The 57,671-nt window shown below is 34.7% G+C and carries 50 protein-coding genes, 1 pseudogene and 1 other annotated feature (2 of these 52 cut by a window edge); of the genes and pseudogenes, 26 read left to right on the plus strand and 25 right to left on the minus strand.

All coding sequences use genetic code 11. From position 1 onward, the window contains the following. On the minus strand, positions 1-112 hold the 5' end (the start) of the coding sequence (hutH, locus tag BJS11_RS07450; RefSeq protein ID WP_069995345.1) for a histidine ammonia-lyase. Its footprint begins 1,397 nt before the window's first position; only the first 112 of its 1,509 coding nucleotides appear in the window; the start codon lies at positions 110-112; the stop codon falls past the left edge of the window. 393 nt (positions 113-505) lie between these two features. Between hutH and BJS11_RS07455 the strand changes: the two genes are divergently transcribed. Further along, complete coding sequence (locus BJS11_RS07455) at positions 506-1,318, plus strand: NAD(P)H-hydrate dehydratase (protein ID WP_069995346.1); 813 nt, start codon at positions 506-508, stop codon at positions 1,316-1,318. Between the two features lie 61 nt (positions 1,319-1,379). Here the strand turns inward: BJS11_RS07455 and gyrA are convergent, their stop codons facing one another. The 6 genes from gyrA to dnaA all read right to left on the minus strand — a co-directional run bounded on the left by gyrA (position 1,380) and on the right by dnaA (position 10,603). Continuing rightward, positions 1,380-4,070 (minus strand): DNA gyrase subunit A, encoded by a 2,691-nt coding sequence (gene gyrA, locus BJS11_RS07460; protein WP_069995347.1) that lies wholly within the window; start codon positions 4,068-4,070, stop codon positions 1,380-1,382. A 33-nt stretch (positions 4,071-4,103) separates the two neighbouring features. Next, positions 4,104-6,038, minus strand: coding sequence for a DNA topoisomerase (ATP-hydrolyzing) subunit B (gene gyrB / locus BJS11_RS07465; protein WP_374699929.1), 1,935 nt, complete (start codon positions 6,036-6,038; stop codon positions 4,104-4,106). Between the two features lie 12 nt (positions 6,039-6,050). After that, the gene (recF, locus tag BJS11_RS07470; RefSeq protein WP_069995349.1) at positions 6,051-7,166 is read right to left on the minus strand and encodes a DNA replication/repair protein RecF; all 1,116 of its coding nucleotides are present in this window, start codon (positions 7,164-7,166) and stop codon (positions 6,051-6,053) included. Further along, complete coding sequence (gene yaaA / locus BJS11_RS07475) at positions 7,163-7,396, minus strand: S4 domain-containing protein YaaA (RefSeq protein ID WP_178794599.1); 234 nt, start codon at positions 7,394-7,396, stop codon at positions 7,163-7,165. Before yaaA ends, recF begins: the two co-directional genes overlap by 4 nt. A 461-nt stretch (positions 7,397-7,857) precedes the next feature. Beyond that, positions 7,858-8,991 (minus strand): DNA polymerase III subunit beta, encoded by a 1,134-nt coding sequence (dnaN, locus tag BJS11_RS07480; RefSeq protein ID WP_081333080.1) that lies wholly within the window; start codon positions 8,989-8,991, stop codon positions 7,858-7,860. A gap of 244 nt (positions 8,992-9,235) precedes the next feature. After that, positions 9,236-10,603 (minus strand): chromosomal replication initiator protein DnaA, encoded by a 1,368-nt coding sequence (dnaA, locus tag BJS11_RS07485; protein ID WP_069995352.1) that lies wholly within the window; start codon positions 10,601-10,603, stop codon positions 9,236-9,238. A 727-nt stretch (positions 10,604-11,330) separates the two neighbouring features. Between dnaA and rpmH the strand changes: the two genes are divergently transcribed. The 8 genes from rpmH (at position 11,331) to BJS11_RS07525 (ending at position 19,488) form a co-directional block, all read left to right on the plus strand. Further along, positions 11,331-11,468, plus strand: coding sequence for a 50S ribosomal protein L34 (rpmH, locus tag BJS11_RS07490; protein WP_000240855.1), 138 nt, complete (start codon positions 11,331-11,333; stop codon positions 11,466-11,468). Between the two features lie 213 nt (positions 11,469-11,681). After that, the gene (rnpA, locus tag BJS11_RS07495) at positions 11,682-12,026 is read left to right on the plus strand and encodes a ribonuclease P protein component (protein WP_069995353.1); all 345 of its coding nucleotides are present in this window, start codon (positions 11,682-11,684) and stop codon (positions 12,024-12,026) included. Positions 12,027-12,189: 163 nt separating this feature from the next. After that, positions 12,190-13,569: a tRNA uridine-5-carboxymethylaminomethyl(34) synthesis GTPase MnmE gene (gene mnmE / locus BJS11_RS07500; RefSeq protein WP_142351575.1), complete on the plus strand. Its 1,380-nt coding sequence runs from the start codon at positions 12,190-12,192 to the stop codon at positions 13,567-13,569. A 15-nt stretch (positions 13,570-13,584) separates the two neighbouring features. After that, positions 13,585-15,462 carry a tRNA uridine-5-carboxymethylaminomethyl(34) synthesis enzyme MnmG gene (mnmG, locus tag BJS11_RS07505; RefSeq protein WP_069995355.1) on the plus strand — a complete coding sequence of 626 codons (1,878 nt, stop codon included), beginning with the start codon at positions 13,585-13,587 and terminating at the stop codon, positions 15,460-15,462. Between the two features lies 1 nt (position 15,463). Continuing rightward, complete coding sequence (gene rsmG, locus BJS11_RS07510; protein ID WP_069995356.1) at positions 15,464-16,183, plus strand: 16S rRNA (guanine(527)-N(7))-methyltransferase RsmG; 720 nt, start codon at positions 15,464-15,466, stop codon at positions 16,181-16,183. A gap of 45 nt (positions 16,184-16,228) precedes the next feature. Next, positions 16,229-17,068, plus strand: coding sequence for a ParB/RepB/Spo0J family partition protein (locus BJS11_RS07515; RefSeq protein ID WP_069995357.1), 840 nt, complete (start codon positions 16,229-16,231; stop codon positions 17,066-17,068). Positions 17,069-17,273: 205 nt separating this feature from the next. Continuing rightward, positions 17,274-18,725 carry a carbon starvation CstA family protein gene (locus BJS11_RS07520; protein WP_069995358.1) on the plus strand — a complete coding sequence of 484 codons (1,452 nt, stop codon included), beginning with the start codon at positions 17,274-17,276 and terminating at the stop codon, positions 18,723-18,725. A 202-nt stretch (positions 18,726-18,927) separates the two neighbouring features. Continuing rightward, positions 18,928-19,488 (plus strand): helix-turn-helix transcriptional regulator, encoded by a 561-nt coding sequence (locus tag BJS11_RS07525; RefSeq protein ID WP_069995359.1) that lies wholly within the window; start codon positions 18,928-18,930, stop codon positions 19,486-19,488. A gap of 51 nt (positions 19,489-19,539) precedes the next feature. On the opposite strand, the gene BJS11_RS07530 is transcribed toward BJS11_RS07525, so the two are convergent. Further along, a complete protein-coding gene (locus BJS11_RS07530) occupies positions 19,540-20,667 on the minus strand; it encodes a low temperature requirement protein A (RefSeq protein WP_069995360.1) in 1,128 nt (375 codons plus the stop codon). Positions 20,668-20,855: 188 nt separating this feature from the next. Here BJS11_RS07530 and BJS11_RS07535 point away from each other — a divergent pair, with 188 nt between their 5' ends. Beyond that, positions 20,856-21,617, plus strand: coding sequence for a MerR family transcriptional regulator (locus tag BJS11_RS07535; RefSeq protein ID WP_069995361.1), 762 nt, complete (start codon positions 20,856-20,858; stop codon positions 21,615-21,617). 286 nt (positions 21,618-21,903) lie between these two features. Here the strand turns inward: BJS11_RS07535 and BJS11_RS13315 are convergent, their stop codons facing one another. The 3 genes from BJS11_RS13315 to BJS11_RS07545 are packed head-to-tail and all read right to left on the minus strand — an operon-like array spanning position 21,904 to position 24,283. Next, positions 21,904-22,047, minus strand: a complete 144-nt coding sequence (locus tag BJS11_RS13315; protein ID WP_081333082.1) for a FeoB-associated Cys-rich membrane protein — start codon at positions 22,045-22,047, stop codon at positions 21,904-21,906. A 12-nt stretch (positions 22,048-22,059) separates the two neighbouring features. Further along, a complete protein-coding gene (feoB, locus tag BJS11_RS07540) occupies positions 22,060-24,054 on the minus strand; it encodes a ferrous iron transport protein B (RefSeq protein WP_069995362.1) in 1,995 nt (664 codons plus the stop codon). Beyond that, on the minus strand, positions 24,047-24,283 hold the full coding sequence (locus BJS11_RS07545) for a FeoA family protein (RefSeq protein ID WP_069995363.1): 237 nt from the start codon (positions 24,281-24,283) through the stop codon (positions 24,047-24,049). The genes feoB and BJS11_RS07545 overlap by 8 nt, the downstream gene beginning before the upstream one ends. 329 nt (positions 24,284-24,612) lie before the next feature. Between BJS11_RS07545 and BJS11_RS07550 the strand changes: the two genes are divergently transcribed. Beyond that, positions 24,613-24,909 (plus strand): hypothetical protein, encoded by a 297-nt coding sequence (locus BJS11_RS07550; RefSeq protein ID WP_069995364.1) that lies wholly within the window; start codon positions 24,613-24,615, stop codon positions 24,907-24,909. A gap of 90 nt (positions 24,910-24,999) precedes the next feature. Here BJS11_RS07550 and BJS11_RS07555 read toward each other — a convergent pair whose 3' ends face one another. Beyond that, on the minus strand, positions 25,000-25,833 hold the full coding sequence (locus BJS11_RS07555) for an aldo/keto reductase (protein WP_069995365.1): 834 nt from the start codon (positions 25,831-25,833) through the stop codon (positions 25,000-25,002). 247 nt (positions 25,834-26,080) lie between these two features. On the opposite strand from BJS11_RS07555, the gene BJS11_RS07560 reads away from it, so the two are divergent. The 7 genes from BJS11_RS07560 to BJS11_RS07590 all read left to right on the plus strand — a co-directional run bounded on the left by BJS11_RS07560 (position 26,081) and on the right by BJS11_RS07590 (position 36,830). After that, positions 26,081-27,496, plus strand: a complete 1,416-nt coding sequence (locus BJS11_RS07560) for an APC family permease (RefSeq protein WP_069995366.1) — start codon at positions 26,081-26,083, stop codon at positions 27,494-27,496. A 155-nt stretch (positions 27,497-27,651) separates the two neighbouring features. Then, positions 27,652-28,452: a Cof-type HAD-IIB family hydrolase gene (locus BJS11_RS07565; protein ID WP_069995367.1), complete on the plus strand. Its 801-nt coding sequence runs from the start codon at positions 27,652-27,654 to the stop codon at positions 28,450-28,452. A 434-nt stretch (positions 28,453-28,886) separates the two neighbouring features. Continuing rightward, positions 28,887-30,452, plus strand: coding sequence for a fatty acid degradation protein FadX (fadX, locus tag BJS11_RS07570; RefSeq protein ID WP_069995368.1), 1,566 nt, complete (start codon positions 28,887-28,889; stop codon positions 30,450-30,452). Between the two features lie 26 nt (positions 30,453-30,478). Beyond that, positions 30,479-31,987 carry a long-chain-fatty-acid--CoA ligase FadD gene (fadD, locus tag BJS11_RS07575; RefSeq protein WP_069995369.1) on the plus strand — a complete coding sequence of 503 codons (1,509 nt, stop codon included), beginning with the start codon at positions 30,479-30,481 and terminating at the stop codon, positions 31,985-31,987. Positions 31,988-32,100: 113 nt separating this feature from the next. After that, a complete protein-coding gene (gene fadE / locus BJS11_RS07580) occupies positions 32,101-33,309 on the plus strand; it encodes an acyl-CoA dehydrogenase FadE (RefSeq protein WP_069995370.1) in 1,209 nt (402 codons plus the stop codon). A 42-nt stretch (positions 33,310-33,351) separates the two neighbouring features. Next, on the plus strand, positions 33,352-35,610 hold the full coding sequence (gene fadB / locus BJS11_RS07585; protein ID WP_069995371.1) for a 3-hydroxyacyl-CoA dehydrogenase/crotonase FadB: 2,259 nt from the start codon (positions 33,352-33,354) through the stop codon (positions 35,608-35,610). A 32-nt stretch (positions 35,611-35,642) separates the two neighbouring features. Next, positions 35,643-36,830 carry a thiolase family protein gene (locus tag BJS11_RS07590; RefSeq protein WP_069995372.1) on the plus strand — a complete coding sequence of 396 codons (1,188 nt, stop codon included), beginning with the start codon at positions 35,643-35,645 and terminating at the stop codon, positions 36,828-36,830. A gap of 110 nt (positions 36,831-36,940) precedes the next feature. On the opposite strand, the gene BJS11_RS07595 is transcribed toward BJS11_RS07590, so the two are convergent. The 9 genes from BJS11_RS07595 to BJS11_RS07635 all read right to left on the minus strand — a co-directional run bounded on the left by BJS11_RS07595 (position 36,941) and on the right by BJS11_RS07635 (position 47,752). Then, entirely contained in the window at positions 36,941-37,405 is a 465-nt protein-coding gene (locus BJS11_RS07595; protein ID WP_069995373.1) for a DUF4188 domain-containing protein, read from the minus strand. 5 nt (positions 37,406-37,410) lie between these two features. Beyond that, a complete protein-coding gene (locus BJS11_RS07600) occupies positions 37,411-37,869 on the minus strand; it encodes a DUF3021 domain-containing protein (RefSeq protein WP_069995374.1) in 459 nt (152 codons plus the stop codon). Next, positions 37,866-38,306, minus strand: a complete 441-nt coding sequence (locus BJS11_RS07605; protein ID WP_069995375.1) for a LytTR family DNA-binding domain-containing protein — start codon at positions 38,304-38,306, stop codon at positions 37,866-37,868. The genes BJS11_RS07600 and BJS11_RS07605 overlap by 4 nt, the downstream gene beginning before the upstream one ends. A 185-nt stretch (positions 38,307-38,491) precedes the next feature. Beyond that, entirely contained in the window at positions 38,492-40,366 is a 1,875-nt protein-coding gene (locus BJS11_RS07610) for a diflavin oxidoreductase (protein ID WP_069995376.1), read from the minus strand. Between the two features lie 310 nt (positions 40,367-40,676). Beyond that, positions 40,677-41,417: a cyclase family protein gene (locus BJS11_RS07615; RefSeq protein WP_069995377.1), complete on the minus strand. Its 741-nt coding sequence runs from the start codon at positions 41,415-41,417 to the stop codon at positions 40,677-40,679. A gap of 24 nt (positions 41,418-41,441) precedes the next feature. Continuing rightward, a complete protein-coding gene (gene metE, locus BJS11_RS07620; RefSeq protein WP_142351573.1) occupies positions 41,442-43,688 on the minus strand; it encodes a 5-methyltetrahydropteroyltriglutamate--homocysteine S-methyltransferase in 2,247 nt (748 codons plus the stop codon). Continuing rightward, positions 43,682-45,523, minus strand: coding sequence for a bifunctional homocysteine S-methyltransferase/methylenetetrahydrofolate reductase (locus BJS11_RS07625; protein WP_069995379.1), 1,842 nt, complete (start codon positions 45,521-45,523; stop codon positions 43,682-43,684). The genes metE and BJS11_RS07625 overlap by 7 nt, the downstream gene beginning before the upstream one ends. Next, complete coding sequence (gene metC / locus BJS11_RS07630; protein ID WP_069995380.1) at positions 45,477-46,652, minus strand: cystathionine beta-lyase MetC; 1,176 nt, start codon at positions 46,650-46,652, stop codon at positions 45,477-45,479. The genes BJS11_RS07625 and metC overlap by 47 nt, the downstream gene beginning before the upstream one ends. After that, the gene (locus BJS11_RS07635; protein WP_069995381.1) at positions 46,649-47,752 is read right to left on the minus strand and encodes a PLP-dependent transferase; all 1,104 of its coding nucleotides are present in this window, start codon (positions 47,750-47,752) and stop codon (positions 46,649-46,651) included. The genes metC and BJS11_RS07635 overlap by 4 nt, the downstream gene beginning before the upstream one ends. A 62-nt stretch (positions 47,753-47,814) precedes the next feature. Next, positions 47,815-48,159 (minus strand) — a binding site (T-box leader). A gap of 184 nt (positions 48,160-48,343) precedes the next feature. Here BJS11_RS07635 and BJS11_RS07640 point away from each other — a divergent pair. The 4 genes from BJS11_RS07640 to BJS11_RS13590 all read left to right on the plus strand — a co-directional run bounded on the left by BJS11_RS07640 (position 48,344) and on the right by BJS11_RS13590 (position 51,528). Further along, positions 48,344-49,186 carry a ParB/RepB/Spo0J family partition protein gene (locus BJS11_RS07640; RefSeq protein ID WP_069995382.1) on the plus strand — a complete coding sequence of 281 codons (843 nt, stop codon included), beginning with the start codon at positions 48,344-48,346 and terminating at the stop codon, positions 49,184-49,186. 25 nt (positions 49,187-49,211) lie between these two features. Beyond that, positions 49,212-49,958 (plus strand): HAD hydrolase family protein, encoded by a 747-nt coding sequence (locus tag BJS11_RS07645; protein ID WP_069995383.1) that lies wholly within the window; start codon positions 49,212-49,214, stop codon positions 49,956-49,958. Between the two features lie 631 nt (positions 49,959-50,589). Next, a complete protein-coding gene (locus BJS11_RS07650; RefSeq protein ID WP_081333084.1) occupies positions 50,590-51,228 on the plus strand; it encodes an adenosine deaminase family protein in 639 nt (212 codons plus the stop codon). Between the two features lie 204 nt (positions 51,229-51,432). Further along, positions 51,433-51,528 carry a type I toxin-antitoxin system Fst family toxin gene (locus BJS11_RS13590; RefSeq protein WP_115337982.1) on the plus strand — a complete coding sequence of 32 codons (96 nt, stop codon included), beginning with the start codon at positions 51,433-51,435 and terminating at the stop codon, positions 51,526-51,528. Between the two features lie 132 nt (positions 51,529-51,660). On the opposite strand, the gene BJS11_RS07655 is transcribed toward BJS11_RS13590, so the two are convergent. From BJS11_RS07655 to BJS11_RS07665, 3 genes are all read right to left on the minus strand, one after another. Then, complete coding sequence (locus tag BJS11_RS07655; RefSeq protein WP_069995384.1) at positions 51,661-52,167, minus strand: hypothetical protein; 507 nt, start codon at positions 52,165-52,167, stop codon at positions 51,661-51,663. Positions 52,168-52,185: 18 nt separating this feature from the next. Continuing rightward, positions 52,186-52,734: a recombinase family protein gene (locus tag BJS11_RS07660; RefSeq protein ID WP_069995385.1), complete on the minus strand. Its 549-nt coding sequence runs from the start codon at positions 52,732-52,734 to the stop codon at positions 52,186-52,188. A 490-nt stretch (positions 52,735-53,224) separates the two neighbouring features. Next, the gene (locus tag BJS11_RS07665; protein WP_081333085.1) at positions 53,225-54,070 is read right to left on the minus strand and encodes a M23 family metallopeptidase; all 846 of its coding nucleotides are present in this window, start codon (positions 54,068-54,070) and stop codon (positions 53,225-53,227) included. A gap of 247 nt (positions 54,071-54,317) precedes the next feature. On the opposite strand from BJS11_RS07665, the gene BJS11_RS07670 reads away from it, so the two are divergent. Further along, positions 54,318-54,506 (plus strand): hypothetical protein, encoded by a 189-nt coding sequence (locus BJS11_RS07670; RefSeq protein WP_069995386.1) that lies wholly within the window; start codon positions 54,318-54,320, stop codon positions 54,504-54,506. A 99-nt stretch (positions 54,507-54,605) separates the two neighbouring features. Next, positions 54,606-55,703 (plus strand): annotated as a pseudogene (locus tag BJS11_RS07675) (transposase). A gap of 106 nt (positions 55,704-55,809) precedes the next feature. On the opposite strand, the gene BJS11_RS07680 reads toward BJS11_RS07675, so the two are convergent. Continuing rightward, positions 55,810-56,430 carry a class I SAM-dependent methyltransferase gene (locus tag BJS11_RS07680; protein WP_069995387.1) on the minus strand — a complete coding sequence of 207 codons (621 nt, stop codon included), beginning with the start codon at positions 56,428-56,430 and terminating at the stop codon, positions 55,810-55,812. A 195-nt stretch (positions 56,431-56,625) separates the two neighbouring features. Here BJS11_RS07680 and BJS11_RS07685 point away from each other — a divergent pair, with 195 nt between their 5' ends. Both BJS11_RS07685 and BJS11_RS07690 read left to right on the plus strand, forming a co-directional pair. After that, the gene (locus BJS11_RS07685) at positions 56,626-57,186 is read left to right on the plus strand and encodes a phosphatase PAP2 family protein (protein ID WP_069995388.1); all 561 of its coding nucleotides are present in this window, start codon (positions 56,626-56,628) and stop codon (positions 57,184-57,186) included. 144 nt (positions 57,187-57,330) lie between these two features. Continuing rightward, positions 57,331-57,671, plus strand: the 5' portion of a protein-coding gene (locus tag BJS11_RS07690; protein ID WP_069995389.1) for a Na-translocating system protein MpsC family protein. Its footprint extends 19 nt past the window's final position; the window shows 341 of its 360 coding nt (coding positions 1-341); the start codon lies at positions 57,331-57,333; the stop codon falls past the right edge of the window.

Here is a 57,671-nt window from a genome sequence, read left to right on the forward strand (position 1 = left end):
TCTTTTTGACACGTTCAAGTGCATCCACTGTAACTTCGACTTTATCCTCTTGATTAAGAAATTGCTTAATTTGATTAATTGTGAGCTTTTCGCCGTTAAGTTGTAATGTCATCTTCCCATCTCCCTGCTTGTTAATTGACTTCAATTAATTCGAGTATACGCTTACATTTTTAATTGAACAATAGCTTCTAAGATATCCGTAATATGGTATTAAATTACTGATTTAATGGGATAAAGCTGTATGCAAAATTAGTTTTCAAAAATTAACATTTTATTAACACGTTTACCTATTGACTAATCCTCCAACCAGGTATAATATTTCATATTGTATTTATCATTAAAAAACGAAAACAAGATAACGGGAACTTAAAATAAAATGGTTTAACATTCTATTATATAGAACATTAAGGTGACCAACTTTAACATTTATCATTTTAAGCAACAGCTCATCTTTTTCAAAACAAAGTACTAAAACAACGCTAAATGTTTAAAAGGAGGTTTTAAGATGGAAACTTTATCATCAGTAAGCATTCCAAAACGTAAAGATGAAACACATAAAGGAGATTATGGGAGAATTCTTTTAATTGGAGGCAATGCCAACTTAGGTGGTGCAATCATGCTTGCAGCACGCGCATGTGTATATAGTGGCAGTGGCTTAATAACGGTAGCAACACACCCAACAAATCATGCTGCTTTACACTCACGTTGTCCTGAGGCAATGGTGATTGATATAAACGATACAAAAATGTTAACAAAAATGATTGAACATACAGATTGTATTTTAATCGGACCTGGATTAGGTTGTGACTTTAAAGGTAATAATGCAATTACTTTTTTATTACAAAATATTCAACCACACCAAACACTTATTGTAGACGGCGATGCCATTACAATTTTCAGCAAATTGAAACCAGATATTCCTACATGTAAAGTCATTTTCACACCACATCAAAAGGAATGGGAACGATTAAGTGGTATTCCAATTGAGGAACAAACATATGAACGTAATCGTGAAGCTGTTGATCGCCTAGGCGCTACAATTATTTTAAAAATGCACGGCACTGAACTTTATTTCAGAGATAAGGACTATAAGTTACCTATTGGCACGCCAGCAATGGCAACGGGTGGCATGGGGGATACTTTATCCGGTATGATTACAAGCTTTGTGGGTCAGTTTAATGACATAGAAGAAGCTGTAACAAGTGCAACATATACACATAGTTTCATTGGTGAGCAATTAGCAGAAAAAATGTACGTCGTGCCACCATCAAGACTGATCAGCGAAATTCCACACGCCATGAAAACTTTAGAAAATTAAATACCGATACAAATAAGACCTACCTCAAATGAGGTAGGTCTTTATTTATAGCTTATTAAGCTTATTCGTCTTCATTATTGTCTTCAGAATCTGCATTTTCGATATCTTCGTTAACACGGTCCATAAAGTCTTGTCTTACTTCTTTACGTGAATCATCTTCTGTTGTAGTTTCTTCAACTTCTGTATGAATTGCATTACCTGGTGTCTCGTCTTCAATAACAGATTCACTATTTTCTATAGCTTGCTTATTTTCATTTGTTTCAATAGCTTCTGTGTCATTGGAATCAGATACCGTCGCTTCTGTATCTTCTTCTTCATCCTTAACTTTAGCTACTGTGGAAACAAATTGGTTCTCACCTAATCTGATAAGTCTTACACCTTGTGCGGCACGACCAGTTTGTGAAATATCTTCTACATCGATACGGATAATAACGCCTGAATTCGTGACAACCATTAAGTCTTCTTCACCTGTTACTGATGTGATACATACAATATTACCATTACGCTCAGTAACGGTAGCTGTTTTGATACCTTTACCGCCACGATTAGATAATCTGTAATCACTGACTGGTGTACGTTTACCATAACCTTTTTCAGTAACAACTAGAATTTCGTCATCACTTTCCGTACTAGTCACATCTAAGCCGACTACTTTGTCGCCTTCTCTAAGTGTAATACCTTTCACACCGGCTGCGGTACGACCAAGTGGACGTAAGGAATTTTCATGGAAACGAATCAGTGACGCATGAGATGTACCAATTAGAATATCTGCTTCTCCATCAGTAAGACGTACTGCAATCAATTCATCATCTTGTTTAAAGCTAATTGCAATTTTACCGTTCTTATTAATGTGTGAGAAATTACTTAATGCTGAACGCTTCACACGACCTTTTTTCGTTGCAAAGACTAAGTAATCTTCTTCACTCTCTAAATCTTTAACAGCAATCATCGTACTGATTGATTCATCATTGTCTAACTCAATAGCATTTACTACTGGAATACCTTTAGACTGGCGTGAGAGTTCTGGGACCTCATAACCTTTAAGTTTATATACACGGCCTTTATTCGTAAAGAATAGGACATTATCATGCGTACTCAATGTTACAAGCTGACTTACGAAATCTTCTTCCAATGTGTTCATACCTTGAACACCACGACCGCCACGATGTTGTGCTCTATATGTCGAAACTGGTAAACGTTTAATATAGTTATTATGACTTAATGTAATAACGATTTGTTCTTCTGGAATTAAGTCTTCATCTTCAATATCATCAAGACCACCCAATTGAATTTCCGTCTTACGTTCATCACCATAACGTTCACGTACGTCTATGAGTTCGTCACGTACGATTTGTAATAATTTTTCATCATCTGCAAGAATAGCTTTCAATTCTTCAATATAAGCGATTAATTCGTTATATTCAGATTCTATCTTATCCCGCTCTAATCCTGTTAGACGTCTTAGACGCATATCTAAAATGGCTTGTGCTTGACGCTCAGATAATTTGAATTGCTCTTGTAAGCTTGCCATTGCGACTTTATCATTGTCCGATTCACGGATAATTCTAATGATTTCATCAATATGATCAAGTGCAATTCTCAAACCTTCTAGGATATGTGCACGGTCTTGTGCTTTTTTCAAGTTATATTCAGTACGTCTTCTAACGACTACTTTTTGATGCTCTAGGTATTCAACTAATGCATCTTTCAGTGTAATCAACTTAGGTCTACCGTTAACTAGAGCGATCATATTCACACCAAATGATGTTTGTAATGGTGTTTGTTTGTATAAGTTATTTAATACTACACTTGCATTGGCATCTTTACGAATATCGATAACAACACGTACACCCGTACGTAAACTTGTTTCATCACGCAAGTCAGTGATGCCATCAATTTTTTTATCACGTGCTAATTCTGCGATTTTTTCAATCATACGTGCTTTATTTACTTGATATGGAACTTCTGTAACAACGATACGTTGACGACCGCCACCACGTTCCTCTATTTCTGCACGTGAACGCATTTGAATTGAACCACGGCCCGTTTCAAACGCGCGACGGATACCACTCTTACCAAGTATAATACCTGCCGTTGGGAAATCAGGACCTTGAATGTCTTCCATCAATTCAGCAACAGTAATGTCTGGATTATAACTTAAACTCAATATCCCATTGATAACTTCTGTTAAGTTATGTGGTGGAATATTCGTAGCCATACCTACTGCGATACCTGAAGCACCGTTCACTAATAAGTTAGGGAACCTTGCAGGTAAGACTGACGGCTCTCTTTCATTACCATCATAGTTGTCTATAAAATCAATCGTATCTTTATTAAGATCTCTAAGTAATTCAAGCGTTATTTTAGACATACGTGCCTCTGTATAACGCATCGCAGCCGCACCATCGCCATCCATTGAACCGAAGTTACCTTGACCATCAATTAAAGGATATCGATAGCTGAAGTCTTGTGCCATTCTGACCATTGCTTCATAAATGGATGAGTCACCATGTGGGTGATATTTACCCATTACATCCCCAACAATACGTGCAGACTTCTTATATGACTTGTCAGGTGTCATACCTTGCTCATGTAATCCGTATAATATACGTCGATGTACTGGTTTCAAACCATCTCTCACATCTGGTAAAGCACGTGAGACAATAACACTCATCGCGTAATCTAAAAACGACTCGCGCATTTCATTCGTTATATTTCGTTCATTAATTCTTGATTCCGGTATTTCAGCCATCAAGATATCCTCCTTCAAATTCAGTTCATCATATTAGAAATCTAAGTTGGCATAGACTGCATTATCTTCAATAAATTGTCTACGGTTTTCTACAACATCGCCCATTAGCATTTCAAATACTTGATCCGCTTCAATCGCATCTTCTAATGATACTTGCAACATAGCTCTGTTTTCTGGATTCATTGTTGTTTCCCACAATTGGTCCGCATTCATTTCACCAAGACCTTTGTAACGTGAAATTGACCATTTCGGTGTTGGGTCTAACTCTGCTTTAAGTTTATCTAATTCACGATCGTTAAACACATAATACTTTTGTTTACCTTGTGTCAATTTGAACAATGGTGGCTGTGCAATGTATACATATCCTGCTTCTAGTAACGGTCTCATAAAGCGATAGAAGAATGTTAACAATAACGTTCTAATATGTGCACCATCGACATCGGCATCTGTCATCAAGATAATCTTATGATAACGTGCTTTACTTAAGTCAAATTCTCCACCAATACCTGTACCGAAGGCTGTAATCATTGAACGGATTTCATTATTATTTAAAATACGATCTAAACGTGCTTTTTCAACGTTCAAAATTTTACCACGTAATGGCAAAATCGCTTGTGTTTCTGAGTCACGCCCTGATTTTGTAGACCCACCGGCAGAGTCACCCTCGACGATGAAAATCTCACTTCTCGATGGATCTTTACTTGAACAGTCGGCAAGTTTACCAGGCAAACTAGAAATTTCTAATGCTGATTTACGACGTGTTACTTCACGTGCTTTTTTCGCTGCAAGACGCGCGTGAGAAGCCATAATACCTTTTTCAACAACAATACGCCCCACTTGCGGATGCTCTAATAAGAAACGTTCAAATAACTCGGAGAATAACTTATCAACAACTTGACGTACCTCAGAGTTACCAAGCTTAGTTTTCGTTTGTCCTTCGAATTGTGGATCTCCGTGTTTAATTGACACAATTGCAGTCAAACCTTCACGTGTATCTTCACCTGAAAGTCTTTCTTTTTCATCTTTAATAATTTTACTGCTAATACCATAACTGTTTAACACACGCGATAATGCACGTTTAAAGCCTTCTTCGTGCGTACCACCTTCATACGTGTGGATATTATTTGCATATGTCAGTAAGTTTGTCGCAAAACCTTTGTTATACTGCAATGCAATTTCTACTTCGATGTCGTCTTTCGTTTGATGTACATAAATTGGCTCTTCATGTAACGGCTCTTTATTTTCATTTAACATTTCAACGTAAGATTTAATACCGCCTTCATAGTGATATGTATCTTCTCTTACTTCTTCTTCACGCTCATCTCTCAACGTGATTGAAATACCTTTATTTAAGAATGCGAGCTCTCTTGTACGTTGTTGCAATGTTTCGTACTGATATGTTGTTGTTTCAGTGAAAATCTCTGGATCTGCTTTAAAACGAATAACTGTACCTGTATTATCATCTTCTGTTTCTTCAACAACTTTCAAATCAAACTGTGGTACACCTTTTTTATAAGCTTGATGATAAACTTGACGATCTTTAAAAACATATACTTCAAGATCTTCAGATAATGCGTTAACAACTGAAGAACCTACACCGTGTAGACCACCAGATACTTTATATCCGCCACCGCCGAATTTACCACCAGCATGTAGCACTGTTAAGATAACTTCAACTGCAGGACGTCCCATTTTTTCTTGAATACCAACTGGGATACCACGCCCATTATCAGTTACTTTAATCCAATTATCTTTTTCAATCACAACTTCGATTGTATCTGCATAACCAGCTAAGGCCTCATCAATACTATTGTCAACGATTTCCCATACAAGATGGTGCAAACCTTTCTCTGAAGTTGAACCAATATACATTCCTGGTCTTTTTCGTACCGCTTCAAGACCTTCTAATACCTGAATCTGTCCAGCGCCATAATCTTCCGTGTTATTCACATCTGACAATGTTTCCACCTTCACTTTCCGTTACTTTATAATTTCGCCCTGATTAATGCGATAAAGTTTAGCATTTTTCATTATTTCATGTTCTATTCCGTCTACAGATGTCGTAGTTACAAATGTTTGTACTTTATGTTGAATAGTGCTCAATAAATGAGATTGACGCGAATCATCTAATTCACTTAATACATCATCTAGCAATAAGATTGGATACTCGCCTACTTCGATATTCATCAACTCAATTTCTGCGAGTTTTATGGATAAAGCAGTCGTTCGCTGTTGCCCTTGCGAACCATAAGTCTGAGCGTCCATACCATTCACATTAAAACCTAAATCATCTCTGTGGGGACCATACAAACATACGCCCCGATCTTTTTCACGTTCAATATTGTCATTGAGCAAAGTTAAGACTTCCTCCAAGCGTTCCGTCTCACTTTTTTCATTATTCTCCAATTTGATACTCGGTAAATATTTTAATGACAATGTTTCACGTTCATTTGTAATTCCAGAATGAATAGGTTTAGCTAGTGATTCAAGTTCTTTAATAAAATGTTCACGTCTCTGTGTAATTTTGAGCGCATATTCTGCAAATTGCTGATTTAAGACTTCCAGCATAGTACTATCCGTCTTTTGACCGTATTGCAGTTGCTTCAAATAATTATTTTTTTGTTTTAAAATTCGCTGATACTGTGACAAATCGTTCAAATAGACTGCTGAGATTTGTCCTAATTCCATATCGATAAATCTGCGTCTAATCTGTGGTGAACCTTTGACAATATTTAAATCTTCAGGTGCAAACAACACAACATTTAAATGCCCAATATATTGTGTCAGTCTACTTTGTTCTAAGTGATTGATTTTAACTTGCTTGCCTTTTTTAGTGATGTACATTGTTAAAGGCATTTCACCATATCTATAACTAAGGTCACCTTCTATTTTAGCATAGTCGCTATCGAAACGTATCAGTTCCTTGTCGTTTGATGTTCTATGACTTTTTGCTAATGCTAAAGTATAAATAGACTCCAACAAATTCGTCTTTCCCTGGGCATTTTCCCCAATCAATATATTGACATCAGGATGACAATTTAAGGTGATTGACTCATAATTACGATAATTCTCTAGCTGGAGTGTTTTTAATTTCATTCTTCACCTTGATGTAAAATCAAAAATGAACCGACTTCTGGGATAACAATACGATCTTGGTGATTTAATTTTTTACCACGACGCGTTTCACGCTCGTCATTAATCATGACGTCAAAATCTTGTAAGAACCATTTCGCTTGCCCACCAGATTCAATAATACCTTCTGTCTTTAGAAATTGCCCTAAAGTAATGTCTCCATCAACGATTACTTCTTCAACCAAATCAATCACTCCATTTCTTTTAAGCTCACTTATATATTATACCTTTTTTTGCGGAAAATTTCATGTGAAATACAGTTAGTAAGCGATTTCTTTTAACATATAACAACTATTTTTTAATAATTAGTTTCGAAGTTATTTATAACGTTATTCTTTATATAATATTATACCAAAAATGACTAGCTTATATGGGAATTCTTCAAAAGTAATACTAATTTTTGAAAAATATTTTTTATGGTGAAAATGATAATCTGATTTTGCTTCATATATGTATTTTGCATTTTAAGCTATTTTAAAAGCCCATATTTAATTCTTGGTCTATTTCCCTTAGATATTGTAATAATTACTTATATTGATGCTATAAATGGATTAAACCATGACTCAATGATGTAGTTTAATAACTTGGAAAAATAAAGAAGCTGAGACAATAGCTTTGCTCAGCTTCTTTTAGATAATTTGAAATTTTAAAATGATTAATACGTTCTAATCGGCAAGATTAATTGTGTAACAGAGTCATCATCTTTCGGTTTTAAGATAAATGGTTTCATCGTTCCGAAAAATTCAACTTCTACTTCGTCATTATCAATGGCTTTAAGTGCATCCATCATATATTTTGAGTTGAATGAAATTTTTAAGTTACCACCGTCTACATTACTAGCTTTTACTTCTTCTTTTACCGTACCAATTTCTGGAGATGTAGATGATAATTCAACTAACTCATTACCAGTACTCAATTTAATAACATTATTACCACCCTCACGTGCTAATAATGATGCACGATCTATCGCATGATAAAATTCACCGTTATCGATACCTATTTTAATTTCGTAATTCTCTGGGAATAAACGGGACGTATCTGGATAATGACCTTCTAATAAGCGAGAAATGAAGTTTACATTTCCAACTTTAAATAGCACCTGGTTTGAAGCAAAGAAGATATCAATGTCTTCTTCACTATCAGACATAATTTTATTTAATTCAGATAATGCTTTACCTGGAATGATGACATTTTTATTTTCTGATTCATCTTCTAATGCCACTTTTCTTACAGCCAAGCGGTGTGAGTCAGTCGCTGTGCATATTAATTCATTATCTTGTATAAGCCAGTTAACACCAGTAAGTACTGGTCGTGTTTCTGAGGTGGACACTGCGAAATTTGTTTGTGCTATCACGTTTTTAAGTACTTTTACTGATAATTGAATCGCATCATCACGAGAAACTTGTGGTAATAACGGATATTGATCTGGGTCTAAACCACTTAAGTTAAATTCAGAATGTCCAGATGTAATTAATGTTTGGAATTGTTCATTTGTTGAAAGTTTTACTTCTTTGCCAGGTAATTTCTTAATGATATCAACAAAGAAACGACCAGGAAGTACAACCGATCCTGTTTCAGCAATATCAACAATATCTTCACCATCTACTTGTTTTGGTATAGTGATCTCAATTGAAATTTCAGAATCTGAACCTGTAAGTATAACTTCGTTGCTTTTAACTTCTAATTTGATACCCGTTAAAATAGGTAATGTTGTTCTTGGTGAGATGGCCTTAAGTGTGTCATTTAATTGAGTAATAAAATAGTCTCTTCTAATTGTGAATTCCATCATTACTAAACTCCTTCCAGTCGTTTATATATTAAATTATATAGGTTTTAAAACAGTAGTAATAGTAGTAGGGCTTGTGGATTAGGGGATAACTCAATATAAGTGATGATTGTCACTATTTCAAGCGTGTGGATAACTTGTGCACAGTGTGTATGACTTCTTCACATTATCCACAATTCACATGTTCACCCAATTATATAGTTATTCCTCAATATACTATTTTCTAATCTGTTATAGTACAGTTTTTTTATTGATTTCGTATTTCTTTTTCTAAATTTTCAACTTCTTGTTTAAACGTAGGATCGTTTTGAATATCCTTTACTATTTTTTCATGCGCATGAATCACTGTCGTGTGATCACGCCCTCCAAATTCTTCGCCAATTTTTGGTAATGAAAAATCTGTAAGTTCACGTGAAAGATACATAGCTATTTGACGCGGATAGGCAATAGATTTCGTACGTTTTTTAGCACTAAAATCTTCAATGCGTACACTATAATATTGACCTACAATCTTTTGAATATCTTGTATCGTAATTTTTTTAGATTTTGGTGCTTGTATAATGTCTTTAAGTGCTTCAGCAGTTAACTCAGTTGTAATTGGCTCACTCTGTAATTTTGAAAATGCAAGTACGCGAGTCAGTGCACCTTCAAGTTCACGAATATTTGATTGAATCTGATTAGCAATATAAGTTAATGCTTCGGTTGGTATATCTAAGTTTTCTTCTTCAATTTTCTTTTGCAGAATTGCCATTCTAGTTTCATAATCTGGTGGCGTAATATCTACAATCAAGCCCCATTCGAATCTTGAACGTAAACGATCTTCGAGTTTGGCAATCTCTTTTGGTGGTCTATCACTTGAAATGACGATTTGTTTGTTTGCTTGATGTAATTCGTTGAACGTGTGGAAAAATTCTTCCTGCGTTTGTTCTTTATTTTGTATAAATTGGATATCATCAATTAACAAAACATCGATGTTACGGTATTTCTCTCTAAAACGTTCTGTTTTATTATCACGAATAGATTTAATAAATTCATTTGTGAACTTTTCACTAGACGTATAAATCACTTTGGCATCAGGATTATTTGCTAAAACATAATGACCAATTGCGTGCATAAGATGTGTTTTACCTAAACCTACGCCCCCATATATAAATAAGGGATTATACGCTTTTGCTGGGGCTTCAGCTACGGCAAGACTTGCGGCATGCGGAAATCTATTGCCAGGTCCAATGACAAATGTTTCAAAGGTATTGTGTGTATTGAACTGTTCGCCGCCAATAGCAGCTTCATCGACACCAGGTGAGTATTGCTTATTCTGGTGATCAGTTTGTTGCGTCTCACTAGTATCATTCGTATGTATGTTCTCAAGCTCTTTTTCTGTATAAAATACTGGTGTGATCTCGTGACCAATCGCTTCATAAAGTGCTGCTTTAATTATTTCTCCATAATTCATTTTTAACCAATTTGCAACAAACTCATCATCTGTTACGACTACGGCTTGATTACTTTGTAATTGATGTAACTTTGTATCTTTTAGAAAGGTCTGATAGCTAGCACTACTTACTTTCTCTTGAGCTAATATGAGGACTTTTTCCCAAATCTCTTGTTCTGACATATAACAAACTCCAACTTTCGTAAATTTTAAAAGTTATACACAAAAACTACAGGCATAAATAAAAATAATCACAGCTTGTTGATAATTATCCACAAGTTACACACATTTAGTGGATAACTATTCTATTACTGTGATTTATACACAGGTTTTTGACATATAATTTAATAAAGTAGACCCTGTATTAATCAATATCTACATAACTTATCCACATAATTATACTTTTTAACAGGAACGTCTGTCAAATACATGTGAATATGTTGTTAAATCCTGTAGAATCCTGTGTATAATATAAACATTATCCACAAATTGCAACTGACATCTTGTGTATAAGTGGATAACTTTAAGCGATTGTTAGTATATCAAATTTTAGTCTGTTTGTGGGTCTGGGAAATAATTTATAAAAAATGTATGGAAAATGAATGAAGTGTATAGAAAGATTGACCTGTTGCTATGCAGAAATCATTTAATGAGATGAATATCATATAATTTAAAATGCGTTTCTTCATTAGAAGTAATCATTTACGTTATAGTTTAAATTGTATCTTCATAATAATATAGACGACTTAAATTGATACTTGCTTTATAAAATAGATTTTGTTATATTGTAGTAGTTGCTTGAATAATGACTAGAAATTAATAACAGTTAAATCAAGACTTAAGGCAGAAACGTATATTAATTTATCTATTATAATAGTATAGAACCGAATAAAGATGGAGGTGTTTTTGCATGGTAAAACGTACTTATCAACCAAATAAACGTAAACATAGTAAAGTTCATGGTTTCAGAAAACGCATGAGCACAAAAAATGGTCGTAAAGTGTTGGCGCGTCGTCGTCGTAAAGGCCGTAAAGTACTATCAGCATAAGATCACTGACTCATCAGTGGTCTTTTTTTTGGTTTTAGTGGAGTAAAAATAACCAAAAAACGTTTATTTTTCTACCATTTCAAGAAAAATAATGTTACAGATAAAGGGATATATAGAATTTTTTTGATAAAAATTTTATAGTCCTATCATATGAACCAGACGGATATATATTAGTATCCTATTCTGAATGAAGAGATAAGTGAGTGATGTTTGGTGGAGAAAGCTTACCGAATTAAAAAAAATAGTGATTTTCAATTTATTTATAAAAAAGGAAAATCAGTTGCCAATAGACAATTTGTAGTGTATACACAAGCTAATACAGAGTTAGAACATTTCCGTCTAGGTATTAGTGTTTCTAAAAAATTGGGAAATGCGGTTGTAAGAAATAGAATTAAGCGTGCTATTCGTGAAAATTTTAAAGTACACAAAGCAGACATACTACCGATGGATATTATAGTTATCGCTAGGCAACCTGCAAAAGATATGACTACTTTAGAAATACAAGCAAGTTTAGAACATGTTTTGAAAATAGCGAAAGCTTTTAATAAACGTATATAAAGTAGGGGTAGGGCGAGGGATTATGACACTACCCGAAGTCTTACGTTAGACAAACCTAAGACTAACTTAGTGGAATTATAAACAATATCCTCGCTTTTTAATAGGAAACTATTTACAATATTATAATGATAAAAATGAGCTTAAGAAGGAGGCGAGATGGATGATGGATTTAGATACGATTACGAGTATTTCCACGCCGATGGGTGAAGGTGCAATTGGCATTGTAAGGTTATCTGGTGTAGACGCAGTGAATATTGCGGATAAATTATATAAGGGAAAAGAAAGTCTTGAAGCGGTTGCTTCACACACAATTAACTACGGTCATATTGTTGATCCAGAATCAAATGAAGTTGTAGAAGAGGTAATGGTTAGTGTATTACGTGCACCTAAGACTTTTACACGTGAAGACATTGTTGAAATTAATTGTCATGGTGGTATTTTAACGATAAATAGAATACTGGAGCTGACAATGACGCATGGTGCACGCATGGCAGAACCAGGTGAGTATACGAAGCGTGCTTTCTTAAATGGACGTATAGATTTGTCTCAAGCTGAAGCGGTAATGGACTTTATTCGTTCTAAAACAGATCGTGCATCTAAAGTAGCAATGAATCAAATTGAAGGTCGTTTAAGTGATATGATTAAACGACAACGTCAGTCCATTCTCGAAATCCTTGCACAAGTTGAAGTAAACATAGATTATCCAGAATACGATGATGTTGAAGATGCAACAACAGAAGTCTTATTAACAAAATCTAATGAAATAAAAGCTGACATTAACAAATTACTTGATACAGGTACACAAGGTAAAATTATGAGGGAAGGGTTGTCTACCGTCATTGTTGGGAAGCCTAACGTAGGGAAATCTTCTATGTTGAACAACCTTATCCAAGATAACAAAGCCATTGTGACTGAAGTTCCAGGGACAACAAGAGATACATTAGAAGAGTATGTCAATGTCCGTGGTGTGCCACTTAGGTTAGTGGATACAGCAGGTATACGTGAAACGGAAGATATTGTTGAACGTATTGGTGTAGAGCGTTCTCGTAAAGCTTTAGGCGAAGCAGATTTGATTCTATTCGTACTTAATTATAATGAGCGTTTAACAGAAGAAGACCGTAAATTGTATGAAGTTATAAAGAATGAAGATGCCATTGTTATAGTGAATAAAATGGATTTAGAAAAGCAACTTGATTTAGAAGAAGTTAAGTCAATGATAGGCGATATGCCATTGATTCAAACATCAATGTTGAAACAAGAAGGTATCGACCAATTAGAAATTCAAATTAGAGATTTATTCTTTGGTGGCGATGTTCAAAATCAAGATATGACTTATGTTTCTAATTCACGACACATTTCGCTATTGAAACAAGCACGAAATACAATTCAAGATGCCATTGACGCAGCAGAGTCTGGTATTCCAATGGACATGGTTCAAATAGACTTAACAAGAACTTGGGAAATTTTAGGTGAAATAATCGGAGAGTCCGCAAGTGATGCATTGATTGATCAATTATTTAGTCAATTTTGCTTAGGAAAATAAAAAGGAGGAAAAATAATGGCTCAAAATTATGATGTCATAGTAATTGGAGCTGGACATGCAGGTATTGAAGCAGGTTTAGCTTCAGCGCGTCGTGGTGCCAAAACATTAATGCTAACGATTAATTTAGATAACATAGCATTTATGCCATGTAACCCATCAGTAGGTGGTCCAGCTAAAGGCATTGTCGTACGTGAGATAGATGCTTTAGGCGGTCAAATGGCTAAGACGATAGATAAAACACATATTCAAATGCGTATGTTAAATACAGGTAAAGGCCCAGCTGTACGCGCATTACGTGCACAAGCAGATAAAGTGTTATACCAACAAGAAATGAAAAAAGTCATAGAAGATGAAGAAAATCTAGATATTATGCAAGGTATGGTAGATGATTTAATCATAGAAGATGACGTGATTAAAGGTGTACGTACAAATATTGGAACTGAATACTGGGCAGAGGCAGTAATCATTACAACAGGTACATTCTTACGTGGTGAAATCATCCTTGGTAACATGAAATACTCAAGTGGACCTAACCATCAGTTACCGTCAATTTCATTGGCTGATAATCTTAGAGGTCTTGGCTTTGATGTTGTTAGATTTAAGACGGGTACACCGCCACGTGTCAATGCGAAAACGATTGACTACTCTAAGACTGAGATTCAACCTGGTGATGATGTTGGTAGAGCATTTAGTTTTGAAACGACAGAATATATCTTGGATCAATTACCATGTTGGTTAACATATACAAATGGTGATACACATCAAGTCATTGATGATAATTTACATCTATCAGCAATGTATTCAGGCATGATAAAAGGTACTGGTCCAAGATACTGTCCATCAATTGAAGATAAATTTGTACGATTTAATGATAAACCACGTCATCAATTGTTCCTAGAACCAGAAGGTAGAAATACAAATGAAGTTTATGTTCAAGGGCTTTCAACAAGCCTTCCAGAGCATGTACAACGTCAAATGTTAGAAACTATTCCTGGTTTAGAAAAAGCAGATATGATGCGTGCAGGTTATGCAATTGAATACGATGCACTTGTGCCGACGCAATTATGGCCAACATTAGAAACTAAAAAAATCAAAAATCTTTATACAGCAGGCCAAATAAATGGTACTTCTGGTTATGAAGAAGCGGCTGGTCAAGGTATAATGGCTGGTATTAATGCGGCAGCACGTGTACAAGGTAAAGAAGAAGTTATCTTGAGCCGTTCCGATGCATATATCGGCGTGCTCATCGATGACTTAGTTACTAAAGGTACAAATGAACCGTATCGTTTATTAACATCACGTGCAGAATATCGTTTGCTATTAAGACATGATAATGCGGATTTAAGACTTACCGACTTAGGTTATCAATTAGGAATGATTTCTGAAGCACGCTATGCACGTTTTAATGAAAAACGAGATATGATTCAAGCTGAACAAGCACGTTTAAACGGCATTCGTATTAAACCACATGAACGTGTTCAAGAAATAATTGAAGCACATGGTGGTTCTCGATTAAAAGATGGTATTTTAGCACTAGAACTATTACGTCGTCCTGAAATGACATATGATTTAATATTAGAAATCTTAGATGAACCACATCAATTACCTTCAGATGTTGAAGAACAAGTTGAAATTCAAACTAAATATGAAGGTTATATCAATAAATCTTTACAACAAGTAGAAAAAGTAAAACGCATGGAAGAGAAGAAAATTCCGGAAGATTTAGATTATAGTAAAGTAGATAGTCTAGCGACAGAAGCTCGTGAAAAATTAGCTGAAGTTAAACCGCTAAATATCGCGCAAGCTTCACGTATATCTGGTGTAAATCCAGCCGATATTTCAATACTACTTGTTTTTCTTGAACAAGGTAAAATCCAAAGGGTGAAGCATTAAAATGAGTGTAGAATGGTTAACTAAGCAACTCAGTACACATGGAATTGAACTATCAGAACAACAACAACAACAGTTTCAAACGTATTACCAAATGCTTGTTGAATGGAATGAAAAGATGAATTTAACAAGTATTACTGAAGAGCATGAAGTCTATTTAAAACATTTTTATGATTCTATTGCGACGAGTTTTTATACGGATTTAACTAAAGAATTAACAGTATGTGACGTAGGTGCTGGTGCTGGTTTTCCAAGTATTCCTTTGAAAATCATCTTCCCAAATTTAAAAGTTACAATTGTAGATTCATTGAATAAACGCATACATTTTCTAAATCAATTAGCAGAAGCACTAGACTTAGAACAAGTGAACTTTGTGCATGATCGTGCTGAAACTTTCGGTAAGGGAGACTTCAGGGAGTCTTATGATATTGTGACAGCACGTGCAGTAGCCAGACTCTCCGTGTTAAGTGAACTGTGTATGCCATTAGTTAAAAAAGGCGGCAAATTCATCGCTTTAAAATCATCCAAAGGTGAAGAAGAATTGGAAGATGCACGCTTTGGTATTGGTGTCTTTGGTGGTAAGGTCTTAGATACAATTTCATATGAATTACCTGAGGATGCGGGTGAAAGACAAGTTATTATCATTGATAAAAGAAGTCAAACACCTAAAAAATACCCTAGGAAACCTGGGACACCGAATAAGTCACCATTACTGGAAAAGTAGAAGGAATACAATTCAATACAATTAATTTAGAGGGAGCGCAGAATGATGAAGAAACCTTTTTCTAAATTATTTGGTTTAAAGAACAAAGATGACATTGTTGGTTATATTGAAGAGGATCATAATAATAGCGTTGAATCTATTCACATTGAGCGTATTGTGCCAAACCGTTATCAACCAAGACAAGTATTTGAGCCAAATAAAATAAAAGAACTTGCAGAATCTATAGCAGAGCATGGTTTGTTACAACCGATTGTCGTACGTCCAATTGAAGAAGATATGTTTGAAATTATTGCAGGTGAGCGAAGATTTAGAGCCCTACAGAGCTTAAGTAAGACACACGCAGACGTTATCATCAGACAACTAGATGATGAAGAAACGGCGGTCGTCGCACTCATTGAAAATATTCAGCGTGAAAATTTATCAGTGGTGGAAGAAGCAGAAGCTTATAAAAAATTATTAGACATCGGTGGAACAACACAGAGTGAGCTAGCCAAAAGTGTTGGCAAGAGCCAAAGTTTTATAGCTAATAAGTTACGCTTATTGAAGTTAGCGCCGAAAGTCATAGAACGTTTACGTGAGAATAAGATAACAGAACGTCATGCACGTGCAGTACTTAGCTTATCAGAAGCAGATCAAGAGACATTAATTGAAACGGTAATTAGCCAAAAGTTAAATGTTAAACAAACAGAAGCACGTGTTAAACAAAAAATTGGCCCTGAAAAGGTAAAAGCCCAAAGATTTCAATTTGAAAAAGATTTAACCGATGCGCGTGAAGCGGTTGGTAAGAGTCTTGAATCAATTGAACAAAGTGGCATTAAGTATGAACATCAAGGCAAAGATTTTGATGATTACTATGAAATAAAAATTAAATTATTCAAACACTAATATAGAGTGAGAGGTCTACCGTTGTAAATACGCGGTAGGCCTTTTTGTTGAGCTATATCTAAATAATAATGTCTGCGTAATGGAAAGTATCGTAATTGTGTATGTATAAAAATTTTATAATAAAATTCTGCAATATTGTGAAAACAAAGGATTTATGATTAAATTGAGAAAACGCTTTCATATTAACTAAAAGGGGGATGCTAACGTGATTACTTTTATTGTAGCGATTTTATTATTGATTGTCGGTTATTTTACATATGGTAAATATATAGATAAGATGTTTGGTCCTAAGTCATCGAGACCGACACCAGCTTATAATCAAAGGGATGATGTGGACTACTTACCGATGAAAGCTTCATCAAATTCACTGATTCAATTACTTAATATTGCAGGGGTAGGGCCGATATTTGGACCAATTATGGGAGCACTATATGGACCAGTAGCATTTATTTGGATTGTCGTAGGTTGTATATTTGCAGGTGCTGTTCACGATTATTTAACAGGTATGATTTCAATTAGAAATAAAGGGGCACACTTACCTGAACTCGCAGGTAAATTCTTAGGGCAAGTTATGAAACACTTTGTAAATATATTCTCCATATTGTTATTACTGCTTACAGGTACAGTATTTGTGACAAGTCCTGCATTATTACTACACAATTTAATGGATGGACGTATTGCATTGGGCATTATTATCTTTGCGATATTCGTATATTACATACTTTCAACGATTTTACCTATTGATAAAATCATTGGGCGTATATATCCGATATTTGGCGCATTATTATTAATAAGTGCAGTAGGTATTGGTTTTCGCTTAATTCAAACAGGTGCACCGATTCCAGAGTTGAATTTCAGCAATATGCATCCAGATGGCGCACCAATATTCCCATTACTATTCTTTACAATTACATGTGGTGCATTATCAGGCTTTCATGCAACGCAGACACCGATTATTTCTAGAACTACAAATAAGGAAAAGAATGGTAGGTTTATCTTTTACGGCATGATGATTGCTGAAGGTATCATCGCCATGATTTGGGCAGCAGCAGGTATGAGCTTATTCAATGGTTACGATGGGTTGAATGACGTATTAGCTCGTGGTGAAGCAGCACTGGTCGTAAGTCAGGCGTCACATCTGTTACTCGGGTCAGTCTTCGGTACGATTGCAGTTCTAGGTGTTATCGTATTACCTATAACAAGTGGAGATACTTCTTTCCGTAGTGCACGTATGATTATTGCCGATTATTTAAATTATGGTCAACGCAGTATTGTCAAACGTATAATTGTTGCAGCGCCATTATTTGTGATTAGTTTTGGACTAACACAAGTTGATTTCACAATTTTATGGAGATACTTCTCATGGGCCAACCAAACGACTGCGGTTGTTGCATTATGGGTAGGGGCCATGTATTTATTAATTGCGAAAAAGAATTTCTGGGTCGCAGCGATTCCTGCCGTATTTATGACATGGAATATTTTCACTTATATTTTAAGTCAGAAAATTGGTTTAGGAATGGATCTAAATTTAAGTTATGTGCTGGCATTTATCTTAACGATATTATGGATTGCTTATTTTACTTATCAATATAAGAAAATTACAGCTGGTGCTAAATTTGAATTAGACTATCAGATACCTAACCAACAAACAACATAATTAATTTTCAAAATATTTAAGGATAAGACTTTTTATAGATTACAATTGTCTTATCCTTTTTGGTATGTCTAACGGGCGTCTTAAAGAACTGTTATGAAAGGGTGTAAAAACATTTAGACAAAAGAAAAAGTGCAGATGTTAATGAACTTTGATAGTCTAATACTGTAATAAAACTTAATCTCTAATTAAAGGAGCAGGACGAATGAATTTAGGACATCAAATTAAGTATTTTCGACAACGTGATCATTTATCTCAAGAAACATTAGCTGAAAAACTATACGTTTCACGACAAACAATTTCTAATTGGGAAAATGATAAAAGTTATCCAGATGTACATAATTTATTGATGTTAAGTTCACTGTTCAATGTTTCTTTAGATGACTTAGTCAAAGGAGATGTAGAGATTATGGAACGCAAGTTGAAAGAAAGTCGACTTAATGTATGGACACATTTGATGATTTGGCCAATGTTACTAGGCGCAATTTTAATTGGACCAGCAATGTATAAATGGGGGAAAGTCGGACTTTTTGTGGAAGTGATATTACTTGGAACGGGCATTGTAGCATCGATTATGCTAGACCGTTTGAAAAAATCATATAACATTCAAACGTATGATCGAATTGTTGCATTTATGAATGGTAAGGACCCAAACGAAGTACGCTCTACTAAATTAAGAGATACTATGACTTCAATTTATAGTTTTTTACTAATTGTTGGTAGTTTTATTATTGTTACATTAGTAAGTATATATTTATTTAAATAATATAAATTAAAAAATGCACCTCTCAGTAATGGTTGAGAAGTGCATTTTATATTATTTGTACTTGTAATATAAGTATAAAATGAGTGTGTTAGATAATGCGACTAATACCACCATAACTTGTATAGTTTCTTTGAATATCATACTTATTATAAATGTAATTACTAATATTACTATTGGTAATAAGACAAACTTTCTAGACTTATATTTATCGTGATAGTGAGGCATATTTAACCATAATCCAATTAAGAATAGTAGGATACTCGTATACATGATGCTGATTTCAAACATTGGTTTTAATTCATTATTGTTACTGAATATAATTGCTGAATTTAATAAACCTAAAGCAATATTGATAATCAAGTGCGAGTAGACTAAACGAAAGCCGATAGTTTTTCGTTTATCATTTATAAATGTTTCGGTGAATAACCAATAAATTCCAAACAGAGTAATCAAAATGATGAACTGGAAAATATAAATGAAATTGAAGTGAGTGATACTAAAAGTACTGGCTAAACCAACGAGCACTTCACCAAATATTATAATTGTTAATAATGAAAATCTTTCCACTAAATGCATCATATTAACTGGTGATTGCGCGAAATATTTACGGAAAGGGATTAAACCAGTACCTGCGATAAAGATACCTAAGAATGCAGGGATATAATGCACAACATGCGAATGCATCGTATTTGCAGGTATAATTAAAGCAATAAAAGATAGCATTGAAACTATAAATGCGACAATTGCAAATGATTGACATGTTCTTTTATCTGCATGGCTCAAACAATGTTTTAAATGCATAAAATATTGCAAGGAAATACTTAAATAGAGTATACCCACACATATAAAGAATGGGAAAAATGTCTTTTCAAAGTCAGGAAAAAGGCTGTTGGAAAGAAATACGAGAACAAATATGTTAAAAATAATAAAACCTATGTCTTTAGCAGTAATTTCACCAAAACGATTTGTATAAAATGTTTGATGAGACCAAATAATCCATAAAAATAGACTCATAACTACATATTTGAAAAATAACTCGCTTGAAATAGTACCATTATGTGTATGTAGTAAAACATGTGCTATTTTTTGAATGGCATAGACGAATATTAAATCAAAAAATAATTCTAAAAAACTGGCGCGCTTAATTTCTAAATGGCGCTCACTTGCATTTTTAAGCATAGATATGTGCCTCCGTTGGTAATTAGGAAATGAAACCTTTTAGATAGGATAACATTAAATAAATAAAATAAGAATATTGTATGAGTATTTTGTTTGAAAAACAAAACGATAATGTTAAAAAGCGAAAATATGCACTTGAGGTTAACGTTGCGTAAGGGTGTAAAGTGAGGTTTGTCAGGAGGTGACATATGGAATACACAGTTAGTAAATTAGCTAAAATTTCTGGTGTGAGTAATCGAACGCTACGTTATTACGACCAAATTGGATTGCTTAAACCGGCGCGTATCAATGAATCAGGTTATCGAATATATGGACAACAGGAAGTGGATTTGCTTCAACAAATCGTATTCTATCGGGAATTAGATGTAAGTATTGACGAAATCAAAGAAATTATTGAGCAACCTTCTTTTGACCAGACGCAAGCTTTGGAAAATCATTTTTATAATTTGAAACAAAAACGCGCACGACTAGACCAAATAATCCAAACTGTTGAAAAGACGATTGCAAGTAAGAAAGGAGAAGTTATCATGCAAGATAAAGAAAAGTTTGAAGGATTTAAAGCACAAAAAATTCAAGAAAATGAAAGTGAATATGGTGATGAAATGAGATCATCATATGGAGATGAAACGATTGATCAAAGTAACCAAAAATTCAGCAATATGACTGAAGCGGAGTATAAAAATTGGCTTGAGTTAGAAGAAGAAATTAAAAATTTGCTTCCAGAAGCATGTGAAACAGGTGACCCAGCATCAGAATTAGCACAAGAGCTAGCTGAGAAACATAAGCATTGGTTAATGTATACGTGGACGAATTATTCTAAAGCGGCACACGCTGGTTTGGCAGAAATGTATGTCGCCGATGAAAGGTTTTCTGCATATTATGATAAACATGCTAAAGGTGGCGCTCAGTTTTTGAGAGATGCAATTCTTATTTATGTCGGTCAAGATTAATAATAGATAGATTGAAAAAAGCCATATTTTAATAAACTAAACAGAAGGTTCTATATAGAGCTAGTATCAATTATTTAAGTAGGTGGGGTAACGTTACTAATATACCAAAAGGGGAGTGGAACAGAAAGCTAATTTTCTAATAAAGATTTCGTAGTCCCACTTCGGCAAGGATGACTATAGTTGAAAAAAGCTTGATATAAGCGCATTTTCAATTCAGTCATCTACTGCCTAATTGCAAAAGAGTCCGGGACGTTTATTTATGTCCCGGACTCGTCTTATGGTTAGTCTATTTTTTACCAGTACTACAGTCATCTTTAATGCCACAAGAAGGGCATTTGCCTGCTTTAGATTTTTTCAAAAAACGTGTAAGCGTAAATACGGTATAGCTGAAAATTGCCAAAATGATTAATACATTTATAAGTATGGTCATAATATCACTTCCTTAAATAAATAGGTGTCCAACTTGATAGAAAATAAAGGACAAGACATAGGCTGCGACTAAGGGATAAGCAACAGCAAGCAGTGTCCATTTCATAGAATACGTCTCTTTGCGAATCGTTGCGACTGTTGATAAACATGGAATATACAATAATATGAAAATCATAAAGGCATACGCAGATAGTGGTGTAAATTGATTTTGAATAATATTCACTAAACCAGATTCATCAGATGCGTAAATGATAGCCATTGAACTGACGATGACTTCTTTAGCCAAGAAGCCAGGAATCAATGTTGCACCAGCTTGCCATGTCCCGAAGCCTAACGGAGCTACTAAAATAGCAAAGAAGCTTCCGATGGCATGCAAGAAACTATCATTTACATCCACATTGAACCCACTTGGTCCAGTGTAATTTAATAACCAAATGACAACAGAACCACCAAATATAAAGGTACCTGCTTTTTTAACAAAGCCCTTCGCTTTCTCCCATGTACTTCTCCAAAGTGTCTTAACAGAAGGCAGACGATAGGTTGGTAATTCGACGATAAATACAGAATCATCATTTTTCAAAACAGTTTTCGTCAAAATAACACTTGTTGCAAGCGCGACAATAATACCTAGAACGTATAGACTTAGCACGACTAGAGCTTGATTATGTGCAAAAAAGACTCCTACAAATAACGCGTATACAGGTAAACGGGCAGAACATGACATAAAAGGTGCGATAATAATCGTCGTTAAACGTTCTTTCTCGCTTTCAATACTACGTGCGGCCATAATACTTGGCACGTTACACCCAAATCCGATGATCATTGGAATAAAGGACTTTCCACTCAAACCAAAGACTTCCATAATTCTATCCATTAATACGGCAATACGTGCCATATATCCAGAATCTTCGAGTAATGAAATAAAGAAGAATAGAACTAATATTTGCGGTACAAATACAATTACTGCTCCAACACCCGCAATAATACCGTCTGTAATTAAATCTTGTAAGAATGGGAACAAACCGATTGCTTCCATAGCAGATTTAACACTATCCGTTAGTGTGCCCCCGATAAATTCATCAATTTGATCCGAGATGGGAGTGCCGACCCAGGTGAATGTTATTTGAAAAATGAGCCACATAATACCTAAGAAAATAGGGATACCGAGTATTTTATGTGTGAGTAGTTTATCTAAACGAGAAGAGAAGTATTGACGTTCTTCATTTGGATAAACTACAGTATCTTGTAGTAAATCTTCTATATAACCATTCCGTTTTGTTTGGATATGCGCCCTTATCGTTGATGATAGTGAAGCGGTTAATTGCTTGTGCAAAGGTGTTAAACGACTAAGTAAGTCATCGTTGAGTAATTCTATGACTTTAGGATTATCAAGTAAATATTGTATAGCTATAAATCTAAATTGTCGTGGTTTAAAGTCACCATATTGTTTTAATTGATTTACAATTTGTGTGATAGTTGATTCAACATTTTCACCATAATCAATGTGCAAAGGTCGATTGTTGGACAAATGTTGGTCTTTCAACGCTTCTAATAGTTTGTGCGTACCTTTACCATTTCTTGCAATAATCGGAAGGATTGGTAACTTCAGTTTTTTCAGTAAGGCATCTTGATCGATATGAATACCACGTTTAGCAGCAACATCTATCATATTTAATCCAATAATAATTGGGGCGCCTAGTTCCATCAATTGCACAGTGAGTTGCAAATTACGTTTCAATTGACTTGCATCGATAATATTAATCATGCCTGAATATTCAGATTTTAATAGATAATCAGTTACTACGGTTTCATCTTTGGAGATTGGCGAGAGTTCATAAATTCCTGGTAGATCTACGAGGTCACCAGCTTGTTCTTTAAGACGTCCGACCTTCTTCTCAACAGTTACACCACTCCAGTTACCTACATATTCATATGTGCCTGTTAATGCGTTAAATAATGAAGTTTTACCGACATTTGGGTTGCCTAAGATACAGTAATTATTAACCATGAGCTTCCTCTAGAAAAATCTGACATGCATCACAGCCGCGAATACTTAAGTTTTGGCCATTGATTTCTAAAATGCAAGGTCCTTTGAATAAACATTTTTGTTTAATTTTTACGTTAGTTCCATTATTAAGACCTAATGCATTGAGTCTTTGAATCATGTGTTTGTTTTGAATGTGCATCTCTGTAATTTTGTAATTTTTGTTTAACTTGCCAGTCTTTAAATTCAACATATCTATCACTCTTTCATAATAATAATCATTATCAATTATATAGTTAGGTTTAGCACAATAAAAGTAGTGTACATATTGAAATTGTGAATGTTTTGTTAAATGTTTTTGAGAGAATCATGCATTTTAAAAGAAAATAAAAAAATATTTATAAAAAGTAGTTTAATCGCATGAGCAAAGATATTGAATTTACTTTGGTGTAATATTACGCTTAAAATAAACAAAATAATTTAACAAATACATAAATATGGTACATCTTAAGAGATAAAGCCTGTGAGTGGAGCAATTTCTATTGTGATAATCAGTAGCATTATAAAAGAGGAGGGAGTCATATGACAATTCGTGAAAATAAGCGTATCAAAGTGAAGAGAGTAAATGAGATACGTTCAAGTGGCATTTCCATGATGATTGAGGAAGGTGGTCTAGGAGCGGATCAATATTATCAAATTGAAAAACAGAACACGAAGACATCAGAATCACATTTACATCAATTTGAGCATGAAGTTAGTGAGAAAGATAATGCTGCTCTGATTGACTTATTAATTGTAAATGCACAGGAAAGTACAAATCGAGAGTGTAACGAAGCATTAAAAGTCATTCAGTTAGAAGTGTTGAAGCGTATGGAATGAAATTTTATATTATCTTGAAATATAAAAGTACCAGCTATTTATTGACGTTGTTAATTAAAATAGCTGGTTCATTTATACGCGCGTACAATGTTAACCGTTAAATGTTAACGGATCTGGGCCGATACGTTTATCTTCATTTAAAGCGTCGATGCGCGCAATTTGGTCTGATGTTAGAGAGAAGTTGAAGACATTAATATTTTCTTCTATTCTATGTGGCGTCACTGACTTTGGTATTGTAACAACGCCGTGCTCGATATTCCAACGAATGACGACTTGAGCTGGTGTTTTTCCAATTTCATCAGCGATGGTCTGAATCGTGTCATCTGTAAGAATTTCGGCATTCATGAGTGGTGACCATGATTCCATTTGAATACCTTCAGTCGTTAAATAATCACGTAAACTTTGTTGTGTTAAATATGGATGAAATTCAACCTGGTTAATCACTGGTTTAATTGAAGCGTGTGCTTTGAGAGACTCTAAATGTTTGATTTCAAAGTTGCTGACGCCGATGTTTTTTACTTTTCCTTCATTGTATAAAGTTTCCATACCGTGCCACGTATCTATCATTAATGTGTTATCTGTACCTGGCCAGTGCATGAGATATAAATCTAAGTAGTCTAAGCCTAAATTGTTGAGCGAAGTTTCATATCCAGTGATAACTTGATCTTTGCCATAATGTGTTAGCCATAATTTTGAAGTGATAAATAAATCGCTTCTTTGAATACCTGCAGCCGCTATACCTTCTTGAATACCACGTCCAACCATTTCTTCATTTTCATATATTAAAGCAGCATCGATACTGCGGTAGCCTTTGATAATGGCATGTTTAACGGCTTCTTTTGCGGTATCGTTATTTTCAACTCTAAAGACACCCAGACCCATTTGAGGCATAGTATGATTATTATTAAATGTTATATATTGCATGTAATTGACTCCTTTATTTGAAAATTAATTGCTTTGTCATTGCTATGCACGTCATTGTATATGGATATAAGGAAAAATATAAGTACGCACTTTGAAGTAACCATAAAAAATCTCTATCATTCTCCAAAATAAAGCCTTTATAAAATTAGATTCAATAATTCTTTCTAAAATTGCATATACAATAGATTCAAAAATCATTATACTTAACAACGTATTTGTTTTAATAAAAGCAAGGAGAAATATAAAAATGAGTTTTTTACATAGAATCATGAGAAAAGAAGATGTATCACAATATCAAAATAAAGATGCCCATTTAGAACGTACATTGCGTGTTAAAGATTTCTTAGCACTAGGTGTAGGTACGATTGTGTCTACTGCCATTTTTACATTGCCAGGTGTGGTAGCGGCTGATCATACAGGACCTTCTGTAAGTTTGTCTTTCCTAGTTGCTGCAATCGTTGCCGCTATGGTTGCCTTTGTGTATGCTGAGATGGCAACAGTGATGCCATTTGCAGGTTCTGCCTATACTTGGATTAGCATTTTATTTGGAGAGTTCTTCGGGTGGATTGTAGGTTGGGCATTAATTGCAGAGTATTTGATTGCGGTATCGTTTGTGGCTTCAGGATTTTCCGCAAATTTAAGAGGGTTGTTAGACCCCTTCCATGTTACTTTACCCAACGCATTGTCTAATTCATTAGGTACAAATGGAGGTATCATGGACCTCATCGCAGCGGTTGTTGTTGTGATTACAGCATTGTTATTATCTTGCGGAACATCTGAGACTGCCCGCGTTCAAAATATTCTCGTTGTGCTTAAAGTACTCGCAATCGCATTATTTATCATTGTAGGTTTATCCGTTGTAGACATCAGTCATTATGTACCGTTTATTCCTGAATATCATGAAACGGCAGCTGGTGCTTTTGGAGGCTGGCAAGGTATTTATGCAGGAAGTTCAGTGATTTTTGTAGCATATATTGGTTTTGATTCAATTGCTGCAAACTCTGGAGAAGCAATTAATCCACAAAAAACAATGCCAAGAGGTATTTTAGGCTCTCTACTTATAGCTGTTACTTTATTTATTGTGGTTGCGCTTGTATTAGTCGGTATGTTTGATTACAGTGCGTATAAAGATAATGCTGAACCTGTGGGTTGGGCATTACGAATGAGTGGTCATGGCACTGTCGCTGTCATTGTGCAGGCTATTTCAGTCATTGGTATGTTTACCGCACTTATTGGTATGATGCTTGCTGGATCAAGACTACTCTATTCATTTGGTCGAGATGGCATTTTACCGTCTTGGTTAGGAAAATTAAACAATAAAAATTTACCGAATCGTGCACTCATTGTATTGTCTATCGTGGCAGTAATCATTGGCTCAGTATTTCCATTTGGATTTTTAGCCCAACTCATATCTGCGGGTGCATTAGTCGCATTTATGTTTGTGACGATTGGTATATACGCGTTACGTAAACGCGAAGGCAAAGATTTACCGTTGCCAGCATTTAAATTGCCGTTGTATCCAGTTATGCCGATTATTATTTTTGTATGTGTATTTGCTGTATTTTGGGGATTAAGTGGCCAAGCGAAAGTTTATACATTGATTTGGTTTATCATTGGTATTGTGTATTATTTATTTTATATATTTAAGACACGTAAACAGTAATTTTAAAATGTATAATAAAATTTAAGATAGGCTATTAAATGTTCTAATTAGAATATTTGATAGCCTTTTTTCACATATATAAACCATATAATATGCTTTTAGTATATAAATCGATACAATTAATATGATTCTATATGAAAAAGGGGATAGTAAATATGGATATTAAACTGATTGTTACAGATATGGATGGAACCTTTTTAGATAGTCAAAGTCAATTTAATCATGAAGCATTTCAACAGTTAAAACAAAACTGTGAGGCATCACATATTAGATTTGTATTTTGTACGGGAAAACAGTGTGAACAAGTAGAAAGTATTGTCGGAGATCTATCAACAGACACATTCATTGTTGGTGATAGTGCCACTAGAATTAAATATAATGGTGAATTTATTTATAATGCGACGATTAAAAATGAAAAGGGACAAGAACTGATTCAAGCGATTTCTGAAATTGATCCGAACCAAACAATTATTGGTTGTACAGCTTCAAGTGCATATGTATTGAATACAATTTCAGAAGTAGAAAAACAAATTGTGCATGGTTCATATCAAGAAGTTACATATGTTAATGATTTTTCAGAAGTAGAAGAAGACTTTTTAAAAATTACAGGACATGATGCTCAGGAATATTGTAAAGTAACTGCACATCAATTAGCGCACTTTGAGTCTGAAGTATATATTGTAGCTTCAGATGAGGCATGGATTGATATAGCGGATTTAGGTGTGAATAAAGGAACGGCCATTCGTCTAATACAAAGTTTGCTTCAAATAAGTCCAGCTGAAACAATTGCATTTTGGGATGGATTTAATGATATAGATTTATTTAAGGCTGCCAAATATAAAGTTGCTATGGATAATGCTTATCCAGAACTAAAAAAAGAAGCGAACCTCATAGCTAAAAATAATGATGAAGATGGTGTCATTCAGACGCTTAACTTGTTACTTGGATTTCGTTAAACAAAAGAGAAAATAATTTCAATATTAGACGGTAGGACGTCTTATTCATAATGATTTACATAATTCGATAGTGACATTTTAAAAAACATATTAAGTCTTATTATTATATAATTTAGTCAATTTTATCGAGAGCGAGTCAGAACTTAATTCTGTTTCGTTCTCTTTTTTTGTTATTAAGACAGTGGGTAGATTGATTTTCAAAAAATAAGAGCTAAATGTATGTTGATAACTTAAGGCATAGCACTAATTAATAGTCACTTAATGCTATTTCAAAAATTGATTCACTTCAATTTGTAAAAATATAAATTTTTGCATAAATTCCAAAAATGATGTTATATTACATGTAAGGGCTTACATTTTTATGTTAAAGGAGCGCATTTTTAATAAAAAAAGCATAACTTAGATTGGATAAAATGAAGATAGGAGTCACCTATATGAAGATTATTCCATTTTCAGAACTGAAGTACATCATTAGTAAAGGCGATGTTATAGCTCTCGCCGCCTTATCAACGGCTAATTTACCAGCTGAGATACTCAAAACATTAGTCGAACTCAATGATGAAGATGAATCGTTTACAGATTTTACAGTGATGCTAGCGAATGATATTAGTGATTACCGTGGCGATAGTTATGATTTAGATTCCCTAACAACAAGAGGTATGATTAAGCGATTAATTACAAGTATTATCACGGCATCACCTGAAACGATTAAAGCAATGCACAACAATGAAATTGAAGCCTATTATCTTCCACAAGGTGTCATTGCAACACATTATAGAAGTACGACCGCTGTATCACCTGGTATGATTACTAAAATCGGTTTGAACACCAATGTAGATCCAATGTATTCAGGTGGCAAGGTCAACATGGTTACAAGGGAAGATTTAGTTTCTCGCATTGAAGTGAATAGTCAAACGTATTTACAGTATCATTTTCCAAAAATAGATGTTGCCATATTAAGGGGTACTTATGCAGATACAGAAGGTAATATCTATATGACACATGAAGCGCATCTTGGAGAAGGCTACAGTGTGGCGTTAGCAACGCATCATAATCAAGGTACAGTAATCGTGCAAGTTAAGGCTATTGTACAACAAGGAAACTTTAATCCAAGCGATGTATTTATTCCAGGAAAGCTAGTAGATTATGTTGTAATAAATACGGATTCGAACTTGCATAGACAATTGATACAGACACAATATGAACCAGCATTATCAGGATACTATCAAGTCACTAAAATGCAAGAACCATACTTAGCATTTGGTACGCGTAAAGTGATATTAAGACGTGCGGCTCAATTTTTAAAGAAGGGTGACGTTATTAGCATTGGCTTTGGTATCAATAATGAATTATCGAATGTCTTACTGGAAGAAAATGTCAATCACTTAGTACAACCCAATATTGATACGGGTGTATTTGGTGGATGGATTAGCAGTGGTAAACACTTTGGAATGAATTACAATTTGAGTGCGAGAATGAGACATGAGCTTACTTGGGATTTTATTTACAATAATGGACTCGATGTGGCATATCTCAGTTTTGCGCAAGTCGATCAATATGGCAACGTCAATGTTTCTCAATTTGGAGACAAGATGAATGGTTGCGGGGGTTTCATAGATATCAGTCAAACAGTCAAACGTATCGTCTTTTCAGGTGCAATGGTTGTTGGGGGTCAACTATCTTACGCAGATAATAAGGTAACAGTTACCCAAGAAGGTGAAATCTCTAAATTTGTGACCGAAGTGAAGTGCATAGATTTCAATGCCGATTATGCCACCAAGTTGCAACAAGAAGTTTATTTTGTAACGGAGCGTGCAGTATTTAAATTAACAAACAAGGGGTTGTTGTTGATTGAAATTGCACCAGGCATAGATTTAGAACAAGATGTCTTAGCACAGATGGCCTTTCGACCTATTATTGCGAAGAATCTCAAAGTGACGGAAAACGATATTTATCAAAATAAATGGGGTGGTTTGAATCATCTGTTGAATTCGGAATAGCGTATTTTAAATAAGGGGGAGAAAATATGAACTACGACTGGATTAAAACAAGAGCAACGTTTGATGCACCCAAAGCTGCAGTCATTGATCCATTCAAAGGTACGGAATGGACCTATCAAGATTTAAATATCAGGGCAGAAAATTTAGCCAATTATTTACAAGAACAAGGCATTCGTCGTGGTGATGTTGTCGGCATTTTTACACCGAATGATGTAGCAATCTTGGATTTGTTATTCGCTTCATTCAAAATAGGTGCGGTATATTTACCGATTAATTGGCGCTTAAAGACACAAGAAATCGAAAGTGTAATTGCTGATTCGAAGGTCAAACTCATCTTTTACGCTGAAAAACACCTATCTAGTTTAGAAGGCATTGCAGATACATTACTTCATATGGATATCGATTCGCAAGCATACGATGATATCGTTGATCCTTCGCGACATCGTCCGTTCCAAACGGTGAGCGTTGAAGGGAATGAATTAGCCTCGCTGATGTATACGAGTGGTACGACAGGTTTACCTAAAGGCGTCATGTTCACATATGATGGCTTTGTAAATAATCCTATCAATACAGCACTCACGTATAAAATTAATGCCACATATACGACAATCATTTCAACACCAATGTTTCATGTTTTAGGCTTTAATGATTTGACGTTACCGTTGTTGATGGCAGGAGGTACGCTTATCATACAACGTTACTTTAATGGAGAACAGTTGAATGATTTAATGGCACAGTATAAACCTAATTTTTTAATACAAATACCTACGATGTACTATGCGATGTTAGTTGCGGAAAATTTTGACTTGAAAAACTTTGAAAATATCGATTTTCTAGTTCAAGGTGGATCTGCACCATTACCACTGGTACAAAAGCAATTTCTGAAGATGGGACAACCTATAATTACTGGTTATGGTCTGACCGAGTCTCCTTTAGTCTGCGTGAATACGCCTGAGAATAATGCGCTTAAACCAGCGAGTATTGGGCAACCTGTAATGTTTTTAGATGTCTGTATCTTTAATGACAACTTTGAAGTGGTACAGGTAGGTGAAATCGGAGAACTGGGCGTGCGGGGAAATAATGTAACACCTGGCTACTGGAATAAACCAGAAGAGACAGCACAATCGTTTCATGGAGAGTACTTTTTAACTGGTGATTTAGCCAAAATAGACGAAGACGGAGATATTTATATCGTTGATCGACGTAAAGAAATGATTATTACGGGTGGTGAAAATGTCTTACCTTCAGAAGTTGAGGCAGTCCTGTCTGAGCACCCACTTGTCGCACAAAGTGTAGTCGTTGGTTACGAGAGTCCTAAATATGGTGAATCCGTTGCTGCTGCTGTAGTGTTGACGGAAGATGATCCAAATTTTGAGGAAAAATTAGATATGCATATGAGAACACATATCGCAGGTTATAAAATTCCAAGGCTATATCTCAAATTGACACATATGCCATTGAATTCTACTTCGAAGGCGGATAAGTTACAAATTCAGCAGTTTATAAATGAAAAAGCGCAAGACAATCAAACATAGAATTATAACGAACCACAAGAAGTAATTATGAGTAGATGTATAAAAATATGTAAGAGAGAAAAAATTTTAGACATAAATGTAAGCGTTATCATTTTGAATGGAGGTCTTTGCTTATGCCAACAAAAGCAGAAATAATTAAAACTTTGTACCCAGAGGATATTTTGAGTATTGCCAACGATTTAACGGAGGGAGAAGTAACATTATTAAAGCAATTGAACGACATGTTGGAAGAGAACTATCGAGATTCGGTGAACAAACATTGGTTAAATGCTACAGAGCCAGAAGGATATTTTGAAGCTTTAGGTAAATTGAATTATTTTCAAAATCCACTACTGTTTGAGGGGCGTGAAGGTGAAAAAACACCAAGTCAATTATTCCAATTCTTCATGTCATACACAATTGCTAAATTTGATGTCTCACTCGCAACATTATTAGGTGTACATCAAGGTTTAGGGCACAATTCATTCTGGTTTGGAGGAAGTAAAGAACAACAAGCGTACTACTTACCTAAATTACAGTCACACGAGTTGCGCACATGTTTTGCTTTAACTGAGCCTGAACACGGATCGGATGTTGCGGGAGGTCTTGAAACCACTGCAAAACGAGATGGAGATCAGTGGATTATAAATGGAGAGAAAAAATGGATAGGAGGAGCGAATGTAGCGGATGTTATGCCTGTATATGCGGTTGATGTCGATACAGGTAAGCCAAAAGGTTTCATCATTGAACCAAGTCAAGAAGGTGTGGAAATTGAACTGTTAGAACATAAAATAGCATTAAGAATTGTTCCTAACGCAAAAATTCGATTGAAAAATGTAGTCGTCAAAGAGGATAAACGTTTGCAAAATATCAATTCTTTTAAAGATATTGCGAAAGTCTTGTACTCTACACGTGCTGGTGTTGCGTATATGGCTACAGGTGCTATGGCAGGTGCATTAAAAGCTACCACAGATTATGTGACTAAGCGGAAACAATTTGGTAAAGAAATTAGCAAATTTCAATTAATACAAGAAAAATTAGCCATGATGCAAGGTAATTTAGCCCAAGCTATGGCAACGTGTGCGCAACTGGCACGTATGCAAGCAAAAGGTGAATATGATGAAGTTGCTACATCAACGGCTAAAATGATGAACGCACTGCGACTCAGAGAAACGGTTTCAATGGGACGTGGTATTCACGGTGGTAATGGGATTTTAGCTGGTGAATATGATATTGCGAGATTCTTTGCAGATGCTGAAGCTATTTACACTTATGAAGGCACACATGAAGTTAATGCCTTAGTAATTGGAAGAGCAATCACGGGTGACTCGGCATTTATTTAGCACACATATATGTAATTCAAGAAAAAATTTGGAGGGTTTAGTATGACGATAAGAAAAGCAACAGTATTAGGCGCAGGTACAATGGGCAGTCAAATCGCAGCATTGCTTGTTAATGCAGGGCTAAAAGTAAAACTGCTAGACATTGTGATTGACGATAATGATCCTAATAAAATTTCAAGAAAAGCATATGAGATTATTACAAATCCTAAACGTCCGCAATTATTTGATTTAGCCTTTGCATCTAATTTATCTTATGGTAATTTCAATGAAGATTTAGTAGGACAAGATGATTCAGATATTTATATAGAAGCCGTTAAAGAAGAAGTAGATATTAAACATCAAGTTTGGACTAAAGTGAAAGACGTTGCCAAAAAAGAAGCGATATTTGCGACTAATACATCAGGCATCCCAATTGAATCAATCGCAAATGTTTTTGACGATAGTGATAAAGCAAGATTTTTCGGTATGCATTTCTTTAATCCACCACGTATTATGAAATTAGTGGAGGTCATTCCAAATAACAAAACTTCTGAAAAAGTTGTTGCACGTGTGCAAGCATTTGCTGAAGACGTACTTGGTAAAGGTGTCATTGTTGCCAATGATGTGCCAGGGTTTGTTGCTAACCGCGTTGGTACTCAAACGATGAATGATATTATGTATAGAGCTGAACAACAAGGATTTTCTATTACAGAAGTAGATGCATTAACGGGTCGAAGTATTGGGCGACCTAAGATGGGGACGTATGGTTTGTCTGATTTAGTAGGATTAGATATTGCTTTAGCGGTTATCAAAGGATTACAAAGTATACCTGAAGAGCAACCTTTCTTCCACAATGTTAAACTATCTGAAAAATTAATGGAAAATGGCGCGTTAGGTAATAAAACTAAACAAGGATTTTATAAAAAAGTAGATAAAAAGCGTTATGTGTTTGACCCAGAACAGAATGATTATGTAGCGCCTGAACAACCACAATTAGAAATTTTAGGTGAATTCAGTAAAGATTTGACTAATAATTTAGACGTTATCTTTAACGCGCAAGATGATGCAGGCGTGTTCTTATGGGAAACGCTAAGAAATAATTTCTATTATTCAGCAGTTAATGTGCCGAAAGCTGCAGAATCCTTTAAAGATATTGATCGTGCATTAGTATGGGGATTCAATTGGAAACTAGGAGCATTTCAACTATGGGATTTAATGGGATTCGAACGTGTGAAATCACGTATGAAAGAAGAGTTAGGTCAGCTACCAAATTGGATAGAACAACGTACTGCTCCATTCTATAGTGAAGGTGAATCAATCGAGCGAATTACACCGGTAGCAGAATATATTGATGAAGAAATTTGGGATAAAGAGGACTCAAATTTATCAGTAGCCAATAAAGACCAACTTTTATTAAAACTACAAAGTAAAAATAATGTTATCTCTAATGGTTTCCTTGATGATTTATTAGATGCAATTAATAAGTTAGAAAGCGAAGATTATACGAGCATGGTCATTTATGGAGGTGGAAATAACTTTAGTGTTGGCGCGAACTTATTCCAAATGAAAAAAGCACATGAAGAAGGTCGTGTAGTAGAAGAAGTCGGCGCAGCAGTTGAACAACTACACCACGTATTCTCTAGATTGAAATATTCATTGAAACCAGTAGTGACAGCAGTTCACGGTAGAGCCTTAGGTGGTGGTTGTGAGTTAGTTTTACATTCACCAATTGTAGTTGCTGCAAGTGAATCTTATATAGGACTTGTTGAAACAGGAGTTGGCTTGTTACCTGCTGGTGGTGGCCTTGCTGAATTAACAGATAGAGTACTACGTACGAATCATAAAAATGATGATAAACAAAAATCAATTACGGATATATTGATGCAAATCGGTTTTGCAAAAGTTTCAACTAATGCCTATGAAGCTATCAGATTCGGTTATTTAAGAAATACAGATACAGTGATTTTAAATACTGAAAGACGTGTAGAGGTAGCCTTAAACAGAGCGCGTTATGAAGCGGAAACAAATTACGTGCCAACGCCAAAAACACAATATATAGCGTTAGGAAAAGACTTTAAAGCATTAGCTGAAGGCCAGTTGGACGCGCAACGTATTGGCCATTTTATCAGTGACTACGATTATGAAATTACGTTGAAAGTGGCAGAAGTATTATCGGGTGGAGACATTCCGCGTAACACCTATATCAATCAAAGATATTTGCAAAAACTTGAAAAAGAACGCTTCTTAGAATTGCTACAAAATAAAAAAACATATGACCGAATCACTCATATGTTAGAAAAAGGGAAACCACTACGTAACTAATCATTAATCAGGATAAGAAAGGGTGAACTTAAATGCGAGATGCATATATTGTTGCTTATGGACGTTCAGCAGCTGGTAAAGCAAAAAATGGTGCAATGGCTCATGAAAGACCAGATGAGGTTGCCGCTAAAGTATTAAAAGGTGTATTAGAAAGAGTTGGAGGTTCATTTGAGCCAAGCATGGTAGAAGATGTGATTGTTGGTAATTCATTCCCAGAAGGCTTGCAAGGTCAAAATATTGCAAGAACGATTGCATTGTTAGCAGGTATGCCAAATGAAGTGCCAGGACAAACCGTAAATAGATATTGTTCTTCGGGACTTCAGACAATTGCACATGCAGCAAATCAAATCTTAGCTAATGAGGCAGATATACTTGTAGCTGGTGGTATTGAATTAATGAGTGCTGTGCCAATGGGTGGTAATGAACCTACGAACAATCCTATTTTACAAGATGAAGATGCAGGTGTTTCCTACCCAATGGGACTAACAGCAGAAATGGTAGCAGAGACATATAATGTATCAAGAGCAGACCAAGATGCATATGCGGTACAGAGTCATCAACGTGCAGCTGTGGCACAACAGGCGGGCAAATTTGATGATGAAATTATACCGATAGAAGTGAACACAGTTTCATATAATGATGAGGGGCCTGTTATAGGGAAAGCAGTATTTGATAAGGATGAATTAATTAGGCCAGACACGAATCAAGCTTCATTAGCGAAATTACGAACGGTATTTAAGGCTGACGGCACTGTGACGGCAGGCACCTCAGCACCACTTACAGATGGCGCAGGATTTGTAGTACTCATGTCTGGTGAAAAAGTAAAAGAATTAGGTGTAACACCTATTGCACGTTTTGTTGGATTTAAAGCAGTCGGTGTAGATCCTAAACTCATGGGTATTGGTCCAGCCTATGCGATACCGGAAGTGCTTAAACAAGCCAATTTAACGGTAGATGATATGGATTTAGTGGAATTAAATGAAGCATTTGCATCTCAAACATTAGCTTCAATTAGAGAAGTAGGGTTAGATATGGATAAAACAAATGTTAATGGTGGTGCTATTGCATTAGGGCATCCACTTGGAGCAACAGGTGCAATGTTAGTCGGTAAACTACTATCAGAGATGAAGCAAAGACCAGATACGAAATATGGTATGGTAACGATGTGTATCGGCGTCGGCATGGGCGCAGCAGGTATCTTTGAATATGTCAGAGCGTAGATGATACGAATGAAGATATTTAATAGTAGATAGTACGACAAAAAGTCGCATTAAACGTGATCATGTTTGATCCAATTAATGCGGCTTATATTTGTTTATGTGAAGATGTACTACGTTTGATTTCTTAATCGTTGTTTAGCAGTTTGTGTTGCTTGATTTACAGGTTGGTTACCAAAAGCTTTACCTAGCCCGAAATCTGGCATATTGATATAAATATTTTCGTATTGATTGGTATCGACATTATAAGTTTCATGATAAAAGCCTACTGCATCGTTATTTTTCAATGCTTTTGAGAATTTACGCCAAGCTTTTAAATGTGTAGGCATTCTAGAATAACTTAGCAATTTTTCGTTGTCTTCCCAATATTGAACAATCATGACACCACGATATTTGAAGAACATTTCAAAAGACAAGCACCCCAGTGATGCATCTTTCGATAATTCTTTAAGCATAGGTGGCATTGCTAAGAGAACAGGGAGCCATTTATGAATTTTATGCCATTTGCTTACGTGAAGTCCTATCAAAAAGATTGTGACAGGTTTAGTAGGTAGTACAGTATAGCGACCTTGATGCATATTAATCATCCCTTTCGTTTTGAAAGCATATCGTTTATTTCGTCTATATAGCGCTGGTTACGTCGTTTTTCTATTGTCCAAATAATAAAATAAACAATTGTATAAATGATAACGAACATGAGTATTGCCGAAATTTTTAAAGGAAACCATCCAGCTAATATTGCTAATGGGAACATAATAATGAGCATGAGACTAAAGTGCAGTAATGTTTGTGTTAATAGTGTTTTGTTTGTATTTGAAAAAATCAATTCACCAAAGCTGAATGTAATACCAATCAAAGCCCATATGGCAACGGAAATTATCATGATTTGTAACTCGTTTAAGTGTGCAAAGTAAAATGCGCCCATCGTTGATTCTGGCGATACTGGATGAAAAGCTGTTTTTGCAAAAAGTGTCGAAAATATTAAAGAGATTATGACACCTATAGTAATCCCAATGGTTATGCCATGAAATAGTCGTTTCATAATTTGAGCGCCTCCTTAATTAATGGCAAATAGCGTCTAGATGAATAGGTGTAATCACCATTAGTAAATATGATTTTAATTGTTCCGTTTTTATTTAATTTCAGCTTATCAATGTAATTTACATTGATGATTTCGGATTTTGAGATTTGTAGAAAATGAGCACTGAGTTGCGCTTTGATCTCGTATAAGCGTTGACTGGTTGTGTATTGATATTCTGGTGTCACCATCGTGAGTACTTTGTTTTCTATGCGAAAACATATGATGTGGTGTTGTTTGACGTAATACGTCTCTTCATTGTATTTTCCGGGAAATAGTTTGCTGTCTGATAATTGATTAATATAGTTTAAAATTTCTGGTAATCGTTCAGTGTCTTCATGGCTTTTAATAACAATCGAATCTTTGGGTAATTGATTGTCATATATCGTTGTGACTTCCATAGTTATCAAGCCTCCCTGTTGAACTAAGTAAACCAAATTTTGAGCAAAATTACTATATTAAGCGTGTATGTGGCATGAAAAATGTACTAAGTGGCAAATAAAACTAATAAAGTATAAAAATGAAACCTCGAACAATTGCTAGTGTGGTACTAGGGTTGCTCGAGGTTGTATTGTATTGAACGTTATTAATAAACATCTCGTTGATAGCGTTGTTGTTTGATCATGTCATTAAGATAAGCTTCAGCTTCATCTTGGCTATAGTTACCTTCCGATTTCAAGACATTGATAAGTGATTGATGTACACCGCTTGCCATTTCATCTTTGTTTCCACAAAGGAAAATAGTGGCGCCATTTTCAATCCATTTATAGAATTCATTACTATTTTGTTCGATGCGATGTTGGACATATATTTTATTTTCAGTATCTCTAGAGAAGGCCAAATCTAATTTATTTAAAATGCCCGTTTGTAGCCAATGTTCTAAATCAGATTGATATAGAAAATCGTGTTGCTGGTTCTGATTTCCAAAAATCAGCCATTTCTCAGAACGTAAATTTAAGTGTTCACTTTCTTGTAAATAAGCACGATAAGGCGCAATACCAGTGCCTGCACCAATCATAATGACTGGTGTGTTTGTATCTTTAGAAAATGTGAAGCTAGGATTCTTTTTAATGTAGATTGGTAATGTTGATCCAATAGGTGTGCGTTCAGCAAGTTGAACGGAACAAACACCAAACCGCTCGCGTTGATGAGACTCGTATTTCACAACACGAACAGTTAAATGTACGCGAATAGGATTGACGAGATGGCTACTTGAAATAGAGTATTCTCTAGGTGGTAACTTTCTTAATAGCTGTGGTAACATACTCGGTTCTAATGCCACTGGTGTAAATGATTGTATCAGGTCAATCAAATCTCTGCCGTATATATAGTTTTCAACCCACTCAGATTTTTGAATATTAGCATTTAGCATGGGATTACCAAATAATTCAGCAGCTTTTTTCATCAATCCTGGAGTTAGTTTTGAAATTTCAAAGTCGTATGTTAACGCTTCTTTAAGTGAACGCGTAGCGCCATTGTCATTAATTGGTACAAGGGTTTCTGCATCCCAATTAAGTGTAGCAATCAATTGTTCTACAAGGACAGGGTCATTTTGAGGAATAACGACAATGCTATCACCAGGTTCATATGTTTCGGGATATCCTTCAAGTGATAATTCGAGATGTCTCACTTCACGAGATGCTTCTGGTTCTGTGAGTACAGTATTTTTTAAGACTTCGGCTTGAAAAGGATTTGATTTTGAATAAGGTGCTTGAGGTTCTTCAATTGTGACTACTTCGTCCTCAATATTAGGCGTATCTTCATGTGTATCAGGTGATATTTGTGTTAGCAGTTCAAGCATATCAATGATCCATTGTTCCGCTGTCTCTTCATAGTCGAAATCACAATCGACTCTATCGGCCATTCTATGTGCACCAAGTTCGCCTAAAATATGATCAAAATCTTTACCCGCCTGACAAAAATCTGGAAAGTCTTGATCGCCAAGCGCTAATACTGCAAAATTAACCGAATTTAATTGCGGTGCCGCATCACTATGAAGATGGTCGTATAAATCTAACGCGTTAATCGGTGGTTCACCAACACCTTGTGTCGAACAAATAATGAAAAGTTGTTCAACCTCTGGCAATGAATCTCTTGGGAAATCATCCATATCCCAAAGATGTACTTTAAAGTTTTGTGTTTTTAATTTTGATTCAAATGTTTCTGCAATTTCTTCGGCATTACCCGTTTCAGTACCGTATAATACATGCACTTCTAAAGGTTCAGATTCAGTTGATGCCGGTGCGATATTTGGCTGTTCAGTAGCCGTATCGGCGTCAGTTGCCGTATTTGCCACTGCATCTTTATTTGTAACAGGTTCATTCCCTGATGTTGATACATTTGGATTGAGCAGGTAACCACTTAACCACTGTTGTTGCTCTGTTGTTAGCATTGGTATTAGTTGATTAATGAGAGCTAATTGCTTCTCGTCAAAAGGGGTGTTGTCTTGATTCAGTTGCATGTGTGTCACCTCTATTTATTATATTTATATAGAAAATAGGTAGATTAACCCCTACGATAAACTATATTGAATTTTATTGAATTATAACATTGATTGCATCATTTTAAATGATATGAATTATCATTTAGGTAAAAATCCAACGAATGGCCTATACGATGTATACATTTAAATATGCCCACATCATAAATATAACGATGTGGGCACTTTTAAGTATGTTAAAAGGAGAGATATAACATTAAGAATGGCTCAAGTTCTTAATGTTTTTATAATGGCTAGATTTTAATCATAAACATTCAAAATGTAATAATATTTAAGGTTTTATCGCAAATGCACGCACGGGGAATCCAGGTGCATCTTTAGGTTTAGGGCTAATCGTGTAGATAATAGCACCGCGACGAGGTAGTTGATCCAGGTTCGTTAGTAATTCAACTTGGAATGTATCTTGACCTAGGACGTAGCGCTCGCCAACGATATCTCCATTTTTAGCGACATCGACGGATGCGTCTGTATCAAATGTTTCATGCCCAATCGCTTTGACTTGTCGTTCTTCGAGTAAATATTGTAATGCATCCAATCCCCATCCTGGTAAATGAAGGTTGCCAGCATCATCTTTATTTTCAAAGGCTTCAATATTTGGCCAACGTTTCGACCAATCACTTCGAAATGCGACAAATGTTCCTGGTTCAATGGTGCCGAATTTGGCTTCCCATTGTTCGATATGGGCGCGCGTTAAGATGAAATCAGCATCTTGTGCCACTGCTTCTGTAAAGTCTAAAACAATCAATGGTAAAGCAAGTTCTTTCAAATCTAATTCATGTAAGTAACGTGTATTTTCTACAAAATGAATTGGTGCGTCTATATGTGTGCCATACTGGCTGACGATATTCCAATGTTGGACATAAAAACCATCATCCGCAACGTTGAACAGTGTCGACACGCGTGCGCGTTCAAATTCACTAAAGCAAGGGATGCGTTCATCAAACGTATGGGTCAAATCGACCCACGTTGATGACTTTAATTGTTCTAATTGGTTCCATAATGGATAACTCATCGATATCACCTACAATATTGGATATTAAACAGCTGCTGAGTTTGTTGATTTGCGTAATTTTTCAACTGAATTGACGAGTACGCTTAGCGCTTCTTTTACTTCGTCTTCTTTGCGGGTCTTCAAACCGCAATCTGGGTTTACCCAGAACAATGAGCGGTCAATTTCTTGTAAAGCACGATGGATTGCTTCTGTAATTTCTGCTTCTGTTGGTATTCTTGGACTATGAATATCATATACACCTAATCCGATGCCTAAGTCATAAGTAATATCTTCAAAGTCTTGAATTAAATCACCATGACTACGAGATGTCTCAATAGAAATGACATCAGCATCTAAATCATAGATGGCATGGATGATTTGTCCGAATTGCGAATAACACATATGCGTATGAATTTGCGTCGCATCTGCAACTGATGAAGTTGCTAGTTTAAATGAACGCACGGCTTTTTCTAAATATGCTTCATGATATTCAGAACGAAGCGGTAAGCCTTCCCTTAAAGCAGGTTCATCGACTTGAATAATTTGAATACCAGCTTCCTCAAGTGCCAATACTTCTTCATTAATGGCTAAAGCAATTTGATCTTGAACTTCTTCACGAGGTAAGTCTACACGTTCAAATGACCAGTTTAAGATGGTTACAGGTCCTGTAAGCATACCTTTGACAGGTTTGTCAGTAAGGCTTTGCGCATATAGCGTCTCTTTTACTGTCAGTGGCTCAGTCCATTTCACATCGCCATAAATAACAGGCGGCTTAACTGCACGTGAACCGTAAGACTGAACCCAACCAAATTTAGTAACTAAGAACCCTTGGAGTTTCTCGCCGAAAAATTCTACCATGTCGTTACGTTCGAATTCACCGTGAACGAATACGTCTAAACCAATATCTTCTTGTATTTTAATCCAACGAGCAATTTCATTTTTTAAGAATGCTTCATAAGCTGCATCGGTAATACGGTTGTTTTTCCAATCAGCACGATATTTTCGAACTTCCTGAGATTGTGGGAATGAACCAATCGTTGTTGTTGGTAAATCTGGTAAATTTAAACGTTCATCTTGTGCTTTTTTACGTTCTTTAAATGGAGATTGTCTAGACGTACGCACTTTTTCAAAATCATAATCCAAGTTTTTGAAAGACTGTTCTTGGAAGCGAGCATAGCGAGTTTTTAGTTCGTTATATTTACGGTCATCATTATCGTTAAATAAACGTTTCAATGCATCTAACTCATCAAGTTTTTCAGTTGCAAAGCTTAAACCTTCTGCGATAGATGTGTCTAATGTTTCATCATCTAATGACACTGGTACATGTAATAATGATGATGATGGTTGAATCACAAGGTCATTTGTATAATTTTGTAATGTTTCGATTAATGATTTTTTAGCTTCAATATCAGCTGCCCACACGTTTCGGCCATCGATAATGCCAGCGTAAAGGACTTTATTACGATCTAATACACCGTCTTTAATTTGTTGAAGATTAAAACCGTGATCATGGACGAAATCTAATCCAAGTCCTTTGACAGGTAAACCATTTAAAAATTGAAGATTCACACGTTCAAAATAAGTTTGAATGACTAAATGGTCGCTTAAACCAGCATCAGCAAAATAATCATAAGCAGCTTGCGTTATCGTTTCGTAATCCTTACTGTCGTCAGTCACAAGGATTGGTTCGTCAATTTGAATGTAAGGTGCACCTGCGTCGACTAATGATTGTAGTACCTCTTTATATAATGGTAGTAGTGTGTTTACTTTCTCTTCGAATGATTGATGTCCACCTTTAGATAATGCTACAAAAGTGATTGGCCCAACAATAACAGGATGTGCATCGACATTGAGTGATTGTGCATAATTAAAACGTTCTAGCAAGACGTTGTGATTTAATTTTGGTTCGGCTTTGTCCCATTCAGGTACGATATAGTGGTAATTCGTGTTGAACCACTTGATTAAAGCACTTGCAACATGTTCTTTATTACCTCTAGCGATATCAAATAATAAGTCATCATTTACTTCTCTACCTTGGAAGCGTTCCGGAATAATATTAAAAAGCAAAGATGTATCCAGAATATGATCATATAATGAGAAATCACCGACAGGTACACTAGATAAGTTGTAATTTTTTTGTAGTAATAAATTCTCTTTGTGTAAATCTGTTAATTGTTGATTTAAAGTTGTTAAATCATATTTGTTTGCCCAGTAACCTTCGATGGCTTTTTTCCATTCTCTTTTTCTACCTAATCTTGGAAAACCTAAGTTTGATGTTTGAATTGTCATAATATTGCCTCCTGTGTAGTTGAAGTAATTGATTTTGAATAATTTGCAAGTTCTAATGTATAATCGACTTTTTGAAATGGTGTGATTAAGTACAATCCATTAAAGTATTCGTGTACTGTGTCGATCAGTTCTTTTGAAAGTTTAATACTTAGCTCTTTTGTTTTTACTTTATCGTCTTTGACGGCTTCAAATTGTGCGAGTATATCTTCTGATAATTTGATGCCTGGGACTTCATTGTGTAAGAATAATGCATTGTTATAACTTGTGACGGGCATGACACCAATGAATAAAGGTGCGTCTATGTGTTTGGTTGCCTCATATACTTCTTTGATTTTTTCTTTGCTGTAAACTGGCTGCGTAATGAAATAATGTGTGCCACTTTCTAACTTTTTCTCTAAACGTCTGACAGCACCGTCTAATTTTCTTACATTTGGATCGAAGGCCCCTGCGATGTTGAAGTTTGTTTTAGTCTTCAGCGCATCACCGTCTGTGTTAATTCCTCGGTTAAAGCGAAGTGCAATTTCAGTTAAACCTTTTGAGTTCACATCATAAACATTGGTTGCACCGGGGAGATGACCAATCTTTGAAGGGTCGCCTGTGATGGTTAATATCTCATTAATATTGAGTAACGAAAGTCCGAGTAAATGAGATTGTAGACCTATTAAGTTACGGTCTCGACAAGTGATATGAACTAAAGGTTCGATATCAAAACGTTGTTTGATGATACTTGCCGCGGCGACGTTGCTAATTCGAACCGTAGCGAGAGAATTGTCAGCTAATGTAACAGCATCGATATCAGCATCATCAAGTTTTTTGATATTTCTGAAAAATAAATCGGTATCAAGGTGCTTTGGCGTATCTAATTCTACAATGATGGTAGGGCGTGATTTTACTTTTGATGTTAAATTTTGTTTTTTGGACGATTGTTCTTTCTGGTTTATATATTTTGTAATTGGAACAACGTTTTTTTCTGAAACAGGCTTTAATCCTGAAATAGATGATTTAATATATTGAATGTGTTCTGGCGTTGTACCACAACATCCACCGATTAATCGTACCCCTTCATTGATGAGTTGCTCAGCAACTTTTCCAAAGTAAGCAGCATTATCGCTATATTTGAATTTACTGTTTTCAATATCTAGTAGACTAGCATTTGGATAACACGATAAAAATGCGTGATTTGGTAACTCGATATGCGAGAATGATTGTTGCATATGGTGTGGGCCATGATGACAATTAAGTCCGACAATATCAGCACCACTTTCAGCAACTTGTTGTAACGCATCATTGATTTCTGTACCGTTTCTCAAATAATTGGTATTCAATGCTGTAAGTTGAGCAATGACTGGAATATCATATTTGCGTTTCGTTGCTTTAATAATATTTGTAAGTTCTTCTAAATCATAATATGTTTCGAATAAAATGCCATCGACACCGGCTTCGACTAATGTTGCTACTTGAATTTCCGTATGATACTGAATAGACGATAGTTCTAAATCTTCTTGTTTAATTCCCCTGAAACCACCAACAGTTCCTAGAATAAATGTTTCGTCGTTTGCAGCCTTTTTAGCAATATCTACTGCGGCTTGATGAATATCTTTGACTTTGTGTTCGAGTCCGAAGACTTTAAGTTTTTCAAAATTTGCGCCATACGTGTTTGTCTGAATAACATCGGAACCGGCTTCGATGTACGTACGATGAATACGCTCAACTTTATCAGGATGCGTTAAGTTGTAAGCTTCTGGACACGTGTCTAAGCCTTCTGAGTAGAGGATTGTTCCAATTGCACCATCAGCTACTAAGATGTTGTTCTGTAATTTGTCGAGTAGTTGATTCATTGAAAGCCTCCTTAAATGCGTAATTTAAATCTGAAATTAATTCATCAGCAGATTCAATGCCAACGCTAAGTCTAAATAAGCCAAACGTAATATTGCGTGCATCCCTTACTTCTTTTGGAATCGCTGCGTGCGACATTGTAGCCGGATGAGAAAGTATCGTTTCAACGCCACCTAAACTCACGGAAACTAAAGGTAAGGATAGGGCATCTACAAATGCTTGTGCTTTTGTTTCATCTTTTAATCTAAATCCCAGAACAGCGCCGCCATGATGTGCTTGTGATAAATGTAAATCACTATTTCCCGGGTAATATACTTCAGCAATTTCATCGCGTTGGTGAAGTGCTTCATAAAGCTTTTTGGCATTTTCAACGGATTGATTGAAACGAACAGGTAATGTCTTTAAGTGTTTAGCAAGTGTCCAACTATCTTGGGCCGATAAAGCTGTACCAGTACCGTTCTGTAATAAATACAAGGCGTCCGCAACTTTAGCATTGTTCGTAATTGCGACTCCGGCAATGATGTCACTATGACCGCTTAAAAATTTAGTTGCACTATGTACGACAATGTCTGCACCAAGTGCTAACGGCGATTGTCCAAGAGGTGTCATAAATGTATTATCGACAGCAAGTAATAATTGATGATGACGTGCTATATCGGCAGCACCTCTGATATCAGTGATTTTAAATAATGGATTTGAAGGTGTTTCAATATAAATCAGTTTTGTATTATCTTGAATCGCTTGTTCAATTTCTTGTAAATGTGTTGTATTTACTGTTGAAAATTGAATGTCAAAGCGTGTTAATATTTGTTCTGTAAGTCTAAATGTCCCGCCGTATACGTCATCTGGGAGAATAACATGATCTCCAGTATTTAATGTGAGTAACACTGCAGAAATCGCTGCGATGCCTGAAGCGTATGCGAAGGCATGACTTCCGCCTTCTAACTTTGCTAATTTTTCTTCTAGTAAAGCACGATTAGGGTTGCCACTTCTTGCGTAATCAAAAGGAGCACCACCACCAAGTGTTTTTTGATGAAATGTTGAAGAATCATAAAGTGGCGGGTTTGCAGAGTCGTAATCTATGCCTCTACGTGCATCAAAAATTACTTCAGTTTCTTTGGATAAACTCATGAAATCACCTCTTGCTTTGATTTTTCTAATGCTTGAACAATATCTTGCTCAATATCTTCATAATCTTCAATACCGATAGACAATCTGAGTAAATATTCATCTATACCACGTTTGTCTTTCTCGGCGTCTGGCATATCGACGTGTGTTTGAGTATATGGAAAAGTGATAAATGTCTCTGTACCACCTAAACTTTCAGCAAAAATGCAGACCTTGAGATGCTCTAAAAATTTAGCTGCATTATAATTTTTATTTAAGCGTATGCTCAACATGCCAGTACGACCACTGTAAAGCACTTTTTCAATTGCTTCTAACTGACTACATCGCTCTGCTAATAATTGAGCATTATATTCTGAACGATCCATTCTTAAGTGCAATGTCTTTAACCCACGTTGTAACAAATAACTATCGAAAGGTGACAGTGTTGCACCAATCATGTTGTGGAGTTGTCCTAATTGTTCGGCGAGTTGATCATCTTTTACCGTGACTACACCAGCTAGGACGTCATTGTGACCGCCGATATATTTCGTAGCGGAATGTAAGACAATATCTGCCCCGTTTTCCAGCGGTGTTGAAAGGTAGGGTGTTAAGAATGTGTTATCAATAATCGTAAGCAAATTATGCTTCTTAGCTAAGATGTAATAAGGATCTACATCTACTTCAATCATTTGTGGATTTGATATGGGTTCGATAAATAATGCTTTCGTTTGTGATGTAATACTTTGTTTGACCTCTTCATAATTTAGAAAGTCGACATATTTAAAATGAATACCATACTGTTGTTCGTAAAAATCAAAGAGTCTAAATGTCCCCCCGTATAAATCGAAAGATACTAATACCTCATCACCAGATTTGAACAAATTACAAATCAATTGAATGGCTGACATTCCACTCGATGTTGCAAATGCAGCGACACCTTTTTCCAATTGTGCAAATGCTTCTTCGAATGTTGAACGTGTTGGATTCTTCGTTCGCGTATAATCATATCCTGTAGATGCGCCAAGCTGTGGATGCTGATAGGCTGTTGATAAATAGATTGGATTGGCAATTGCGCCTGTATGGTCATTGGATAATGCGATTTGAGCAAGTTCAGTATTTTTCATAATTGTTAACCTCCTTGTAAAAATAAAAAAAGCTTCCGTCCTTTAGACCCGAATAATCGGATGTAAAGGACGAAAGCTTAGCTCGCGGTACCACCTTTGTTTGTTACTTTATCGCTAAAGTAACCTTATCCAGTACGCTAAATTGTTAAGTGCTTTGCGTAGACTGAATGGAGCATCTTAATTCGCAATGTAATGATTGTGCGAAAAGATGATGTGTGGTTAATCCAGTACGCCATTTAACAAAATGTTAATACTGTATCGCTATAACGGGCGATCCCGTTGATACCTCATATTGGTATCAACACTCAAAGGCCATTTTCAAACTTTCTTTCCGTGTCTTCTTTCAGCGTTACAAAGACTCTCTGTGCCAGCAGGGTAAGTTTTACTTTCCTTGTTACTGTGTTTCGATTATGTTTTCGTATTTGATATACACAAGATTACACATTAAAAATTGCTTTGTCAACAACTTATCTGAAAATTTAGATTAAACTAATTATTTAAGGCGGTATTTTTAGCTATTTGAGGGATGTTATAATAATGATAATTAAAATGAACCGAAGCAAGCAGGCCAAGGGAAGCAGGTGTAAACAAATGAGTAATCATCAAGATCAAAGATTAATATTAGATGCTGATGAAAAAATTCAAAAAATAAATATTCAAGCGATTAAAGCGAATCCTTATCAACCACGTAAAACATTTGACGATGAGCGATTACATGATCTTGCAAAATCTATTCAATTACATGGTATTTTACAACCTATCGTACTCCGCAAGACCATTGCTGGATATAATATTGTAGTGGGCGAAAGACGTTACCGTGCTGCCAACATTGCTGGACTGACTGAAGTACCTGCAATTGTTAAATCATTAACAGATAAAGATATGATGGAACTTGCAATTATCGAGAATTTGCAACGCGAAGATCTTAATGCGATTGAGGAAGCGGAAAGCTACCGAAAGTTGATGGATGATTTGAATTTAACACAACAGGAAGTTGCGCAACGTTTAAGTAAATCCAGACCGTATATCGCTAATATGTTGCGCTTACTTAATTTACCCCAATCTGTTTCTAGCATGGTAAGGGATGGTGTGTTGTCAGGGGCGCATGGACGGACGTTATTAGGTGTGAAAGATACTCAGCAAATGCTTCGAATCGCTAAACAAGCCTCCCGGGAGTCTTGGAGTGTACGTGATTTAGAAAAATATGTAACAACTCAATTTGAAGCACCGAAAAGTAAGGCAGATTTAGCCCAATATACTGTAACGAAACCTAAATTTATTAGACAACAAGAACGCCAACTTAAAGAACAGTATGGTGCAAACGTCGCGATTACTACTAAAAATAAAAAAGGACAAATTACATTTGAGTTTAAATCAGAAGCCGAATTCAAACGACTGATACATCAATTGAATGAAAAATATAAGCATGAATAAAAGGTGACATTAAAGAGGTGTAAGCATGATATTTGTATTTGATGTCGATGGAACGATTTGTTTCAATGGCAAATTTATTGAACCTATATTGAACAAAGTTATTAAATCATTGAATGAAAAACATGAAATTATATTTGCATCAGCAAGGCCTATTAGAGATTTATTGCCAGTAGTGAGTGAATTTAAAAATAATACGTTAATTGGTGGTAATGGTTCAATTGTTTCATTAGATGGCAATATACAAGTAATAGACTATATTCCGATTCCACTGTTTGAAAACATTAAGCGTATCATTAGTGAATATAACTTAAGCTTTATCATTGATGGTATGTTTGATTACGCGGCTAATGTAAATAGTAATCATCCAATATTTAAACAATTAGACCCAGATCATTTGGCGTCAAATGTTGAAGTATCAAAAATTCAACGACCAATTAAAATAATTCTTTTAAATATAGAAAATAGCGCATATGAAGCGATTGTGGCACAATTTAATGATTTCAAAGGTGAACTGTCTATAAATTTACATGAACTTGAAGGAAATATTGACATTACAGCTAAAAATATTAATAAATATACTACATTAAAAAATATAATTGGTAATCAAAATTATATTGCGTTTGGCAATGATATAAATGATGTACAGTTATTGGATTATGCACAAAAATCGTTTTATGTTACTGGTCATACTGACTGTCAACTAAGTTATGATACTTTAATTGAAAATGATGCAGCGTCTGTAGCATCAGTACTTGAAGCATTGTATTTGTAAATTGTTTTAGTGGAAAATTAAGAGATATTCATAGGGAACATTATTCACATTCATCCGAAAATATAGTATAATGTAACCATAAACACAGTTGTCATAAGTACATCAAAACCCCCACAGCCCTTCAAAGCTTAGTGGGGGTTTTGTATGTTATTTTGATTTATTATCTTAGCGAATGAATGGAATACCGAAGAATAAGCAGAAAAATATTAAAGGTGTAATGATTAATATGTTAATTAGATTTAGCATGTAACTTATTTTCCAAATATTTTTATATTTTTTAGAAAACAGAGATACTAGTATTGATATCACAATAATATGATTGAATTTAAAATGAAAAGGTTTAATATATCGCCCCCATACCAACTAGAAGGTGACAAAGGACTAAAGAACATTACTAAAATTATGAAATAATTAGCAATATTGATACTGTACATAAATAGTTTCATTCATAAATCAAACTTTCTTTAATAGCTTTATTTTGTATTGTATCATGTTTCATAAATTTATAAATTATATAAAATACCGTAAGTCGAAATTACAGTTAGAAATAGTCATTTTTTTCCTTACGTGATATAGTGTATAAATAATTTTCAAGACGAAAAATGATGGTATAAGGTAGGTTGAACTTCACATGAATAAGGCTATACAAGATCTTGCGAAAATTGAATTACACTGTCATCTCGATGGCTCAACGAGTGTGGAACTTATTAGGCAACTCGCTAAGGAACAAGATATCGACATCAATGAAGAGAAATTGTTTGTTGATAGTAGCTGTGATAGTTTAGATGCATATTTACAGTGTTTTGAAGAGCTTTTAAAGGTTTTACAGACAAAAGATAGTTTGCAACGTGCTGTGGTTGATGTTGCGCAACAAGCAGCGCGCGACAATATTAAATACATAGAAATTCGATTTGCACCTTTATTTCATATGGATCAAGGTCTGACATTAACCGAGATATTAGAAGCTGTTGAAGCAGGTGTACAAGAAGCGATACAGACATTAGATATTCAAGTGAACTTATTAATCTGTGCGATGCCTCAACATGATGAAGCAACGAACCAAGCGTTATTTGATTTTATTCAGCAACGTGATAACAAAGCAGTTTGTGGGCTTGATTTTGCAGGTCCTGAAGTCGGATATTCTACTACGGCTATTCAACGTGCCGCTACATATGGTCTAGAGCAAGGATTTAATATGACGTTGCATGCAGGAGAATATTGTTTTTTGCATGCTGATAAATACGCTTATCATATACAAACAATATTATAATAGTACTTTAATTTTTAAAGTAATCATTAGAATTAATCATCACAAAATGTTCTTCTATATAATTCAGTTTTTTCTATTATGCTATAAATAGTTTTCATAATTCAACTTATCGGAAGTACATATGCTTTAAAAGATACAGATGGTATAATAATGGAGTCGCCTATCTCTCAGGCGTCTATTTGACGTAGAGAGGAGGTGCTAAAAATGACAGATATCTTTGTTCACATCACGACCACAGTCATCAGTGGTTGTATCGTTGCGCTGTTTGCGCATTGGTTACGTAAGCGTAACGATAAGTAAATAGGCGACATAACCGCACTAAAAACCCCTCACTATTCCTAGTAGTGAGGGGTTTGGTGCATCAAATGCAGATATCTTTGTTAATTGCATTATAACACTATAGTGGCTAGGAATGCAAAATAAATTAATAAACTAAGATCCACTAGACAAAAATTTAATGATTTGAAAAAGTAGTGTGCCTAGTCCTACGATACATGTAATTATTTTTACTGTAGATTCTACTATTTCTCTTTTTCCATTAAAACTAAGATTCTTAAAACCAATCACAAACTTATTAATTATAAATAAGACGGTAAAGAAACTAATTATGAGCAGGATATATTTTATAATAAGAATAAACCAATTGCTTTCAAATTTATACGAAATGATGATAATTATAATAAAAGGGGAAAGTTGAAATAATAGGATAATAGAATTATTTAAAAATGCGCCAATATTATTTTCTTTAATTTCGTCACTACCTAATATACCAATCAATGAAAAAGTAAGTAACAAAAATCCCAATATATTATTTATTATTACAAGAGGAAAGATTTTCTCAAGGCCTAGGGGCATTATTGTTAGTAAAATCCCAAAAGTTAAACTACCTAATATTAATGCTATATCAGAAAAATCTTCTTGTTTATTATTTTGATCCACAAATATCTCACCTCTTTATTATGATTTAATAACTCTATAGACAGTACTTCTACTGACTCCAGTCTCTTTAGCAATCTCTTCACCTGTAAGCTTTTGTTCATCGTATAAGAATTTGATTTCTCTTTTCTTATGATTGGGCAAAGAAGGACGACCACCTTTACGTCCTCTTGCTCTTGCGGCTTCCAAACCTTTTTTAGTTCGTTCACTTAACAAGTTAGCTTCGAGTTCCGCAAAAGCACTCATCATGGTGAAGAACATCTTTCCCATCGCATCTTTGGTCGATACGTTCATATCAATAATGTGTAAATCAATGCCGTTTTCATCCAACCATTGCGATAGTTCTATTAACTGTTTTGTTGTACGCCCAAGACGATCGAGTTTATAGATAACTAGAATATCTCCTTCACGTAAATAATCCAAACATTTATCAAGTTCCGTTCTCTTCGTTTTTCGGCCACTCACTTTCTCGCTAAAGATACGTTCACAGCCATCTCCTTCAAGTGTATCAATTTGTCCATCAAGACTTTGATCTTTTGTTGATACACGTGCATAACCAATTTTAGCCATTTGAATACCACCTTTTTTAGTCATTTTATAGGTACTTGTTAACGAAATCTAATTTTCGATGCAAATAAACACGTCTCTCATCGTCTGAAAACTCATGATTATTGAGAATTATAACACATTGATTATAAAACAAGTTTATATACTTAAATATCCAAGAAAAACCTCTTAACTATGGATTAAGAGGTTTTGTGTCAAAAACGAACATTTATCATATGGAACTTAACAGAGACTACTTATTTCAATAAGAAGTCTTTTAATAATTTCATAATCAAAGTTTGTTTTAAGGACGTAGACTATGATGTTTATTTTTTAGTCGCTATATCAAATATTGTGTTGCTTTTCTAGGGTATAATAATCTCATCCACATATTGTCACTTCCTTATAGATTTTTATACGACCCAGTACTTAACAATTCAACTACACAACTCATTAAGAAAGTTTGTTTTATAACGAATATATTATTAAAGCTTTTTGTTTACTAGAAAATTTCTCATCTTTCTATATAATCTCCCTGTATCGGATTTTCTAAATTAACAAAATTAATTTTCAACGATGCACAATCATTAAAAATTGTTGATGAATTCATAATTTGAAAGTGAATGTGTGGTTCATATGAGTTCCCAGAATTTCCACATTTACCGAGAATTGTTGTTTCATCTACCTGATCGCCTGGTAAGACTAAAATTGAATCTTGTTTAAAATGTGCTATAAGACTATATTCATTTTCTTTATGTCTAATTATCACATAATTTCCTGAAGGGTTATTGGGATCTGTTTCGCCTATTGCATTATCTATCATTGTACTTCTTGTATCAACAACTATGCCCTTTTGAGGTGCTAAAACATTTTGTCCATAAGCATAAAAATCTTCATTATTTTCTCCCTCATTCATATGACTTTCTCCGTCTTTCATTATTAATAAATCGAATGCATATCTTTGACTTATAACATCATTATGGTAGTTCACTAATTTATTATCGCCTCCCCATAACACCGTCCATTTTCTGTCTATTGGCATATAATATTTTAACTCAGTGGATTTGTCGTCACTTTCTGTAGTTATAGTAGTTATATATAACCCTTCGATTTCATTATTTTTATTTATAGTTATAGAAATACCTTGTTGATAATCTGGACTTAAAAAAATGCAACGCTTCATATCACTTTTAGTGAACATGCTAAAAAACTTATTATTTATATACTTATAACTATAAACTACTTTTTTTAGTTCTCTTTTTTTTATACTTTTCTGAAAGTTTTTCGAAAGACTTTTATATAAAGATTTATAATCATTCTTTTCAATATACTGTACAAAAATATTTTCAATATTTGTCAACTATACCTCTCCTTTTTATATCAATATTTTCTGTACACTTTTTAAATAACCAATTTTACACTTTTTAAATACCTAATTTTCTATTTTATTGCATAAAATTATTCTAATTATAGCAAGTAAAGTGACATTTTGGATATCATGGAGTAGTCATTAGTGCAGTTAAACACTATATAAAAATCTGTTCTTTGAAGAGATTAGAAGGTGAAATAAAACTAACAGATAATAATGGATGAAGGAGCGGTATTAGATGGATAAAAGTAAGTTATATGTCTTTATCATTTTAATTGTATGTTTTATTATATCAGCTATTTGTATACCACTTCTAATAAAAAATGGTAGCTATTCAGCTATTTTTTCAGCATTACTTCCTATAGTTTTAATAGTTGTTTATTTGATTTATAAAAAGCTAGGGAATGATAATGAGAAGAGAAAATAAGAATTATGTAATTCTTATTTCAGACTGTCGACAAAGTCTTCGACTTTGTTGGTGTTTATTATGTTGAATAAATCAATTGATAAATGAAATCAATATGAAATGATTTCTATCTCTGAATTAGTCCCTAATAATCATTTATTACGTAAAGTCGATGCGATATTAGATTTAAATTTTGTATATGAACTTGTCGAAGACAAATATTGTCTTGATAATGGTAGACCATCTATTGATCCAGTAATTTTAGTGAAAATATTACTCATACAAAGATTGTTTGGCATTAAATCTAATGAGACAAACAATTAAAGAAATAGAAACAAATGTAGTTTACCGTTGGTATTTAGTATATAGCTTTTTAGATAAAGTACCTCACTATGGAACTTTTAGTAAGAACTATACACGTCGTTTTCATGATCCAGATTTATTTGAACAAATATTTGAGAAAATACTAAAAATAGCTATCAAAAATAGTTTAATAGATCACTCATCTTTATTCATTGATTCTACGCATATTAAAGCAAATGAAAATAAGAATAAATACATCAAAAAATTGTAAAAAAAAGATGCGCTTCACTTCCAAGAAGAATTGGATAAAAAATAAATGAACAGAGACAAGTATAAGGAAAAAAGTCACTAAAAAATAAGGAGGAATATAAAACCAAAAGGTAAGTACGACTAATCCAGAAGCCGGTTACTACGTTAAAGGCGAACGAGAAAAGCAGTTTGCTTATAGTTTACACGCATGTGTAGATAAAAATGGTTAAATAATTGATAAGCATGTGACATCTGGTAATATTCACGATAGTACACAACTCAAGCCAATGATTGAAGATTAGAAACCAAGCAGATGTTGCCTATCACATTAGCAATTGATTCAGGATATAAAGCACTTTTTAATGCCCACTATTAAGTAAATGTACTGAAAGTAAAGATGTCATAAAACAAATTAGAAGACATGTTTGGCAAGGTGATTTAGATATAGTTGAAGATTTAAGGTTTGTGGATACAGAGAAAAAACAATATAAAATGCAAAGTCAAACAGTAGAGAGAAGATTTGGTGATGCAAAAGAGCAGCATGGTATGCGATGGACGAGATATAGAGGACATGACAAAGTTTCCATGGATACCATGCTAATTTGTGCTGCCATGAATCTTAAAAAAATCGCAATGTGGCTAGTAAAAGGACCAGTAATGGTCTGAAAGACCACTACTATTTTTGAAAAAACTATATAAATGGAAAATAAACAAACCCTTCGCAAATTAGCGCGAAGGGTTTGACAACGTTTTTAATATTTAAGTCATTCACTTAGGCTTTAGTATTAGGTTTCATACCGGATGCAATAAATAAACTAGCGCGTTGATTCATAAAAATATGGTCACCTGTATAAAAAGTATGTGTGCTTATATTGGTTAAGCCGCTTTGTTCAAGCACATTTCTAATATCTGACTGTTCAAAACCATTGTAAACCTTTGGATGATTAATTCTTTCATTTTTATCAAAGTCGACGAGGATGAGTTGACCACCATCATTGAGGTGTGTAGCGAGTTTCTTCAACAAAGCTTGATAATCCCCACTATGAAGCAATACCAATGACAAGAAAATGACATCATAAGTTGTATTGACTAGTGAAGTATCATCGGATAGCACATCTCCAGTAAAAGGTGTGATAGATGTTTTACCCAATGCCTCGACTTTAGATCTAAAGATATCAATCATATTTGGTGAAGCATCGATAAGGGTTACGAATTCAAAATGATGATCAATATTTAAGGTAACTAAGCCAGTACCTCCTCCATAATCTAGTAATGATCGATATTGGGATCCTTCTAATAGTTGATTGGTTTCTTGTGCAATAATTTGTGCCAGCTGAATTCTTTCAGGGGCGTCGTATTTTTGGGCAATCGATTCAAAACGTTCTTTATTCAATAGATAAACTCCTTAGTTATTAATTAATTTCAAAAGTATAATGGTTATTATAGATTCTAAAAGTCTTTAATAGATAATAGCACAGACTAGAATGTCTCACAAATAAATGAGCTAAGTCCAAAGTACGATTGAGTTTGAGCACAAAACTTGGTTTACTATTTATTAATAATTGGAATGGAAGGAACTTAAGACACCATGAAGCAATATTTAAAAATGATGAGTGGTAGCGTCTGTCTCGCGATATTAATGATATGTATTGGCAGTGGATTTACAAATGGCGTGGATGAGGGCGTATACCAATTTTTAAACCGTAATATTACACAAGATTGGGCAATTCAATATTTTAAAATCATTTCAACAGTATTATCTCCAATTAATTGTTTGATTTACGTGATAATTTTATTGATTGTTTTATATATGCGCGATAGATTCAAATTTTGGTGGTATGGTTTTTGGTGCTGCAGTGTATTTGCGATTGGCACAATTTTAAAATATGCCGTTCAACGTCCAAGACCTAATTTGATGATTGAAGGATTTAGCTTTCCAAGTATGCATGTCTTAAGCGTGTGTATCTTTGTCAGTTTAATACTATTGATGAAAAATCATAAGGCATTAAAATGTCTCGCTATATTTTTTGTTATCTCTATCATGATTTCTAGAATTTATTTACAGGCGCATTATTTTACAGACACGATTGGTAGTTTGCTTGTATTGTATATTATGCTTCAAGCGTTAAATATTGGGAAAATGAATTGAAAGAGTAATGCGATATTTAAATAAACGCAAGTTGAATGTTATTTTTTAAAAAAGTAATTACACTTGAATTTTAAATTGCACGGTATATAATAGAACTATAAGTTATTTAAAAAGGTAACTAAAACGTATGTGTTTTTGAAGAAGGTGAGTCAAATAGACACACATAAAAAAGAACAACAATTTTCAAATTTAATTCGTTCTTATCGTAAACAACATGTAGGCAAAGGGCCAGAGAAAGTACAAGTATCCTTTAAAGGAAATTGGGCCATTGCATATATGACGGGCGCGTTAAGCAAAGTAGAACAGTTTTATTTAGGTGATAAACAAAATGAAGTGATGCTTCATTATAATCGGACCGAAAAAATAAAGCAGTTATATAGTGATATTAAATTAGATGAAATGGAAACGCTCGTTGGAGCAAAGTTTGTTAAATTATTTACAGATATTGATTTGGCTGATGATGAGGTTGTTTCAATATTTGTTTT

Source organism: Staphylococcus caeli (assembly GCF_900097965.1).
Taxonomy (GTDB): Bacteria; Bacillota; Bacilli; order Staphylococcales; family Staphylococcaceae; genus Staphylococcus; species Staphylococcus caeli.

Bases quoted from the DNA above. Each gene is read 5' to 3' on its own strand.
- fadE (WP_069995370.1), top strand. From the start codon at position 32,101: ATGCCAACAAAAGCAGAAATAATTAAAACTTTGTACCCAGAGGATATT.
- gyrA (WP_069995347.1), bottom strand. From the start codon at position 4,070: ATGGCTGAAATACCGGAATCAAGAATTAATGAACGAAATATAACGAAT.
- BJS11_RS07650 (WP_081333084.1), top strand. From the start codon at position 50,590: ATGAATAAGGCTATACAAGATCTTGCGAAAATTGAATTACACTGTCAT.
- recF (WP_069995349.1), bottom strand. From the start codon at position 7,166: ATGAAATTAAAAACACTCCAGCTAGAGAATTATCGTAATTATGAGTCA.
- BJS11_RS13315 (WP_081333082.1), bottom strand. From the start codon at position 22,047: ATGACCATACTTATAAATGTATTAATCATTTTGGCAATTTTCAGCTAT.
- BJS11_RS07590 (WP_069995372.1), top strand. From the start codon at position 35,643: ATGCGAGATGCATATATTGTTGCTTATGGACGTTCAGCAGCTGGTAAA.
- BJS11_RS07565 (WP_069995367.1), top strand. From the start codon at position 27,652: ATGGATATTAAACTGATTGTTACAGATATGGATGGAACCTTTTTAGAT.
- BJS11_RS07615 (WP_069995377.1), bottom strand. From the start codon at position 41,417: ATGAGTTATCCATTATGGAACCAATTAGAACAATTAAAGTCATCAACG.
- fadB (WP_069995371.1), top strand. From the start codon at position 33,352: ATGACGATAAGAAAAGCAACAGTATTAGGCGCAGGTACAATGGGCAGT.
- dnaN (WP_081333080.1), bottom strand. From the start codon at position 8,991: ATGATGGAATTCACAATTAGAAGAGACTATTTTATTACTCAATTAAAT.
- BJS11_RS07560 (WP_069995366.1), top strand. From the start codon at position 26,081: ATGAGTTTTTTACATAGAATCATGAGAAAAGAAGATGTATCACAATAT.
- BJS11_RS07660 (WP_069995385.1), bottom strand. From the start codon at position 52,734: ATGGCTAAAATTGGTTATGCACGTGTATCAACAAAAGATCAAAGTCTT.
- BJS11_RS07515 (WP_069995357.1), top strand. From the start codon at position 16,229: ATGAAGAAACCTTTTTCTAAATTATTTGGTTTAAAGAACAAAGATGAC.
- metC (WP_069995380.1), bottom strand. From the start codon at position 46,652: ATGAGTTTATCCAAAGAAACTGAAGTAATTTTTGATGCACGTAGAGGC.
- fadD (WP_069995369.1), top strand. From the start codon at position 30,479: ATGAACTACGACTGGATTAAAACAAGAGCAACGTTTGATGCACCCAAA.
- BJS11_RS07545 (WP_069995363.1), bottom strand. From the start codon at position 24,283: ATGTTGAATTTAAAGACTGGCAAGTTAAACAAAAATTACAAAATTACA.
- BJS11_RS07610 (WP_069995376.1), bottom strand. From the start codon at position 40,366: ATGCAACTGAATCAAGACAACACCCCTTTTGACGAGAAGCAATTAGCT.
- BJS11_RS07600 (WP_069995374.1), bottom strand. From the start codon at position 37,869: ATGAAACGACTATTTCATGGCATAACCATTGGGATTACTATAGGTGTC.
- BJS11_RS07455 (WP_069995346.1), top strand. From the start codon at position 506: ATGGAAACTTTATCATCAGTAAGCATTCCAAAACGTAAAGATGAAACA.
- fadX (WP_069995368.1), top strand. From the start codon at position 28,887: ATGAAGATTATTCCATTTTCAGAACTGAAGTACATCATTAGTAAAGGC.
- BJS11_RS07605 (WP_069995375.1), bottom strand. From the start codon at position 38,306: ATGGAAGTCACAACGATATATGACAATCAATTACCCAAAGATTCGATT.
- mnmE (WP_142351575.1), top strand. From the start codon at position 12,190: ATGGATTTAGATACGATTACGAGTATTTCCACGCCGATGGGTGAAGGT.
- BJS11_RS07530 (WP_069995360.1), bottom strand. From the start codon at position 20,667: ATGCTTAAAAATGCAAGTGAGCGCCATTTAGAAATTAAGCGCGCCAGT.
- rsmG (WP_069995356.1), top strand. From the start codon at position 15,464: ATGAGTGTAGAATGGTTAACTAAGCAACTCAGTACACATGGAATTGAA.
- dnaA (WP_069995352.1), bottom strand. From the start codon at position 10,603: ATGTCAGAACAAGAGATTTGGGAAAAAGTCCTCATATTAGCTCAAGAG.
- BJS11_RS07635 (WP_069995381.1), bottom strand. From the start codon at position 47,752: ATGAAAAATACTGAACTTGCTCAAATCGCATTATCCAATGACCATACA.
- rpmH (WP_000240855.1), top strand. From the start codon at position 11,331: ATGGTAAAACGTACTTATCAACCAAATAAACGTAAACATAGTAAAGTT.
- BJS11_RS13590 (WP_115337982.1), top strand. From the start codon at position 51,433: ATGACAGATATCTTTGTTCACATCACGACCACAGTCATCAGTGGTTGT.
- mnmG (WP_069995355.1), top strand. From the start codon at position 13,585: ATGGCTCAAAATTATGATGTCATAGTAATTGGAGCTGGACATGCAGGT.
- BJS11_RS07670 (WP_069995386.1), top strand. From the start codon at position 54,318: ATGGATAAAAGTAAGTTATATGTCTTTATCATTTTAATTGTATGTTTT.
- BJS11_RS07625 (WP_069995379.1), bottom strand. From the start codon at position 45,523: ATGAATCAACTACTCGACAAATTACAGAACAACATCTTAGTAGCTGAT.
- feoB (WP_069995362.1), bottom strand. From the start codon at position 24,054: ATGGTTAATAATTACTGTATCTTAGGCAACCCAAATGTCGGTAAAACT.
- BJS11_RS07640 (WP_069995382.1), top strand. From the start codon at position 48,344: ATGAGTAATCATCAAGATCAAAGATTAATATTAGATGCTGATGAAAAA.
- BJS11_RS07595 (WP_069995373.1), bottom strand. From the start codon at position 37,405: ATGCATCAAGGTCGCTATACTGTACTACCTACTAAACCTGTCACAATC.
- BJS11_RS07555 (WP_069995365.1), bottom strand. From the start codon at position 25,833: ATGCAATATATAACATTTAATAATAATCATACTATGCCTCAAATGGGT.
- BJS11_RS07535 (WP_069995361.1), top strand. From the start codon at position 20,856: ATGGAATACACAGTTAGTAAATTAGCTAAAATTTCTGGTGTGAGTAAT.
- BJS11_RS07550 (WP_069995364.1), top strand. From the start codon at position 24,613: ATGACAATTCGTGAAAATAAGCGTATCAAAGTGAAGAGAGTAAATGAG.
- BJS11_RS07685 (WP_069995388.1), top strand. From the start codon at position 56,626: ATGAAGCAATATTTAAAAATGATGAGTGGTAGCGTCTGTCTCGCGATA.
- BJS11_RS07525 (WP_069995359.1), top strand. From the start codon at position 18,928: ATGAATTTAGGACATCAAATTAAGTATTTTCGACAACGTGATCATTTA.
- BJS11_RS07645 (WP_069995383.1), top strand. From the start codon at position 49,212: ATGATATTTGTATTTGATGTCGATGGAACGATTTGTTTCAATGGCAAA.